At 67.3% G+C, this 55010-nt stretch carries 56 protein-coding genes and 1 tRNA gene (1 of these 57 running past the window's edge); 21 read left to right on the forward strand and 36 right to left on the reverse strand.

Annotated elements, in window-relative coordinates:
* On the forward strand, nt 1-94 hold a 94-nt coding region (locus ACIQC9_RS10505; RefSeq protein ID WP_400615299.1), incomplete at its 5' end, for a hypothetical protein.
* 124 nt (nt 95-218) lie between these two features.
* Nucleotides 219-1523 carry a UDP-glucose dehydrogenase family protein gene (locus tag ACIQC9_RS10510; protein ID WP_400615488.1) on the forward strand — a complete coding sequence of 435 codons (1305 nt, stop codon included), beginning with the start codon at nt 219-221 and terminating at the stop codon, nt 1521-1523.
* 48 nt (nt 1524-1571) lie between these two features.
* Here ACIQC9_RS10510 and ACIQC9_RS10515 read toward each other — a convergent pair whose 3' ends face one another.
* Complete coding sequence (locus tag ACIQC9_RS10515) at nt 1572-2240, reverse strand: OmpA family protein (protein WP_400615491.1); 669 nt, start codon at nt 2238-2240, stop codon at nt 1572-1574.
* Nucleotides 2241-2481: 241 nt separating this feature from the next.
* On the opposite strand from ACIQC9_RS10515, the gene ACIQC9_RS10520 reads away from it, so the two are divergent.
* Nucleotides 2482-3393, forward strand: coding sequence for an isopenicillin N synthase family dioxygenase (locus ACIQC9_RS10520; protein ID WP_400617327.1), 912 nt, complete (start codon nt 2482-2484; stop codon nt 3391-3393).
* 3 nt (nt 3394-3396) lie between these two features.
* On the opposite strand, the gene ACIQC9_RS10525 is transcribed toward ACIQC9_RS10520, so the two are convergent.
* From ACIQC9_RS10525 to ACIQC9_RS10560, 8 genes are all read right to left on the reverse strand, one after another.
* Nucleotides 3397-5286 carry a pilus assembly protein TadG-related protein gene (locus ACIQC9_RS10525; RefSeq protein WP_400615492.1) on the reverse strand — a complete coding sequence of 630 codons (1890 nt, stop codon included), beginning with the start codon at nt 5284-5286 and terminating at the stop codon, nt 3397-3399.
* Nucleotides 5287-5401: 115 nt separating this feature from the next.
* A complete protein-coding gene (locus tag ACIQC9_RS10530) occupies nt 5402-7246 on the reverse strand; it encodes a M2 family metallopeptidase (RefSeq protein ID WP_400615494.1) in 1845 nt (614 codons plus the stop codon).
* A gap of 75 nt (nt 7247-7321) precedes the next feature.
* The gene (gene mtgA / locus ACIQC9_RS10535) at nt 7322-8029 is read right to left on the reverse strand and encodes a monofunctional biosynthetic peptidoglycan transglycosylase (RefSeq protein ID WP_400615497.1); all 708 of its coding nucleotides are present in this window, start codon (nt 8027-8029) and stop codon (nt 7322-7324) included.
* A 37-nt stretch (nt 8030-8066) separates the two neighbouring features.
* Complete coding sequence (locus tag ACIQC9_RS10540) at nt 8067-9032, reverse strand: WD40 repeat domain-containing protein (RefSeq protein ID WP_400615499.1); 966 nt, start codon at nt 9030-9032, stop codon at nt 8067-8069.
* Between the two features lie 33 nt (nt 9033-9065).
* Nucleotides 9066-10142, reverse strand: coding sequence for a CobW family GTP-binding protein (locus ACIQC9_RS10545; protein ID WP_400615501.1), 1077 nt, complete (start codon nt 10140-10142; stop codon nt 9066-9068).
* A 39-nt stretch (nt 10143-10181) separates the two neighbouring features.
* Entirely contained in the window at nt 10182-11141 is a 960-nt protein-coding gene (locus ACIQC9_RS10550; RefSeq protein ID WP_400615503.1) for a cation diffusion facilitator family transporter, read from the reverse strand.
* A 9-nt stretch (nt 11142-11150) separates the two neighbouring features.
* The gene (locus tag ACIQC9_RS10555) at nt 11151-11882 is read right to left on the reverse strand and encodes a hypothetical protein (RefSeq protein ID WP_400615505.1); all 732 of its coding nucleotides are present in this window, start codon (nt 11880-11882) and stop codon (nt 11151-11153) included.
* A 50-nt stretch (nt 11883-11932) separates the two neighbouring features.
* The gene (locus tag ACIQC9_RS10560) at nt 11933-13396 is read right to left on the reverse strand and encodes an alpha/beta hydrolase (RefSeq protein WP_400615507.1); all 1464 of its coding nucleotides are present in this window, start codon (nt 13394-13396) and stop codon (nt 11933-11935) included.
* 197 nt (nt 13397-13593) lie between these two features.
* Between ACIQC9_RS10560 and rplU the strand changes: the two genes are divergently transcribed.
* From rplU to ACIQC9_RS10575, 3 genes are all read left to right on the forward strand, one after another.
* On the forward strand, nt 13594-14142 hold the full coding sequence (gene rplU, locus ACIQC9_RS10565; protein WP_400615509.1) for a 50S ribosomal protein L21: 549 nt from the start codon (nt 13594-13596) through the stop codon (nt 14140-14142).
* A 58-nt stretch (nt 14143-14200) separates the two neighbouring features.
* A complete protein-coding gene (rpmA, locus tag ACIQC9_RS10570) occupies nt 14201-14476 on the forward strand; it encodes a 50S ribosomal protein L27 (protein ID WP_400615512.1) in 276 nt (91 codons plus the stop codon).
* Between the two features lie 169 nt (nt 14477-14645).
* Nucleotides 14646-15179, forward strand: a complete 534-nt coding sequence (locus tag ACIQC9_RS10575) for a GNAT family N-acetyltransferase (protein WP_400615514.1) — start codon at nt 14646-14648, stop codon at nt 15177-15179.
* Here the strand turns inward: ACIQC9_RS10575 and ACIQC9_RS10580 are convergent.
* Together ACIQC9_RS10580 and ACIQC9_RS10585 are read right to left on the reverse strand one after the other, a co-directional pair.
* Nucleotides 15176-15379 (reverse strand): hypothetical protein, encoded by a 204-nt coding sequence (locus ACIQC9_RS10580; RefSeq protein ID WP_400615517.1) that lies wholly within the window; start codon nt 15377-15379, stop codon nt 15176-15178. The genes ACIQC9_RS10575 and ACIQC9_RS10580 overlap by 4 nt on opposite strands.
* Nucleotides 15380-15507: 128 nt before the next feature.
* Nucleotides 15508-16026 (reverse strand): hypothetical protein, encoded by a 519-nt coding sequence (locus ACIQC9_RS10585; protein WP_400615519.1) that lies wholly within the window; start codon nt 16024-16026, stop codon nt 15508-15510.
* A 138-nt stretch (nt 16027-16164) separates the two neighbouring features.
* Here ACIQC9_RS10585 and ACIQC9_RS10590 point away from each other — a divergent pair, with 138 nt between their 5' ends.
* From ACIQC9_RS10590 to ACIQC9_RS10600, 3 genes are all read left to right on the forward strand, one after another.
* Nucleotides 16165-17367 (forward strand): threonine ammonia-lyase, encoded by a 1203-nt coding sequence (locus ACIQC9_RS10590; protein WP_400615522.1) that lies wholly within the window; start codon nt 16165-16167, stop codon nt 17365-17367.
* Nucleotides 17348-17881, forward strand: a complete 534-nt coding sequence (locus ACIQC9_RS10595) for an FKBP-type peptidyl-prolyl cis-trans isomerase (RefSeq protein WP_400615524.1) — start codon at nt 17348-17350, stop codon at nt 17879-17881. Before ACIQC9_RS10590 ends, ACIQC9_RS10595 begins: the two co-directional genes overlap by 20 nt.
* Before the next feature lie 190 nt (nt 17882-18071).
* Complete coding sequence (locus ACIQC9_RS10600; protein ID WP_400615526.1) at nt 18072-19388, forward strand: ammonium transporter; 1317 nt, start codon at nt 18072-18074, stop codon at nt 19386-19388.
* 63 nt (nt 19389-19451) lie between these two features.
* On the opposite strand, the gene ACIQC9_RS10605 is transcribed toward ACIQC9_RS10600, so the two are convergent.
* A complete protein-coding gene (locus ACIQC9_RS10605) occupies nt 19452-20210 on the reverse strand; it encodes a c-type cytochrome (RefSeq protein WP_400615528.1) in 759 nt (252 codons plus the stop codon).
* A 150-nt stretch (nt 20211-20360) separates the two neighbouring features.
* Here ACIQC9_RS10605 and ACIQC9_RS10610 point away from each other — a divergent pair, with 150 nt between their 5' ends.
* A complete protein-coding gene (locus ACIQC9_RS10610) occupies nt 20361-21083 on the forward strand; it encodes a 3-deoxy-manno-octulosonate cytidylyltransferase (protein WP_400615530.1) in 723 nt (240 codons plus the stop codon).
* On the opposite strand, the gene ACIQC9_RS10615 is transcribed toward ACIQC9_RS10610, so the two are convergent.
* The 9 genes from ACIQC9_RS10615 to coxB all read right to left on the reverse strand — a co-directional run bounded on the left by ACIQC9_RS10615 (nt 21080) and on the right by coxB (nt 28901).
* Entirely contained in the window at nt 21080-22297 is a 1218-nt protein-coding gene (locus ACIQC9_RS10615) for a M16 family metallopeptidase (protein ID WP_400615531.1), read from the reverse strand. The genes ACIQC9_RS10610 and ACIQC9_RS10615 overlap by 4 nt on opposite strands.
* Nucleotides 22298-22347: 50 nt before the next feature.
* The gene (locus tag ACIQC9_RS10620; RefSeq protein ID WP_400615533.1) at nt 22348-23073 is read right to left on the reverse strand and encodes an SURF1 family protein; all 726 of its coding nucleotides are present in this window, start codon (nt 23071-23073) and stop codon (nt 22348-22350) included.
* The gene (locus tag ACIQC9_RS10625) at nt 23066-23404 is read right to left on the reverse strand and encodes a DUF983 domain-containing protein (protein WP_400617329.1); all 339 of its coding nucleotides are present in this window, start codon (nt 23402-23404) and stop codon (nt 23066-23068) included. The genes ACIQC9_RS10620 and ACIQC9_RS10625 overlap by 8 nt, the downstream gene beginning before the upstream one ends.
* A gap of 38 nt (nt 23405-23442) precedes the next feature.
* Nucleotides 23443-24369 carry a cytochrome c oxidase subunit 3 gene (locus ACIQC9_RS10630; protein WP_400615535.1) on the reverse strand — a complete coding sequence of 309 codons (927 nt, stop codon included), beginning with the start codon at nt 24367-24369 and terminating at the stop codon, nt 23443-23445.
* 51 nt (nt 24370-24420) lie between these two features.
* On the reverse strand, nt 24421-24981 hold the full coding sequence (locus tag ACIQC9_RS10635; protein ID WP_400615538.1) for a cytochrome c oxidase assembly protein: 561 nt from the start codon (nt 24979-24981) through the stop codon (nt 24421-24423).
* The gene (locus ACIQC9_RS10640) at nt 24978-25157 is read right to left on the reverse strand and encodes a hypothetical protein (protein ID WP_400615541.1); all 180 of its coding nucleotides are present in this window, start codon (nt 25155-25157) and stop codon (nt 24978-24980) included. Before ACIQC9_RS10640 ends, ACIQC9_RS10635 begins: the two co-directional genes overlap by 4 nt.
* Nucleotides 25158-25161: 4 nt before the next feature.
* Nucleotides 25162-26130: a heme o synthase gene (locus tag ACIQC9_RS10645; protein WP_400615544.1), complete on the reverse strand. Its 969-nt coding sequence runs from the start codon at nt 26128-26130 to the stop codon at nt 25162-25164.
* A 78-nt stretch (nt 26131-26208) separates the two neighbouring features.
* Complete coding sequence (gene ctaD / locus ACIQC9_RS10650; RefSeq protein WP_400615546.1) at nt 26209-27864, reverse strand: cytochrome c oxidase subunit I; 1656 nt, start codon at nt 27862-27864, stop codon at nt 26209-26211.
* A 23-nt stretch (nt 27865-27887) separates the two neighbouring features.
* Entirely contained in the window at nt 27888-28901 is a 1014-nt protein-coding gene (coxB, locus tag ACIQC9_RS10655) for a cytochrome c oxidase subunit II (RefSeq protein WP_400615548.1), read from the reverse strand.
* Between the two features lie 245 nt (nt 28902-29146).
* Between coxB and ACIQC9_RS10660 the strand changes: the two genes are divergently transcribed.
* The 4 genes from ACIQC9_RS10660 (at nt 29147) to tldD (ending at nt 32480) form a co-directional block, all read left to right on the forward strand.
* Entirely contained in the window at nt 29147-29506 is a 360-nt protein-coding gene (locus tag ACIQC9_RS10660) for a PadR family transcriptional regulator (RefSeq protein WP_400615551.1), read from the forward strand.
* A complete protein-coding gene (locus tag ACIQC9_RS10665; protein WP_400615553.1) occupies nt 29503-30090 on the forward strand; it encodes a DUF1700 domain-containing protein in 588 nt (195 codons plus the stop codon). The genes ACIQC9_RS10660 and ACIQC9_RS10665 overlap by 4 nt, the downstream gene beginning before the upstream one ends.
* Before the next feature lie 14 nt (nt 30091-30104).
* Entirely contained in the window at nt 30105-30884 is a 780-nt protein-coding gene (locus tag ACIQC9_RS10670) for a GIN domain-containing protein (RefSeq protein WP_400615555.1), read from the forward strand.
* Between the two features lie 165 nt (nt 30885-31049).
* Nucleotides 31050-32480, forward strand: a complete 1431-nt coding sequence (gene tldD, locus ACIQC9_RS10675) for a metalloprotease TldD (protein ID WP_400615557.1) — start codon at nt 31050-31052, stop codon at nt 32478-32480.
* On the opposite strand, the gene ACIQC9_RS10680 is transcribed toward tldD, so the two are convergent.
* Entirely contained in the window at nt 32477-33439 is a 963-nt protein-coding gene (locus ACIQC9_RS10680; RefSeq protein WP_400615558.1) for a TraB/GumN family protein, read from the reverse strand. The two genes, tldD and ACIQC9_RS10680, sit on opposite strands and share 4 nt — an antisense overlap.
* A gap of 154 nt (nt 33440-33593) precedes the next feature.
* On the opposite strand from ACIQC9_RS10680, the gene ACIQC9_RS10685 reads away from it, so the two are divergent.
* Both ACIQC9_RS10685 and ACIQC9_RS10690 read left to right on the forward strand, forming a co-directional pair.
* The gene (locus ACIQC9_RS10685) at nt 33594-35675 is read left to right on the forward strand and encodes a TonB-dependent receptor plug domain-containing protein (RefSeq protein ID WP_400615560.1); all 2082 of its coding nucleotides are present in this window, start codon (nt 33594-33596) and stop codon (nt 35673-35675) included.
* Nucleotides 35676-35700: 25 nt separating this feature from the next.
* Nucleotides 35701-37800 (forward strand): TonB-dependent receptor plug domain-containing protein, encoded by a 2100-nt coding sequence (locus ACIQC9_RS10690; RefSeq protein ID WP_400615562.1) that lies wholly within the window; start codon nt 35701-35703, stop codon nt 37798-37800.
* A gap of 85 nt (nt 37801-37885) precedes the next feature.
* On the opposite strand, the gene ACIQC9_RS10695 is transcribed toward ACIQC9_RS10690, so the two are convergent.
* Both ACIQC9_RS10695 and ACIQC9_RS10700 read right to left on the reverse strand, forming a co-directional pair.
* The gene (locus ACIQC9_RS10695; protein ID WP_400615564.1) at nt 37886-39832 is read right to left on the reverse strand and encodes a M1 family metallopeptidase; all 1947 of its coding nucleotides are present in this window, start codon (nt 39830-39832) and stop codon (nt 37886-37888) included.
* 56 nt (nt 39833-39888) lie between these two features.
* A complete protein-coding gene (locus tag ACIQC9_RS10700; RefSeq protein ID WP_400615567.1) occupies nt 39889-41148 on the reverse strand; it encodes a multidrug effflux MFS transporter in 1260 nt (419 codons plus the stop codon).
* Between the two features lie 222 nt (nt 41149-41370).
* On the opposite strand from ACIQC9_RS10700, the gene ACIQC9_RS10705 reads away from it, so the two are divergent.
* Nucleotides 41371-42522 carry a sensor histidine kinase gene (locus tag ACIQC9_RS10705; protein ID WP_400615568.1) on the forward strand — a complete coding sequence of 384 codons (1152 nt, stop codon included), beginning with the start codon at nt 41371-41373 and terminating at the stop codon, nt 42520-42522.
* Here ACIQC9_RS10705 and ACIQC9_RS10710 read toward each other — a convergent pair.
* The 5 genes from ACIQC9_RS10710 to ACIQC9_RS10730 form a co-directional block, all read right to left on the reverse strand.
* Nucleotides 42523-42607: transfer RNA gene (locus tag ACIQC9_RS10710), tRNA-Leu, on the reverse strand.
* A 61-nt stretch (nt 42608-42668) separates the two neighbouring features.
* Nucleotides 42669-43205 (reverse strand): DUF1453 domain-containing protein, encoded by a 537-nt coding sequence (locus tag ACIQC9_RS10715; RefSeq protein ID WP_400615569.1) that lies wholly within the window; start codon nt 43203-43205, stop codon nt 42669-42671.
* 85 nt (nt 43206-43290) lie between these two features.
* Nucleotides 43291-44298 carry a fumarylacetoacetate hydrolase family protein gene (locus ACIQC9_RS10720; RefSeq protein ID WP_400615571.1) on the reverse strand — a complete coding sequence of 336 codons (1008 nt, stop codon included), beginning with the start codon at nt 44296-44298 and terminating at the stop codon, nt 43291-43293.
* A 10-nt stretch (nt 44299-44308) separates the two neighbouring features.
* On the reverse strand, nt 44309-44578 hold the full coding sequence (locus ACIQC9_RS10725) for a hypothetical protein (protein ID WP_400615573.1): 270 nt from the start codon (nt 44576-44578) through the stop codon (nt 44309-44311).
* Nucleotides 44575-45633 carry an isoaspartyl peptidase/L-asparaginase family protein gene (locus ACIQC9_RS10730; protein WP_400615575.1) on the reverse strand — a complete coding sequence of 353 codons (1059 nt, stop codon included), beginning with the start codon at nt 45631-45633 and terminating at the stop codon, nt 44575-44577. Before ACIQC9_RS10730 ends, ACIQC9_RS10725 begins: the two co-directional genes overlap by 4 nt.
* Before the next feature lie 199 nt (nt 45634-45832).
* Between ACIQC9_RS10730 and ACIQC9_RS10735 the strand changes: the two genes are divergently transcribed.
* Nucleotides 45833-47791 carry a peptide MFS transporter gene (locus tag ACIQC9_RS10735; RefSeq protein WP_400615578.1) on the forward strand — a complete coding sequence of 653 codons (1959 nt, stop codon included), beginning with the start codon at nt 45833-45835 and terminating at the stop codon, nt 47789-47791.
* Nucleotides 47792-47835: 44 nt separating this feature from the next.
* On the opposite strand, the gene ACIQC9_RS10740 is transcribed toward ACIQC9_RS10735, so the two are convergent.
* Together ACIQC9_RS10740 and ACIQC9_RS10745 are read right to left on the reverse strand one after the other, a co-directional pair.
* Nucleotides 47836-48492, reverse strand: a complete 657-nt coding sequence (locus tag ACIQC9_RS10740) for a glutathione S-transferase family protein (protein ID WP_400615579.1) — start codon at nt 48490-48492, stop codon at nt 47836-47838.
* The gene (locus ACIQC9_RS10745; RefSeq protein WP_400615581.1) at nt 48492-49151 is read right to left on the reverse strand and encodes a dihydrofolate reductase family protein; all 660 of its coding nucleotides are present in this window, start codon (nt 49149-49151) and stop codon (nt 48492-48494) included. The genes ACIQC9_RS10740 and ACIQC9_RS10745 overlap by 1 nt, the downstream gene beginning before the upstream one ends.
* A 108-nt stretch (nt 49152-49259) precedes the next feature.
* On the opposite strand from ACIQC9_RS10745, the gene ACIQC9_RS10750 reads away from it, so the two are divergent.
* The gene (locus ACIQC9_RS10750; protein WP_400615583.1) at nt 49260-49643 is read left to right on the forward strand and encodes a hypothetical protein; all 384 of its coding nucleotides are present in this window, start codon (nt 49260-49262) and stop codon (nt 49641-49643) included.
* A 31-nt stretch (nt 49644-49674) separates the two neighbouring features.
* Here ACIQC9_RS10750 and ACIQC9_RS10755 read toward each other — a convergent pair whose 3' ends face one another.
* The 3 genes from ACIQC9_RS10755 to ACIQC9_RS10765 form a co-directional block, all read right to left on the reverse strand.
* On the reverse strand, nt 49675-50610 hold the full coding sequence (locus ACIQC9_RS10755) for a hypothetical protein (protein ID WP_400615585.1): 936 nt from the start codon (nt 50608-50610) through the stop codon (nt 49675-49677).
* 73 nt (nt 50611-50683) lie between these two features.
* Nucleotides 50684-51451, reverse strand: coding sequence for an ABC transporter permease (locus ACIQC9_RS10760; protein ID WP_400615587.1), 768 nt, complete (start codon nt 51449-51451; stop codon nt 50684-50686).
* Nucleotides 51451-52389 (reverse strand): ABC transporter ATP-binding protein, encoded by a 939-nt coding sequence (locus ACIQC9_RS10765; RefSeq protein WP_400615589.1) that lies wholly within the window; start codon nt 52387-52389, stop codon nt 51451-51453. The genes ACIQC9_RS10760 and ACIQC9_RS10765 overlap by 1 nt, the downstream gene beginning before the upstream one ends.
* Before the next feature lie 104 nt (nt 52390-52493).
* On the opposite strand from ACIQC9_RS10765, the gene ACIQC9_RS10770 reads away from it, so the two are divergent.
* Together ACIQC9_RS10770 and ACIQC9_RS10775 are read left to right on the forward strand one after the other, a co-directional pair.
* On the forward strand, nt 52494-53378 hold the full coding sequence (locus tag ACIQC9_RS10770) for a DUF1206 domain-containing protein (protein WP_400615592.1): 885 nt from the start codon (nt 52494-52496) through the stop codon (nt 53376-53378).
* A 57-nt stretch (nt 53379-53435) separates the two neighbouring features.
* Complete coding sequence (locus ACIQC9_RS10775; protein WP_400615594.1) at nt 53436-53969, forward strand: lipocalin family protein; 534 nt, start codon at nt 53436-53438, stop codon at nt 53967-53969.
* A gap of 58 nt (nt 53970-54027) precedes the next feature.
* Here the strand turns inward: ACIQC9_RS10775 and ACIQC9_RS10780 are convergent, their stop codons facing one another.
* Entirely contained in the window at nt 54028-54606 is a 579-nt protein-coding gene (locus ACIQC9_RS10780; RefSeq protein ID WP_400615597.1) for a hypothetical protein, read from the reverse strand.
* A gap of 133 nt (nt 54607-54739) precedes the next feature.
* On the reverse strand, nt 54740-55010 hold the 3' portion of the coding sequence (locus ACIQC9_RS10785; protein WP_400615600.1) for a peptidase S1. It continues 200 nt past the right edge of the window; 271 of the gene's 471 nt are visible here — the last part of the coding sequence; its start codon lies off the right edge, out of view — the gene reads right to left on this strand; its stop codon occupies nt 54740-54742.

Genomic DNA, 55010 nt, shown 5'->3' on the forward strand with positions numbered 1-55010 from the left:
GGACGGCAAGGGTGAAACCGCCCTGGCCCGCCCGACCGCCGACGGCGTTCGCGAGCCTCTGAACCGTCGCGCCACCATCGGCATCAACTTCTAAGAAGAAGTCGAAGCCGACAGTATCGAGTACAGAGCCGCCGGTCCCGAGAGGGGCCGGCGGTTTTGCTTTGCGCGGGCCGCGACGGCTCGCTATCTCCCGCCCACGGCAATGAAGGGCTTTGCGCATGCGCGTGGCGATGATCGGAACGGGATATGTGGGCCTGGTCTCGGGGGCCTGTTTCGCCGACTTCGGCCATGAGGTGACCTGCGTCGACAAGGACCCGTCGAAGATCGAGCGGCTGGAGAAGGGCGAGATCCCGATCTTCGAGCCCGGACTGGACGATCTGGTGGCCTCGAACGTCCGTGCGGGTCGGCTGTCCTTCGCGCTGGACGGCGCCGAGGCCATCCGCGCCGCCGACGCCGTCTTCATCGCCGTGGGCACGCCGTCGCGCCGTGGCGACGGCCATGCAGACCTGTCCTACGTCCATGCCGCGGCGGAAGAGATCGCCGGCCTGATCGAAGGCTTCACGGTCATCGTCACCAAGTCGACGGTTCCGGTCGGGACTGGCGACGAGATCGAACGCATCGTGCGCGAGAAGCGGCCGGACGCGGAGTTCGCCGTCGTCTCGAACCCGGAGTTCCTGCGCGAGGGCGCGGCCATCGAGGATTTCAAGCGACCCGATCGCGTTGTCGTCGGGACCGACGAAGAACGCGCGCAAACGGTCATGCGTGAACTCTATCGCCCGCTGAACCTCAACGAAACGCCGATCCTGTTCACCGGCCGGCGCACATCCGAGTTGATCAAGTACGCCGCCAACGCCTTTCTGGCGATGAAGATCACCTTCATCAACGAGATGGCGGACCTGTGCGAGGCGGTGGGCGCGGACGTCCAGCAGGTGGCGCGCGGCATCGGTCTGGACAACCGGATCGGGGCGAAGTTCCTGCATGCCGGCCCGGGTTACGGCGGCAGTTGCTTCCCCAAGGACACGCTGGCCCTCGTCCGCACGGCGACCGACGCGGGCAGCCCGGTGCGACTGATCGAGACCACCGTCGAGGTCAACGACACGCGCAAGAAGGCCATGGCGAAACGCGTCGGCGCAGCGCTGGACGGCGACCTGAACGGCAAGACGGTCGCCCTGCTGGGCCTGACGTTCAAGCCCAATACCGACGACATGCGCGATGCGCCGTCGCTCGACGTAGTCCCGGCCCTGATCGCGGCTGGGGCCGTGGTGCAAGCCTATGATCCCGAAGGCATGCATGAGGCTGGCAAGCTTCTGGAGGGCGTTCAGTTCAAGGACGGGCCTTACGAGGCTGTGACGGGCGCCGACGTCGTCGTGATCCTGACGGAATGGGACCAGTTCCGGGCGCTGGACCTCGACCGGGTGAAACTGCTGCTCAAACAACCGGTCATGGTCGACCTGCGAAACGTGTACCGCCCCGACGACATGCGCGCCCGAGGGTTCAGGTACGCCTCGATCGGGCGGGCGTAGAAAAGGGCGAAGCCGCCGGCCCCGCCCTCTTCAGCCACTTCGTCCGGATCAGCCCCGGAACGGACGGATCAGGATCTCGACCCGGCGATTCTGGGCCTTGCCCTCAGCCGTGGCGTTCGTCGCGATCGGGGCGCTTTCGCCCATACCATCGACGTACAGACGGTCGGCCAGGACGTTGCGGCTGACCAGATACTGGGCCACCGACGACGCGCGCTGACGCGACAGGTTCAGATTGTAGTCGTCGGCGCCGTCGGAATCGGCGTGACCCACGATGTCGACGACGGACTGGTCGTAGCGGTTAAGGACGGCCGCCACGTCGTCGAGGGTCGCGTAGAAGCGGTTGTTGATGCTGGACTGGTTGGACGCGAAGGTCACGTCCGACGGCATGCGCAGGACAAGATTGTCGCCCTGACGCGCGACCCCGACGCCCGAGCCGCTGAGTTCGGCTTCCAGCTCGCGCTGCTGGCGGTCCATGTAGGAGCCGACCGCGGCACCGCCCAGCGCGCCGATGCCAGCGCCGATCAGGGCGTTGCGACGGCCCTGTTCGGAGTTGGAGGTATTGGTCAGATAGCCCAGCAAGGCGCCGCCCACCGCACCGGCGATCACGCCCGTGCCGGTGTTGTTGCGCCGGGGCGTCGAACTGTAGGGATCGGTGGTCGTGCAGGCGCCCAGCAGGGCGGCGATGCTGACGCCGGTCAGAATGAGTTTGGCGCGCATGGAAGGTCCTTTCGAGACTCGACGGTTGGTGAACGCTGAAACGCGACCCTTACAGTCAAGGTTCCAGCCTGTACCGCGAATGAACGACCGGCGATATCGGACCGCGCTATCCTCGGCCTCTGCTTTGCCAAGGTCGGAGCTTAGGGCGTATGGGGAACGCGACATTTCCTTCGAGGCCCAAGTGACCGAGACCCTGACTTCCGCCACCGCCCAGTCCGGCCGTTCCATCGAACCAGTATCGATGAAACTCTACGACACCGACTTTCAGGCCTTCGCCGAAAAGCTGGGCGCGTCGTTCAAGCGGTACGGCTTTGCGGTGATCGCGGATCATGGGCTGGACGAGACCGTCATCGAAGCCGCTATCGACGACGCAAAGGCCTTCTTCGCCCTGCCTGAGGATGTGAAACGCCAGTATCACCAGCCCGGAACGGGCGGCGCGCGGGGCCTGACCCCCTTCGGCGTCGAGGCAGCCAAGGGCGCGGCCACTGTCGACCTGAAGGAATTCTGGCACGTCGGTCGCGAGCTGCCCGAGGGCCATCCCTATCGCAAATACATGCGTGACAATGTCTGGCCGACCGAGGTCGAGGGCTTCCGGACGCATCTGTACGGCATGTTCAGCGCCATGGATCAGCTGGGCGCCAAGATCCTGCGCGCCATCGCCCGCTACCTCGAGCTCGGCGATGACTTCTTCGAGGACAAGGTCCAGCTGGGCAATTCGATCCTGCGCATGCTGCACTATCCGCCGGTGCCGGCCGGCGCCTCGGGCGTGCGAGCTGGCGCTCACGAGGACATCAACGTGATCACCCTGTTGCTGGGCGCCGAGGAGCGGGGCCTGCAACTGAAGGACGCCGACGGAGAGTGGCTGGAGGTCGCACCGCCGCCGGGGGCGCTGGTGGTCAACATCGGCGACATGCTGCAGCGGCTGACCAACCATGTGCTGCCGTCCACCAGCCACCGGGTGATCAATCCGACGCCGGACCGGGCCAGCTTCGCCCGCTACTCGACGCCGTTCTTCCTGCACTTCAACCCGGACTTCGTGATCGAGAGCCTGCCCTCGACCGTGACGCCGGAGAACCCCGACCGCTACGCCGGAAAGGCGATCATGGCCGAGGATTTCCTGACCGAGCGGCTGAAGGAAATCCGCCTGATCTGAGCGTCAGGCGGCGATACGAAGGCGAGTGATGTCGCGGGCGAACTCGGCGAACGCGTCCTTCAGCTGAGTGCTGTTGGAAGCGAACTTCGCCCGATCCGGCGTGCTGGCGCAATATTCAAGCACCTCCCGTGCGGTGTCGATGCCGGCGCCGCCTCTCGAAGTGCTGACGCTCAGGCCCACGGTGTAGATGATCACCGCAGGGGTTCCGTCCTGCCCGTCGCCCGCCTTGCGGACCTTTTTCACCTCATCACAGAGCCTCGCGGTCTGGGCGAAAGGGTTGCCGTTGGTGGCGTTGCAGTTGATCTGGTTCGTATTGCTGTCGTAGTTCGCATCGTTGGCCAGGACGCTCTGACAGTAGGTCGTGTTGAACTCCCCGTCCGTCATCAAGATGATAGCTTTCAGGGTCTTGCCCGGGTCGTAGGCGGCGGCCCGGCTCTCCGTCGGCCAGACGTTGTTGAACCGGTCGGATATCATATACCAGCCCATCCCGAAGCCAATCTGGCCCGCGGTCGATCCAGTCGCCTGAAGCCGACCGATTTCGGCGACGAGATCAGCGCGACGGTCGGACAACGGCGTAATCGCGCGGGCCGGACAATCGTCAGCCCATGTACGGTACAGGCGTCCCAGCCAAGCCCCGGCGCCGGGCGCGGCGTCGCTGTAGGCAGCGCCGCCCGCCCGGTCGGTGATACAGGTTGTCGTTTCGCTTGCCCGACGGACTGTGCCGCTGGCGTTCTTGAAGATGCGGATTTCGCAACCGTCAAAGCCACACTGGGCTGCACCCGAGCCATTCGAATATGTACCGGCTGGACCAGCAAGCGGCACACGGAAGGTGTTATTGCTTAACCACTCAACCTGCCAGTCGGCATTGAGGGTCGTCATCCCACCGATTCCCGAGATGCCAACATACTCGTTATTGATCAGGCCATGATTGTTCGACGTAACGATCACCGTGCAGTCGCTGCGGATGCACTTACGGACTGTCCCTGTTGTCCCGTTGGACGAGCCAGTCGTGCTCACGGGAATCGTGAACTCGTTCGCGTTGGTCCGGGTGACCTGATACGCCTTGTTGTTCACGCTGGTGACATTGTTCACGCCCGTGATCCAGACGTAGTCGCCCGTGACCAGGCCATGGCCGTTCGATGTGATTTTGGTTGGGCTGGTCCGCTCAACCTTGCTGATGGTCGTCGATGCTGCAGCGGCCCATTGGGCGTTGGAAATGTTCGTCGGCCCTTTGAGCACACCACGTAGCGCGTTAGCGTATTGGCCCGTCTCGACGCCGATCGAATACGGGACTATCGCGGCCTTCGAGTAATATGGCTGCTGCTTGTCTGCGGGCTGCACGACAATGTTGATCAGATTGGTTGCCGCCTCTTTCAGCGCGGTAATCCGACTGCCGGCCATCGAACCTGTCACGTCGAGCACGAGAGCGACTTCGATGTTCTTGGAGGCGCGCGTGACCTCTGAGCGGCTTTTCACGGGCATGAACTCGTCGAAGAATTCACCGTATGGCGGCAGGAAGATGTGGGCCGCGATAGTCTTCACCTGTACCTGCGCGTTCGCGATGACGCGGGTGTCGTTCGCGAGCGTAAAGGTCACATCGTTGGCCGAAAGCGTGATGTTCGGGTCAGCGGCGAGGTTGGCCTTCAAAGCCGCCCAGCCGACCCGCTTCAAATCCGCATCTGTCTTGTACGGGGAGCGCGCCGCGGTCAGCGCCGCAGCATCGAGGGCGTCCTGCAGGTGAACGCGGACGGTCGCGATGCGGTGGATGTCGATGCCGCCGAAGGTCATCAAGACCAGCACAGGCATGATCAGACCGAGCATCATCGCCACGTTGCCGCGCTTGTCTCCGGCCGCGCGTCGGGCGAACCCCGAAACCCAGTTAATCAGCCCCATGTCGACGCATCTCGGCTCGCCCCGGGCGCAGGTCGCCCAAGGTCATCCGGCCGAAAATGGCGCCTCTCGGTTAAGAGAAGCGCCAACGTCGAAGGTTAACCAGAACGGCGTTCCGTCAGCTGCCCCAACCGCAGCTCTTGCCGCGGTTCTGGCGGGTCAGCCAGACGTTCAGGGGCTGGAAGTAGTCGGTGATGGCCGAGGCGTCGTTGCCGTTCTCGCCGGTGAAGGCCTTCATCGCCTCGGGCCAAGGCTGCGACTGGCCCATCTGCAGCATGCGGTCGAAGCGCTCGCCGACCTCCTTGTTTCCATAGACCGAACAGCGGTGCAGTGGCCCGGTCCAACCGGCCTGTTTGCAGGCGGCGCGATGGAACTGGAACTGGTAGATGCCAGCCAGAAAGTAGCGGGTGTACGGCGTGTTGCCCGGGATATGGTACTTTGCGCCCGGATCGAAGGCGTTGTCCGGACGCTCGCCCGGCGGGACCAGCCCCTGATACTTCAGCATGTTGGCGGACCAGGCAGCGTTGTACTGGGCCGGCGTCGTCTCCCCGTCGAACACGCCCCAGCGCCAGCGGTCGACCATCAGGCCGAACGGCATGAAGGCGATCTTGTCGAGCGCCATCTTGAGCAGGAACGGGATGTCCTCGTCCTCGCCCGGCGTGGTCTGCAGCAGGCCGATCTGGTTCAGATAGGTCGGCGTCAGGGCCGACAGGCCGACGAAGTCGCCGATCGCCTCGTGGAAGCCGTCATTCGCCCCGTTCTTGAACAGGAACGGCTGATCCTTGTAGGCGCGCTGATAGTAGTTGTGACCCAGTTCGTGGTGGACGGTGTAGAAGTCGTCCGCGTTCACCTGGGTGCACATCTTGATGCGGATGTCCTCGGCATTGTCGAGGTCCCAGGCCGAGGCGTGGCACACCACCTCGCGGTCGCGCGGACGGGTGATCTGCGACCGCTCCCAGAAGGTCTGGGGCAGCGGATCCAAGCCCATAGAGACGTAGAAATTCTCGCCCGTTTTGACCATTTTCTGCGCGTCGTACTGCTGCGAGGTCAGCAGGTTGGTCAGGTCATAGCTGGACGCCCCGCCCGTGGCCGGCGCGACGACATCATAGATGTTGCCCCACTGCTGCGACCACATGTTGCCCAGCAGATCGGCGCGGATCGGGCCGGTGTCGGGCTGCACAGCGTCGCCGTACTTCGCGTTCAGGCGGCTGCGCACATAGCAGTGCAGGTTCTCGTAGAAGGGCTTCACCTGTTCCCACAGACGGTCCGTCTCGGCGGCGAAGGCGTCGGGCTCCATATCATAGCCGGCCCGCCACATGGCGCCGGTGTCCTCGAAGCCCAGTTCGCGGCTGCCCTCGTTGGCGATCTCGACCATGCGGGCGTAATCGGCGGCCATGACCGGAGAGATGGTGCGCCAGCCTTCGTACAGGGCTTTGGTCTCCGCCGGGTCGCGGCTGTCGGCCAGCAGGACATTGGCCTCGTCCAGCGTGATCTGCTGGCCCTTGTATTCGAACTTCCCGGTCGCATAGGTCGAGTCCAGACGGGTGGTGATCTCGGCCAGTTCGCCGGCCGCGCCGGGCCGGTTCGGCGCGGGCAGGACGATGCCCAGACGCAGCAGGTTCAGCTTGCGCCGCACCTCGGCGGGAACCTGAACCTCGTTGAAACGGGCCGCGCCGTTGGCCAGCTGGACCTGCAGTTCGGTCTGGCGGGCGTTGACCCGGCTTTCCAGCCACATGGTGTCGAAGGTGATGTTGGTGGCCCGCGTCCACTGGATGCGCGCGGCCTCCTCGCTCAGGGCCGCCAGCTTCGTTTCTGCATCAGCGACGAAGGCGGTCGCGCCCTCGACGCTGACGGGGAACTCAGAGGTCGCGGCCGCGACGGGGGCGGCGGTCTGGGTCGTGGCCGCGCCGGTCATAATGGCAAGGGCGCAGACGGCGGCGGCCGTCATCAGGGTACGCTTCATGGATGTCTCCTCGCGGCCTCCCGCCGCTGGTTGCGCGCACAGGAGGCCAGCGAAGTGCGGCCGTCAAGCGGCGTCTCAGCGCGTAACGCAGTCATCCAGACCGGACTGTCGCACCGTGCCCATCGCCGCCTGAATGCGTGACGCCCGGCGGCGCACATAGGGACCGGGCGAGCCCGCGCTGTATCGTCTGGGCGAGGGCAGGATGGCCGCCATCCGGGCCGCCTCGCGGGGCGTGAGCTCGCGCGCCGACTTGCCAAACCAGTGTCGCGCACCCGCCTCGGCGCCGTACACGCCGGGTCCGAACTCGGCGACGTTAAGATACATCTCCATGATCCGGCGCTTGCCCCAGGCGACCTCGATCACCGGGGTGAAGGCGGTCTCCAGACCCTTGCGGATCCAGTCGCGGCCCGACCACAGGAAGACGTTCTTGGCCGTCTGCTGGGTGATCGTCGACGCGCCCCGCATCCGGCCCCGCCCACGCGCCTCGACCCGTTCGTTGTGCTCCATCGCCTTCTGGATCGCCTCGACGTCGAAGCCCTTGTGCAGACAGAACCGGGCGTCCTCGGCGGCGATCGCGGCGCGGACCAGATTGGGCGAGATGTCGTTCAGCGACCGCCAGCGGTAGTCGATCCCGTCCACCGGCGCACGGCTGACCATCAGGATCGTGGCGGGCGGCGGCACGAAGCGATAGGCGATCACGATGGCCGCGACCGCAAGGAACACGGTCGCCAGCAGGTTCACGATCCGCCGGCTCCAGCGAGGCTTGCGCTTGGCTTCACTCATCGGCGGATGTGACCCAGCCTTGCCGTTCGACGCAAGTCTAGAGCGCGACCACGCCGGCCTGCCCATCCTCATCGGCCCAGGCGACGGCGTCCGCATCAGGGCTCATGGCCAGGGCGGTGATCGCCGGGCCGCGGTCGGACTTCAGGAACCGCAGCCCCTGCCCCGCCGGATCGGCGACCCAGACACGCCCATCGCTCAGGCCCGACGCCAGCAGGCCGTGTTTCGCCCGGCTGGCCACCAGCGTGATCGTGCTGCCCTCGTCATAGCCGATCTCGATCGCCTCGCGCCCCATCGGGCCGTTGGCGCCGGCGAAAGGCCACAGCACCGCGCCCTGCGCGCCGGCCGTCGCCAGAAGCTGGCCGTTCGACAGGAAGCTCATGGCCCTCACCTTGGACGGATAGCCGCCCATGCGCATGTTCTTCTGATCCTTGATGCGCCAGCCGTGCAGCTGGTTGTCCTGCATGGCGGTGACGACGAAGGCGCCGTCCGGCGAGAAGGTCACGGCGATGTGCGACCCCGCCCACTTCAGCATCGCCGGCTTTTGCTCCGCGATCCGCGCAAACCAAAGGGCCGCGCCGCCGTATGTCGAACAGGCGATACGCCGGCCTTTGGGATCGAACGCCACGCCCGACACCGTCCGCTCGTGCTGGAAATCGCGGCGGAAGGCGGCGTCTTTTGCGTCGATCACCGACAGGGTGCGGCCGGCGGAGAAGGCGATCAGCCCGCTTTCAGCAGAGGCGTCGATGGCGTCGACCCATGCCCCCTTGGCCGACCGGGCCAGCAGCCCCGCCTCGCCCCGGCGGTGCCAGATCACCTGACCATCGTCGCCGCCGGTGACCACGCCGTCGCCGGACGGGTGAACCACCGCGCACAGCACCGCGCCGTCGTGCGCCTCGTTATATTCGCCTGAGGCGAAGCGCACCGAGCCGTCGCCCAGCGCAAAGACGGCGCCCGTCTTGTCGAACAGGGCCGCGGTCACCTGGGCGTCGAAGGTCTTTTGCATGGGCCGCTCTTTGGCCGATCCGGGGGCGCGAGGCTAGGCCGCGCAGGCCTCGAAGCCTGCCTTCAGCGCGGCCTCGTCCAGATCACGGCCGATGAAGACCGCGCGCGACCAGCGCCGCTCCTTGTCGCCCCACGGCTTCTGCAGGTCGCCCTCGAGGATCATGTGCACGGCCTGGAAGACCAGCCGGCGGTCCTCGCCCTGAACGTCGATGATGCCCTTGGCGCGCAGAATGTTCTGGCCCTGCTCGCCCAGCAGCTTGTCCAGCCACTGGGTGAACCGCTGACCATCCAGCGGGCGATCCAGCGACAGGGCTATGCCCCGGATGTCGTCGCCGTGGTCGTGACCGCGAGGTCCGTGATGGTGGTCGTGCCCGTGATCATGGTCGTGGTCGTGGTCATGATGATGGTCATGGCCGCAGTGGTCGTCGTGGACGTGGCCCTCGGCGCCATGCGGGGGGTTGATGAAGTCCGGGCGAACCTCGGTGATCCGGTCCAGATCGAAGCCGTGCTGGCCCAGCACCTGATCCAGCGGCACGTTGGCCCGCTCGGCGCGCACGATGGGGGCCAGCGGGTTCAGCCCGCGCAGGCGCGTCTCGACGGCCGCCAGATCGTCTTCCGACACCAGATCGGTCTTGTTGAGGATGATGCGGTCGGCGAAGGCGACCTGCTCGCGCGCCTCCTTCGAGTCGTCCAGCCGCGCCATCACGTGCTTGGCGTCGACAAGGGCGGTGACGCTGTCGAGGAAGGTCTTCGCCTTGACCTCGTCGTCGACGAAGAAGGTCTGGGCCACCGGGCCGGGATCGGCCAGACCCGTCGTCTCGACGATAATGGCGTCGAACGCGGGCTTGCCCGGGCGTTGACGCTTCATCAGGCCGTTGACCACCCGGATCAGGTCGCCGCGCACCGTGCAGCAGACACAGCCGTTGTTCATTTCGAACACGTCCTCGTCGGCGCCGACCACCAGATCGTTGTCGATGCCGATCTCGCCGAACTCGTTGACGATGACGGCGTAGCGCTTGCCGTGGTCCTCGGTGAGGATGCGGTTCAGCAGGGTGGTCTTGCCGGCGCCGAGGTAGCCGGTGAGGACGGTGACAGGGGTTTTATCTGACATGGCCGCTAGATGGAGGGCGATGCGCCGCTTGGGAAGGGCCTAGCAGTCCGGACAGTCCGGCAGAACGCCGCTCTCGAGCTGCAGGGTCGTGTGACCGATGCTGAAGGTCTGGCGCGCCAGCAGCTGTGCCTCGATCAGCAAGGCCCCCGCATCCGGCCGTTGATGCACGATGTGGGCGGTCAGCGCGGTCTCGGTGGTCGACAGGCCCCAGACGTGGAGGTCATGCACCGCGGTCACGCCGGGCAGGGCGAGAAAGGCGTCGCGCACCGCGGCCACGTTCACGCCACGCGGCGCGGCGTCCAGCGCGAGATTGACCGAGTCCTTCAGCAGCCCCCACGTCCCGACGAGGATCACCACGACGATGCCGAGGCTGACCACCGGGTCGATGAGCGACCATCCCGTCAGCCAGATCAGGCCGCCCGCGATCACCACCCCGATCGACACGGCCGCGTCGGCCATCATGTGCAGATAGGCGCCCTTGGCGTTCAGGTCTGAATGCTGGTCGCGCATGAACAGCAGGGCCGTGCCCAGATTGATGACGAAGCCGATGCCGGCAACGATCATGATCAGGCCGGACTCCACCGGCGCGGGCTCGGCCAGTCGCCGGACGGCCTCGAAGGCGATGGCTCCGCAGGCGAAGATCAGCAGCAGGGCGTTGCCCAGCGCCGCCAGAACGGTCGCCTTGCCATAGCCGTAGGTCTTGCTCTGCGACGCCGCGCGCCGCGCCAGCCATGCCGCACCGCCCGCCATGGCGAGGCCCAGCACGTCGGACAGGTTATGGCCGGCGTCGGCCATCAGGGCGGTCGAGTTCGACCAGACCCCGGCCCCGAACTCGATCCCAACGAACAGCAGGTTGATGATCAGCCCGACCGCATAGCGCCAGTCGCCGGTGTCCACCGGCCCATGGTGATGACCGCCCACGCCGTGCGAATGGCCGTGGTCATGACCATGGTGGTCATGGGCGTGGTGGTCGTGATCGTGGCCGTGGGCGTGCGCCATGGAACGAGCCTAGTGGTCGTGACCCGCGTGGGGAAGCGCCGAGACGGCGGGCGGCGGGTCTGCGTGCCCGACGCGCGCTTCCGCATGGCTGTGCGAGGCGACCAGCAGGCCGATGCCGATCAGGGCGACGCCCAGCACCATGCTCTCGTATCGTGCCCACCGCTCCAGCCGCAGGGCGGAATAGCCGGCGTTGGCCAGCAGGGTGAAGGCCGACATCCCCGCGATCGTGCCCAGCAGGAAGGCCAGCGTCATCAGCGCCAGCACGATCAGCCCCTCCGTCGCCTGCGCCAGATAGAGCGGCAGCAGCACCTCGCCCGGCGACACCGCCAGCATGGCCACCAGCCCCCAGAAGGCGGCGGCGTCCGACACCCTTGGCTCCGGTGTATCCATTGAAGGGCCGCCCGCCGTCTGGACCCGAAGCAGGGTCGCGCGCGCCAGATAGAAGGCCCCGAACAGAAACAGCAGCACCGCCGCCAGATGCGGCAGCAGCCCCGCGACCCAACGGTCGAGCGCCAGCCCGGCCATGACGATCAGGCCGCCCACCAGTGCGGTGACCACGATGTGCGCCAGACCGGCCGCGGCGACTGCACCCAGAACTTGCGACAGTCGCCAACGCTGGGCGCGGCCGACGAGCACGAAGGGCAGCCAGTGGGTCGGCAAGGCCGCGTGCAGGAAGGCCGTGACGAAGGCTCCGCCCAGCAGGGACAGCATCAGCGGCGGGGCGAGATCAGGCGGCGACATCGCGGCCCCTGTAGCCTGTTACTTTATAACAGTCGAGTTATTTTCGTGCTCTAGCTCGCCGACGCGTCTTCAATGAACGCCAGCGGCGTGTCCGTGGCGGGCAGGCAACTGCGGTCCACCGGCTTCGAGGGGTCACGCAAAAAGTCCCGCGCCATCGCCACAGTGCATGGGCTGGAGTTGATCACGCCGTGGGTCGCGTTGGTGACGATGACCACCTGACTGTTCGAATACGTCCGCGCGGCCGCCTCGGTCAGGGGCGGCGGGCAGCCGGGATCGATCTCGGCGGCGACGAACAGTGTCGGGATGTCGGTCACCACGGGCGCGTTCTCGACCGGATCCGCGCCTGCGATGTCCACCGCCGCACAGACGTCGAACAGGCGCGACAGGGAGGGAACGAGCACTTCGGCCACCGGATCGCCCGCGGCGCCGGCCGCCAGTCGCGCCTTCGATTCGAACGGCAGCTCCTCCTTGCAGAGGTGCGCCATGTGCTGGCCTTCGAAATAATAGGTCCGGTCGGCCGCGATCTCGGCCACCGGGGTCAGGTCGCCGGCGATGACCTTCTCCAGATCGGCCGGCAGGCGCCGCACTCCGGTCCGGTCGTAGGTGGTGTCCATCAGGAATGCGGACAGGTCGTCGACGTTGAAGGTCTTGCCGTCCTTGCCCGTCTGCGGCCCGGCCAGCCACAGCCGGGCGTTGGCCTCGAACCGGGTCTGCAGGTTCGGGTGCCGGGCGGCGCAGTCCGCCTGAGCCGCGCATTTGGACAGGATCAGCCGAACGGCCGCCGACACCTGCTCCGGGGTGCCGACGGCCCAGTTGCCCTCCGGCGGCCACGGCGAGTCCATCACGGCGGCGCGCACGATCTGCGGCTGGTGCGTGATCACGGCCGCCTCGATCCGGGGACCGTACGAGCCGCCGCGCAGATCGATCTTCGGCAGGTTCAGCGCCTTGGCCATGTCGCCGACGTCGTCGGCGATGACGCGGGCGTTGTACTGGTTCAGATCGACGCCCTGCGCCTCATAGCCCTTCAGACAGGCGATCAGCCCGTCCCGGTCAGCATCCGACGGCGGGCCGGCGTCGGTCAGTTCCACGCCCGGACAGTCCATGGACGGCGTGTCCGCTCCGCCGCCGCGCTGGTCGAAGAAGATGACATCCTGATCCACCGCCAGCAGGTCCGGCATCCGGGCCAGCGCAGCCAGCGTCCCGCCCACGCCCGGCGTGAGCGCGCCGCCCGGTCCGCCGTGAAACATCACGACCGGCGGCAGCGCCTGACCGGAGGCGTCGCGATACGGCTGGCTGGCCTTCAGAATCACCACCGCGATGTCGATGCGGCGATTGCTGGACCCGTCCCGCGCTTCATCCACCGTCAGCGTGCCGCAGACCGTTTGCCGGACATCTGTCGGCCAGTCGGCCGGGCAGGCCCTGGCGGCGAACACCGGTTCTCCGGCCGCGACGGGCGCGACGAAGCCGGTCAGGGCGAGTATGAAGGCCAGCGCGGCGATCAGGCGACGGGACATCGGCTTCAGGGCTCCGTTTCGGCGCGCACTTGGCGCTCGGCGAGGCCGTCTGGCAAGCGTCGCAATGCCCGGCGCGGCGCGGATTTTTCGGGCCTCCGCGTTGACTCGGAGGACCCCTTCCGTATATGTCGCCGCTCTTCGCCCGAGGGGGTCCCCCGTCGGGCTTATTCTTTTTGCGTTTTCGCTGAGGCTTCAACATGTACGCGGTGATCAAGACCGGCGGCAAGCAGTACCGGGTTCAACCGGGCGATGTGATCGTTGTCGAGAAGCTCGACGGCGACGCCGGCGCCGACATCAAGTTCGACAGCGTGCTGATGCTGGGCGGCGACAAGGGCGTGACCCTCGGCGCGCCGCTGATCGACGGCGCTTCGGTCGCTGCGACGCTGGTCGAGACCCGTCAGGGCGAGAAGATCAAGATCTTCAAGAAGATCCGTCGTCAGGGCTATCGCCGTACGCGCGGTCACCGCCAGATGGAATCGGTCCTGCGCATCACCGGCATCGCCGGCGCCGGCGAGACCGCCAAGTGGGAAGGCACCGCCCAGGTTCTGACCAAGGCCGAAATGAACGCCCGCGCCCGTGGCCTGGCCCCGCGCGTCGCCGAGACCGAAGCCAAGCCGGCCAAGGCTCCGAAGGCTGCGGCCCCGAAGGCTGAAGCCGCGACTGAAACTCCGAAGACCGAAGCCAAGGCTCCGGCGGCCAAAAAGGCCCCCGCCAAGGCCAAGGCCGCCAAGACCGACGAAGCGTAAGACAGTTATCGCGTTCGACCAGGCCGACGGCCGGTAGCGCAAGAAAGAGGAGCAACCCATGGCTCACAAGAAATCCGGTGGTTCGTCGCGTAACGGTCGCGACTCCGAGTCGAAACGCCTTGGCGTGAAGAAGTTCGGCGGCGAGCGCGTGCTGGCCGGCAACATCCTGGTGCGTCAACGCGGCACGACCTTCCACCCGGGCGACCAGGTCGGCATGGGCCGTGACCACACCCTGTTCGCCCTCGTGAACGGCGCCGTGAAATTCACCAAGAAAGCTGGCGGCCGTTGTTACGTGTCGATTCAGCCGGCTATGGAAGCCGCCGCCGCAGAGTAAGCGCGAAGCCGAAACTCTCCGGATCGCGCGGGCTCTGAAAGCCACCGATCCGGACCAAGGGAAATATTCCGCGGGGAGTCTGGATCGCCAGGCTCCCCGTTTTCGTTCCCCGCCTCGAACGTCGCCCGAGCCCTGTCAAAGGAGGCGACGACCTGAGTGAGGCGAAGCCATGTGCGTGATCGAACCCTCTCCCGTCGTCGAGACGCGGCGTCTGGCCCTGCGCAGCCCGCAGGCCCAGGACGTCGCCCGTCTGGCCGCGCTTGCCAATGACGCCGACATCGCCCGTATGACCCTGCGCATGCCGCACCCGTTCTCGACGCGGGATGCGGAGACCTTTGTGCTGAACGTGGCCGGGCAGGATCCGGCGACGGCGCGGACCTTCCTGATCGAACACGAGGACCACGGTCCCGTGGGCGTCATCGGCCTGTTTCAGGACGGCGATGTCGCGCCGGAGGTCGGCTACTGGATCGGCCGGCCGTTCTGGGGTCGCGGCTACGCCACGGAGGCGCTGGAGGCGGCGACGGTCTGGGCCTCGCGGGGCTGGAGGCGGCGGGCCCTCGTCGCCGGCCACTTCGCGGACAACCCGGCGTCGGGTCGCGTGCTGGAGAAGGCGGGCTTCCTCTATACGGGCGAAGTGCGGCGCGGCTTCAGCCGGGCGCGGGGCGCGGAAACCGATACGCGCCGGATGGTCTGGCTGGCCTAGAGGCCGGTCAGGGCGTCCGGACCGACGATCGCCGCCACCGCGACCGCGCCAATGGCCACGGTGACCACGGCGCCGGCGATGAAGGCGACCCAGGCGCGGGCGGCTTTCTTGCGTCGGAAAGCGCCGGTCTTGACCCCGCGCACGACCACGAACGGCCGTTCGCCGAACACTTCTGACCCGGAAATATTGTGCTGGGACATCAATGCCATCCGCCTGCTCGTCCCCCGCATGGGACGCGATCAGGGAAGCGGGCACGGAAAGGCCAAACAATGGCGAACGCCGGTTTCCCACCAATCCGTGATCGGACGAACGACGGTCTTCGACTTGATCACATGGTGACGTTGACGCGTCCGCCGCGGATCATCACCCGCTGCATCAGCACTGTCCGCTCCGCTCCGGCGCTGACCGGGGCGATGGCGAACCACGATCCGTCCGGCAGGCCGTCGAAGGTGAACCGGTTATTCTGACACGTCGCCGATCTCACGAAGGCGCGATAGTCGGCGTTGGGGTCCGGCACGGTCCGCGCGCGGACGATGGCCTCCGGAATCGCGGCCCGCTCGGTCGAGCCGTACAGGGTCTGGAACCGGCTGCGGGTGTAGGGGGTGTCCGGCGTCAGGGCGACGGAGCCGGTGCAGCTGAGAACCTGTCCCTGCTGGCGATAGCCGATCGAGCCGTCGATCGCGCCTCGGCCCGGCTGTGTCGACCAGGCGAAATCGCCCGGGTTGAAGGCGGTCGAGGGCGGCGGACCGTAGTCCGGCCGGCCGGTGGTCTCGCAGGCCGCGACCGAGACGCCGAGGACAGCGACGACGACGGCGGCGCGGGCGAGAGCGAGGGGACGGCGGCGCATGAGGAAACTCCGGTATTGATGCTCGACGACGCCTGACATCCAACGCTCCCGCCCGGGACGGGTCAAGGTTGCGGCGCGACCTTCGCTGGTTCAAAAGCGGGCGGAAGCCCGGCGTCAGACCGGGTATAGGGACCTTTGATGACAGTCACGTTCGACGACATCCTGACCGCGCGCGACCGCATCGCCGGCCAGGTCGATCGCACCCCTACCCGCCATTCGCGCCGCCTGTCGCAGCTGACCGGCGCCGAGGTCTGGGTGAAGTTCGACAACCTGCATTTCACCGGCAGCTTCAAGGAGCGCGGGGCGCTGAACCGCCTGCTCCAGCTGACGCCCGAAGAGCGCAAGCGCGGCGTCGTCGCGGCCTCGGCCGGCAATCACGCCCAGGCCTTGGCCTATCACGGCGGCCGGCTGGGCGTGCCCGTCACCATCGTCATGCCCGAAGGCACGCCTTTCGTTAAGGCGGACGGCACCCGGGCCCATGGCGCGACCGTGGTCATCAAGGGGCTGGATTTCACCGGCTCGACCGAAGAGGCTCACCGACTGCGGGACGAGCACGGCTATGTCTTCGTCTCCGCCTTCGACGACATGGGCATCGTGGCCGGTCAGGGCGTGTGCGGGCTCGAGATCATGGAGGACGCACCCGAGCTGGACGTCCTCATCATTCCCGTCGGCGGCGGCGGGCTGATCGCCGGCTCGGCCATCGCGGCCAAGGGCATGAAGCCCTCCCTCCGGGTCTTCGGCGTCGAGGCCGAGATGTATCCGTCCTTTACCGCCCGCCGTAACGGCCAGCCGCCCCGGTGCGGCGGCCAGACCATCGCCGAGGGCATCGCCATCAAGGCCGTGGGCGAAATCCCCTTCGCCCTGGCCGATCCGCTGGTCGAGGACCTGCTGGTCGTCGACGACGCCGATTTCGAAAAGGGCGTCGCCTTCCTCGCCACGCTGGAGAAGACGGTGGTCGAGGGCGCGGGCGCAGGCGGCCTAGCGGCCCTGCTCGCCTACCCCGAGCGCTTCCGGGGCCAGCGGGTCGGCATCGTCCTGACCGGCGGCAATATCGACGCCCGCATGCTGGCCGTGGTGCTGAACCGCGAACTCGTTCGTGAGAAGAAGATGGTCGTCTATCGAATCCTCGGCGACGACCGCCCCGGCATGCTGTCCAAGATGAGCGCAGTCATCGGCGGCGCGGGCGGCAACATCATCGACGTCGTCCACAACCGGTTGGCCCTTGACGTACCGGCCAAGGGCGCTGAGTTCGACATCATGGTCGAGACGCGCGGCGCCGACCATGCCGACGAGATCAGACAGGGGCTTCAGGATGCGGGTTATGCGTTACGGATGGGCTAGGGCGGCGCTGGTCTGCGCGGTTCTGGCGGTCGCCGCCTGCAATCGCCCCGCCAGCGATGGCGCAAGCGCCGCGGCCGACGCCGAGGCGCTGCAGGCCGCCCACGCCTTCATGGCCACGAATGCGAAGGCCGAAGGCGTCCAGTCCCTGCCGCAGGGCGTGCAGTACAAGATCGTCACCTCCGGCCCGACCAGCGGCGTCAGCCCGGACCGCAACGATCTGGTCCGCGTCGACTACGAAGGCTCGCTGGTCGACGGCACGATCTTCGACAGCTCGTTCGAGCGGGGCATCCCGGCCGCCTTCCGCATCGATCAGGTTATTCCGGGCTGGGGCGACGCCCTGTCTCACATGCATCCGGGCGACGAGTGGATCGTCTATGTCCCGCCCGAGCGTGGATACGGCGACCAGGACAAGGGCGAAATCCCGCCCAACAGCGTGCTGATCTTCCGTCTGCGTCTGCTCGACGTGGCGCCCGAGCCGGGCGACGCGCCGCCGCCTGATGTGGGCATGGGCTGACTTCGCGCCTGCGAACGCAACCGGCAAGGGTTTGCGCAGGGCGAGGCGACACGCCTGATACGTGCAGGCGTACACATCTTATTGCGCCGCACACGAAATGAATTGCCTGCCGCGCTGCGATAGGTTCTTGTTCATATCCGCGGCGTCGAACGCGGGTTCGGGCCGATCCCTTCGGATTCCGGACCTTGCCATGACCGCACGCCGCCTCGCCGCCTTCCTCGCCCTGCCCGTCTGTCTGATCGCGTCGCCCGCGCTGGCGGCGCCCGGCGGCCTTCTGGCGCACCAGACGACGCTGGAGCTGAACGAGGCCTCCTCGGCGTGGATCCTGACCTCGACGGCGCTGGTCCTGCTGATGACCCTGCCGGGTCTGGCGCTCTTCTACGGCGGCATGGTGCGCAAGAAGAACGTCATCGCCGCCATCGCCCATTCCACCGCCGCCCTCGCCATCGTCACCGTGTTGTGGTTCGCGGTCGGCTACAGCCTGTCGTTCGGCGTCGGGCCCGAGCCGGTCAACGGCTTCATCGGCGGCCTGCAGGCAGCCTTCCTCGACGGCGTGATGCCCACGACGGCCCACAGCCTGTCGCCGGGCCTGCCTGAGTTCCTGTGGGTCGCCTATCAGCTGACCTTCGCCATCATCACCCCGGCCCTGATCGCGGGCGCCTTCGCCGAGCGGATCAAGTTTTCGGCCTCCATCCTGTTCTTCTTCCTGTGGCACCTGCTCGTCTATGTGCCGATCTGCCATCAGGTCTGGGGCGGCGGCTGGCTAGGGTCGTGGGGCGTGCTGGACTTCGCGGGCGGTGCCGTGGTGCACGTCAATGCGGGCGTCGCGGGTCTGGTCGCCGCGCTTGTTCTGGGGCCGCGCCACGGCTTCGGCCGGGACAATATGGCCCCGCACAACCTCGCCTTCACCGCCATCGGCACGGGCCTGCTCTTCGTGGGCTGGCTGGGGTTCAACGCCGGATCGGCATGGGCCGCGGATTCCATCGCCGCCGTCGCTGCGCTGAACACCATCCTCGCCGCCGCGGCCGCCGCGATCGGCTGGACCGCCGTGGAATGGATCGACCACAAACGCCCGACCCTGCTGGGCCTGCTTTCCGGCATTGTGGCGGGTCTGGTGGGCATCACTCCGGCCGCCGGTCTGGTCGATCCGAAGGGCGCCTTCTTCATCGGCATCCTGTCCGGCCCGGCCTGTTACGCAGGCGCGGTCTGGCTGAAGCGGGCCCTGAAGTACGACGACAGCCTCGACGCCTTCGGCGTGCACGGCGTGGGCGGCATCGTCGGCGCCCTGCTGACCGGCGTCTTCGCCTCGGCCGCCATCAATCCCGTCGGCGAAGGCGCGGACATCGTCAAACAGGCGCTGGGCCTGCTGGCCGTGATCGTCTGGAGCGGCGTCGGCACCTTCGTCATCCTGATGATCTGCAAGTTCACCGTCGGACTGCGGGTCACGAAGGAGGAGGAGATCGAAGGGCTGGACTACACCCAGCACGGCGAGACCATTCACCAGTAAGGGCAAAGAAAAAGGGCGTCCGCACCGGCGGACGCCCTTTCCATGTTCGAAGCTCGTGAGCCCTTAATGGCCCGGCGCGGCGCTCGTCGCAGCAGGCGGGGCTGCGGGCGTGGCGGCGGTGGCGGGCTGACCGGCGGCGCCGGCGGCAGGCGCGGCGCCTGCGGGGCCACCGGCCGAACCGGCGGTCTCGGCGCCGGCGACGGGAGCGGCGCCCTCTGCGGGAGCAGCGCCTTCAGCGGCGGGGGCCGGAGCGGCGCCGGGCTGACGCGAGGGATCCGGGGCCGGGATGGCGAAACCGGTCGAACCCTGCGACCGCAGCCAGGCGATCAGGTTGACGCGGGTCTCCTGATTGCGAATGCCGGCGAAGGACATCTTGGTGCCCGGCACATAGCGGCCCGGGGCAGTCAGGAATTGATCCAGCTGATCATAACCCCAGGTCGGCGCCTCGGCCTTGTGGGCGCCCATTGCGTCGGAATAGGCGAAGCCCGGGCGGTGCATGACCGGTCCGCCGACCACGCCATAAAGATTCGGGCCGGTGCCGTCCGCGCCGCCCTGGGTCGCGTTGTGACAGGCCTTGCACGCGGCGAAGGCGGCTTCGCCCTTGGCCAGATCGGCGGTCGGCAGGACGGTGCCCCAATCCGGCGGCAGGACGACCTCGGCCGGTCCGCCCGCGGCCTCTTCAGGCGCGTCGACGAAATAGCCCATCTTCTCCGGCGCATGGGTCGCGAAGAGGATGTTGGTTCCTTCCTTCACGCCGATGATCACAAAGGCGGTCGCCAGAACAGCGCCGAGAATCTTGTTGCCTGTCAGATCGCCGCTCATCGCGTCGTCGCATCCCGTATAGTGAGGCCCTGACGCTTGGTCGTCGGGCGGAGTCTTGCGAGGGCGTCTCTTACACGCTAGCGCGGCCTTCGCAACCGGGCCGGAACCGCTTTCGACGGTCCCGGCGTCGCAGCCCGAAAGGCGTGGCCGATGAACCCCTTGATATTGATTCCCGCTCGCATGGCCGCCACCCGTCTGCCGGACAAGCCGCTGGCCGATATCGGAGGCAAGCCGATGATCGTGCGGGCCTACGAACAGGCCGTTCTGTCGGGTCTTCCGGTGGCCGTGGCGGCGGGGGATCAGGCGATCGTCGACGCCATTCACGAGGCGGGCGGCAAGGCGGTTCTGACCGATCCGGACCTGCCTTCAGGCTCGGATCGCATCCGCGCGGCGTTGCAGGCGATCGATCCGGACGGCGTACATGATGCGGTGATCAATCTTCAGGGCGACATGCCCTTCGCCGATCCGGGACTGGCCACGGCCTGCGCCGCCCTGCTGCACGGTCAGCCCGAGTGCGACATCGCCACCCTTGTTGCGCGCGAAGCCTCGTCGGACGATCGCGCCAATCCCGACGTCGTCAAGGCGGTCGTCGCTCTCACCGAGGGCGAACGTCATGGCCGGGCCCTCTACTTCACACGCTCGACCCTGTACGGCGACGCGCCGGTGTGGCGGCACATCGGCCTGTATGGCTATCGCCGCGAGGCGCTGGAGCGATTTTGCGCGGCCCCGCCGTCGCCGCTTGAGCGTCGCGAGAAGCTGGAGCAGCTGAGGGCGCTGGAAATGGGTCTGCAGATCTGGGCCGCCGTCATCGACGAGGCTCCGCTGTCGGTCGACAACCCCGGCGACCTCGAGGCCGCTCGCGCGCTGGCCTAGGCTGCGTCGAACAGGGTCTCGCGGAAGATGCGACCGGCGCCGCCCGCCGCCTTGGGGCCAAGCACGGCGGTTGCGGTAAGCCCCGCCGCCAGCGAATCGGCCGCGACCCGGCGGACGTCCCCGGCCGTTTGCGCCAGAACCCGTTGGGCGATGAGCGCCGACGGCTGCAGGGCGCCGAACACCAGCACCTGCGCCGCGGCCCGCCCTGCACGCGCCGCCGGGCTTTCGTCCGACATCCACAGGCCGGCGTTGAGCACGGCCTTGGCCCGCGACAGCTCGCCCTCCGTCGGTCCCTGCTCGGCCAGCGTCCGAAGCTCCTGCGCGCAGACCCGCGCCAGCTCTTCCGCCCGGTCGGCGGAGGCGCCGGCGTAGATGCCGAGGATGCCCGCGTCCTCGTAAGGCTCGTGATAGGCGTCGATGGCGTAGGCCAGTCCCCGCTCCTCCCGCGCGCTCTGGAACAGGCGCGACGCCATGCCCCCGCCGAGGATCTCGGTCATCAGCCGCGCCGCCGGATAGGCCGCATCCTTCGCCGACGGGGCCGGCAGCTGGAAGACGATGTTGGCCTGCTCGATACGCCGCGTCAGGGCGGCGTCCCCGCCGGTGAAGCGCGGAACATCCGGCGCTTCGGCTTCGATCGAGGCCGCGCCGCCGAACCAGCGCTCGGACAGCGCCAGCAGCTCGTCCTCATCCACAGCGCCAGAGACCGAGACGACCATCCGTTCCGGCGAGTACAGCCGCGCGCGCCACTCCGAGATCGTCGCCCGGGTGATGGGCTTGAGGCTGGCGACAGAGCCCAGGATCGGTCGTCCCAGCGGCTGGCCCTCGAAGGCGCGGGTCTGGGCCATCTCGAACACATGGTCGTCGGGCGTGTCGAAGGCCTCGGCGATCTCTTGGGCCACCACGTCCTTCTCGCGCTCGATCTCGGCCGCATCCAGCGTCGGACGGAAGACGAGGTCGGAGACCACCTGCATCGCCAGCGGCAGCGACCCGTCGAGCGCACGCACGTCGAAACTGGTCCGCTCATAGCCGGTGGCGGCGTTGATCGACCCGCCTTCGGCCTCGATCCGCTCGACGATATCGCGCGCGCCCATGTCGCCCGCGCCCTTGAACACCAGATGTTCGAGACAATGGGACCAGCCGGAGGTGGCTTCGGTTTCCCATTTGGCTCCACCCCGGACCGCGACGGTGAGGGCGAGGGTGCGCAGGCCCGGCATGGGGTCGCAAACGACGCGGACGCCGTTGGAGAGGGTATGCAGGCGAGTGGTCAGGAGATGTCCTTCGGCGCGTTCGTGGCGGATCGTCTCCGCCGGAGCACGGCGATGTAGAAACCCACGAGCGCCAGCGCCAGCCCGAACCATGTCAGGGCGTAGCCGAGGTGGTTGTTGGAAAAGGCGGCGGGCGGCGCGGACGGTTTCAGGGCAGCCCATTCAGGATTGGACGAGGTCAGGGCGAACAGCGTCTGCGGCTCGACCGGTCCCCGGACCCGCAGGGTCTCGGCCATGGCCCGGGTGTCGCGGGCGTAGAACCGGCGACCTTCCGACGGCACCGACATGGCGCCGGCCGACGGCGCCCTGCGAATCTCCGCGAGAATCTCCACCGGCGTGGTGTCAGCAGTCTCTGCGGGACGGGCCGAGATCATGTCGGCGACGAAGCCGCGATCGACCAGCCACGTCCGCCCGCCTGCGGGCCGACACGCTGAAATCAGGCGCACGCCCGGCTGGCCTTCCGGATCAATCGACTGGAGTTCGACATAGGGGGCGGTCGCCAGCCCCGGGCAGGTCAACCGCACCTTGCGGAACTCGGGCAAACCTTCCGCCTCGACTTCGGCGAACGGCGCGGCGGGAATGGTCGCGGCGCGATCCGCCTGTGCGATCAGGCCTTCCTTCCACTGCAGCCGCTGCACCTGCCACACGCCCAATGCGCACAGCAGGGCGAAGGCGATCGCGCAGGCGATGGTCAGCCCGACCGGAAACTTCGCCTCTCTAGCCACGCCCCACCCCGTTGCGCATCTGCAGGGCGATCATCACGCCCTTGCCCGGCCGCATAAGCCCGATCGACAGCCCCGCCACCAGCGGCAGGGTCACCAGCAGCAGCAGCCATATCGGCGGATTGTAGGCGATCATCACGAACAGCGCCCCGAACACCACGATCCCGCCGGCGATCTGCATGATGAAGATGGCGGCGCCGTCGCCGGTGTTCAGTCGGGTGAAGTCGAAGCCACAGGCCTCGCAGCGGTCCACGACTTTCAGGAAACCGCCAAACAGCGCGCCCTTCCCGCAATTCGGACAGCGACAAAGCAGACCGGCGCGGATCGGATCGATCCGCGCCGGCTGAAGATCATGCCCTGTGGGGCCGTCCGTCACCCGAAGGTGACGTAGACGAAGGCGAACAGGAACAGCCAGACCACGTCCACGAAGTGCCAGTACCAGGCCGCCGCCTCGAAGCCGAAATGCTTCTGCGGGGTGAACTGGCCGGCCAGCAGACGCAGCAGGCAGACGGTCAGGAAGATGGTGCCGATCAGGACGTGGAAACCGTGGAAGCCCGTCGCCATGAAGAAGATCGAGCCGTAAAGGCCCGAGTTCGCGGCCTCTTCGTTGAAGAACAGGTTCTCGTGGATGATGTGGCTGTACTCATAGACCTGCACCACGGTGAACAGCACGCCCAGCGCGATGGTGATGGCCAGACCGATCTTGGTGGCCTTGCGGTCGCCTTGGGCGATCGCGTGGTGGGCCCAGGTCACGGTCGTGCCGGACAGCAGCAGGATCACGGTGTTCAGCAGCGGCAACTGCCACGCGTCCAGCGTCTCGACGCCCTTAGGCGGCCAGATCGTACCGCCGGTCGAGGTCGTCCATGCCTTGGCCGTATCGGCCCAGGCGCCGACTTCCGGAATATGGGCGCGGGCTTCGTTGAAGACCGCCATCTCGAAGAACATCCAGAAGAAGGCGGCGAAGAACATCACTTCCGACGCGATGAACAGCATCATGCCGTAGCGCAGGCCGATCTGGACGACCGGGGTGTGATCACCCTGACGGCTTTCCTTGATGACGTCCGACCACCAGCCGAACATCGAGACCAGCACGCCGGCCAGACCGGCGAAGAACAGGGCCTTGTCGCCCTTGGCCAGCAGCGCGCCGGCGACAGGGCCCGCGTCAGCGCTGGCGAGCCCCTTCATCCAGACAACCGCGCCGATCATCATGATCGTGACGGCGATCGAGGAAACGAGCGGCCACGGGCTGGGATTGACCAGGTGGTAGTCGTGGTGCGGAGCGGCGTGAGCGTCGGCCATCAGGGTCTCTTGAAACGGTCGAGAGTCGTATGTGTGGGGCTATAGCGCCCGCTATCCGGCCGCGCCAGAGGCTTGAGCGGCCGGAGCGCCCTGCGAGGGATAGAAGGTGTAGCTGAGCGTCAGTTCCTGCACGCCGCGCGTCTCGCGATCCTCGGCCATTTCCGGGGACACGAAATACAGCATGGGGAATTTCTTGGTCTCGCCGGCCTTGATGATCTGGTCGTCGAAACAGAAGCATTGCAGCTTCTGGAAATAGGCCCCGGTGCTTTCAGGCACGACGTTGTACATGGCGCGCGCCTGCAGATCGCGGTCCGAGGTGTTGGTCACGTCGAAATAGGCGACGCCGGTCTCGCCGATTCGCACCCGCTGGCTGCGCTGCTCCGGCTTGAAGGTCATGGGCAGGCCGCTGACGTTGGTGTCGAAGCGGACCAGCACGGTCTTGTCGAGGATCTCGCTGGCGTCCGGGGCCTTGTCGGCCTTCTGGGTCGTGCCGTCGAAACCGGTGACCTGACAGAACATGCGATAGAGCGGCACCGCCGCGAACGCCGCGCCGGTCATGCCCATAACGCCGAAGACGCAGGCGATGGCGATAGCGTTCCGCGACCACTTCACTGGGCGTATCCCACCGGTTCGCCGGCCGCGATGGCCTCGGCGCGGGCGTCGAGGTTCCGCTTCAGGTTCAGCACCGTCACGCCGAACACCAGAATGATGAAGACCACCAGCGCGCCGGCGATGGCCAGATTGCGCTTCTTGCGGGCGGAGAGTTCTTCGGGGGTCAGGCGGCGCATGAGGTTACAGGCTCGGAACGCGGGTGAAGCTTTCAACCAGAAGGGCGGCGAACAACGCCATCAGGTACAGGATCGAGAAGGCGAACAGGTTCCGGGCCGGTTTGGCCTCGGCGCGGACGTCGTACAATGCGGCCTCTCGCCCCACGGCCTCGGCCTTGTCGGGCTGATCGCCCGCCCGCGAGCGCCACAGGCGCCAGGCGAGACCGAGGAAGCCCAGGCCGCCCGCGATGCTGACGACCAGATAGATGATCCCGCCCAGCCCTGTCAGGCCGGGCGCGATCGCCACAGGCACGAAGACCAGCGAGTACAGCAGGATCTGCAAGCGGGTGCTCTTCGCCCCTCGCGCCACCGGCATCATGGGAATCCCCGCCTTGGCGTAGTCGCCGGCCGAATACAGCGCCAGCGCCCAGCTGTGCGGCGGGGTCCACAGGAAGATGATCAGGAACAGCAGCCAGGCCTGCCACGGCGCCTGTCCCGTCGCCGCCGCCCAGCCGATCACCGGCGGAAAGGCGCCCGCCGCACCGCCGATGACGATGTTCTGGGGCGTCCGGCGCTTGAGCAGCAGGGTGTAGAAAACGGCGTAGTACAGGATGGTCAGCAGCAGCAGCCCGCCCGCCAGCCAGTTGGTCGTCATGCCCAGCAGCATGACCGAGAAGATCGACAGGATGACGCCGAAGGTCATCGCATCATTCTTGTTGACGCGTCCCGCCGCCACCGGCCGACCGCGCGTGCGGCGCATCAGGGCGTCGGTCTCGCCCTCAAGCGCCATGTTCAGCGCCCCGGCGGCGCCGGCGCCCACGGCGATGCAAAGGATGGCTATGGCCGAGGATATCCAGTCCAGCGCGCCGCGCGCGACCACCAGCCCGGTCACGGCGGTGAAGATCACCAGCGACATCACGCGCGGCTTCAGCAGCTGGAAGAAATCCTCCGGCTGGGCGGTCGAGATCGCGGGCTGTGGCGTCGCTTCGCTCATGAGTCTTTCAACGCTTGAGGGCCGCTCCTCGCTGAAGGAACGGCCCTCGATCAGTCGGTCCGGCCTGCGCCGGCGCCCTTAGTGCTCGTCCGACTTCACCACCGGCAGTTCGTTGAACTGGTGGTGCGGCGGGGGCGAGGACAGGGTCCACTCCAGGGTCGTGGCGCCTTCGCCCCACGGATTGTCGACGCCCTTGCGGCGACGGATGGCGGATTCCAGCAGCATGATCAGGAAGACGCCGACGCCGACGATCGTGATCACATAGCCGATCGACGAGACGTGGTTCCACAGGCTGAAGCCGTCCGGATAGTCCACGTACCGGCGCGGCATCCCCTGCAGGCCGAGGAAGTGCTGCGGGAAGAACACGAGGTTCACGCCCACGAACATGATCCAGAAGTGCGCGGCGCCGAGGAACTCGTTGTACTTCACGCCGAACATCTTCTCGAACCAGTAGTAGAAGCCCGCGAAGATGGCGAACACGGCGCCCAGCGACAGCACGTAGTGGAAGTGCGCCACGACATAGTAGGTGTCGTGCAGGCTGTAATCGATGCCCGCGTTCGACAGCACCACGCCGGTCACGCCGCCGACAGTGAACAGGAAGATGAAGCCCATTGCCCAGAGCATGGGCGTCTTGAAGCTGATCGAACCGCCCCACATCGTGGCGATCCAGCTGAAGATCTTCACGCCCGTGGGCACGGCGATGATCATGGTCGCGGCCACGAAGTAGGCGCGCAGGTTCACGCTCATGCCGACCGTGTACATGTGGTGCGCCCACACGATGAAGCCGATGAAGCCGATGGCGACCATGGCGTAGGCCATGGCGAGGTAGCCGAATACGGGCTTCTTCGAGAAGGTCGAGACGATGTGGCTGATGATGCCGAAGCCCGGCAGGATCAGGATGTACACCTCGGGGTGGCCGAAGAACCAGAACAGGTGCTGGAACATGACGGGGTCGCCGCCGCCGGCCGGGTTGAAGAAGCTGGTGCCGAAGTTGCGGTCGGCCAGCAGCATGGTGATAGCGCCCGCCAGAACCGGCAGCGACAGCAGCAGCAGGAAGGCGGTGATCAGCACCGACCAGGCGAACAGCGGCATCCGGTGCAGGGTCATGCCCGGCGCGCGCATGTTGAAGATGGTGGTGATGAAGTTGATCGCGCCCAGGATCGAGCTGGCGCCCGCGACGTGCAGCGAGAAGATCGCCAGATCCATCGCCGGACCGGTGTGGCCCGTGGTCGAGAGCGGCGGATAGATCGTCCAGCCGCCGCCGAAGCCCTTGCCCGGGCCGCCGTCGACGAACATCGACAGGCAGAGCAGCACCCAGGCCGCGACCAGCAGCCAGAAGGAGATGTTGTTCATACGCGGGAAGGCCATGTCCGGCGCGCCGATCATGATCGGGACGAACCAGTTGCCGAAGCCGCCGATCATGGCGGGCATGACCATGAAGAAGATCATGATCAGGGCGTGGCCGGTGACGACGACGTTGTAGCCGTGCTTGGACTGCTCAACGAGGCCGAACAGGTTGACCAGAGAGCCGTCCTTGAAGATCTGGATGCCCGGCTCGGCCAGTTCCCAGCGGATCAGGCCCGACAGGGCGCCGCCCACGATCCCCGCCATGATGGCGAAGATCAGGTAGAGCGTCCCGATGTCCTTGTGGTTGGTCGACAGGAACCAGCGGGTGAAGAATCCCGGCTTGTGGTCGTGATCGTCGTGATGGTCGGCGGTGATTGCGGTGGCCATGTCTGTATCGGGCTCGCGGATCGTTACTGGGCGGCCGGCGCGGCCGGAGCCGGCGAAGCGGGGGCGGGGGTCGAGGCGGCGGCCGGAGCGGCCCCCGGCGCGGTCGGAGCGGCGGGCGAGGCGGCGACGCCTGCAGCCGGAACCACGTCGCCGGCGGCGGCTGGCGCGGCGGCCGGAGCCGCAGCGACGACAGCGCCTTCAGGGGCCGGCGGCGTCATCGATCCGCCCTTGGAGGCGACCCAGGCTTCGAACTCGGCCTGCGTCACGACGCGGATTTCGATGGGCATGAAGGCGTGGTCGACGCCGCACAGCTCCGAGCACTGGCCGTAGAAGGTGCCGGTGCGGGTGGCGCGGAACCAGGTCTTGTTGATCCGGCCCGGAACGGCGTCGGTCTTCAGACCGAAGGCCGGCAGGGCGACGGCGTGGATCACGTCCGCGCCGGTGACCAGCAGTTCGACGTTCTTGTTGACCGGCACGACCATCGGCTCATCGGCGGCCAGACGGTACAGGCTGTGGGGCAGGCCACGCGCGGCCAGCTGATCTTCCGGCAGCATGTTGGAGTAGTAGGCGTCGATCGACTGGTCCGGGTACTCGTACTGCCAGTTCCACTGGTTGCCGGTGACCTTGACCGTCACGTCCGCGGGCGGATCGTCGTGATAGTTGAACAGCAGCTTGAACGAGAACAGCGAGATGAACACCAGGATCAGGACCGGCACGACCGTCCAGATGATCTCGATCAGGGTGTTGTGGCTCCACTTGGCGGGAACCGGGTTGGACTTCTTGTTGTAGCGGATCACGATCCAGATCAGCAGGCCGAGCACCAGCAGCGAGATCGCTACGATGATCGGCAGCAGGATCAGGTCATGGAAGTGGTGAGCCTCGACCTTCAGCGGTGACGCAGCAGGTTGCAGACCGAGGGCGCCGTCCGTCGGCTGACCCATCTTGTCCTGCGCCCATGCCGCGCCGGCTGAGAAAACGGCCAGGCTGATACCGGCGGCGCCGCCGATCAGACCCCGGGCCCGTGCGCCCATCCCCATGGAAGACATCCTCGTAAAACCGTTTCGTCGCAAACGCTTGCGAGTGAATCGCAAACAGGCGCCGGGGCTATGTGGCCCACGGCGGTTCTTGCGCCGGTCCATATCGCCCCCTCCCGCACTTGCCAAGCGATAGGAGCGACCCGCGACGATCGAGCCCCGGATTAAATCGCTGTCATGTACCGCCCGCTACCTTGCGGTGACAGATACCTTGCGATACCCCTTGCTTCATCACAGGAGGCTCTGAGGTGCCGGAAACCATCGACATACAACTGAAAAAAGGGGTGCTGACGCTTTGCGTCCTCGCCCTGCTGAACCGACGTGACAGCTATTCCTACGAGATCGCCTCCACCCTTTCGGATGCGATCGGCATGGGAGAGGGGACCATCTATCCGCTGATGCGGCGGATGCAGTCCGAAGGACAGGTCGAGACCTATCTGGTCGAATCGCCGTCCGGACCGTCGCGCAAATACTATCGTCTGACCGACGCAGGCCGCCGGGCGCTCGACGCCCAAGCCGCCGAGTGGCGAGTCTTCGCCCGCGCGGTCAACGCCATACTGGACGTCGCCGCACCGGCCGACGCCCTGACAGAGGGAGCTGAACAATGACCCGCGCCGAATTCATGGCCCGGCTGAAGCAAGGCCTTGTGGGACTGCCGACCAATACGGCCGCCGACATCGTCTCGGACTATCACGCCCACTTCGAGGACGGCATGGCCGCCGGCCGCACCGAGGAACAGGTCGCGGACGCGTTGGGCGATCCCGATCGTCTCGCTCGCGAACTGAAGGCCGAATCCAGCGCCCGTCGCTGGGGCCAGGAACAGAGCCCGTCATCGGCCGCGGCCGCGGTCTTCGGCATCCTGGGTCTCGGCGCAATCGACATCCTGATCCTTCTGCCGCTGGTGCTGCCGATCTTCGGCACCGTGCTGGCCATGCTGGTCACGGGCGTCTTCGTTTTCTTCGCCGGCGGCTTCGTGCTGGCGGTGGGACCGTTCACCGGCATGCCGGGCGGCGCGCTGGCCGCCATCCTTCTGGGCATCGGCGTGATGGGTCTGGGCGTCTTCATGACGGGCCTGATGGCCCTGCTGACCAAGTGGCTGATCGACGCCACCGTCTGGTACGCCCGCCTGCACTACCGCGTCCTCAAGCCCGCGCTTGAGCCCCAGCAACCGCAATCCGTTTATCGGGCCTGAGGGAGGGACCTGACATGATCCGCAATCTCGTCATCATCACCGTCACCGGTCTGGTTCTGGCCCTTGTCGGCATCGGCGGCGCCTTCGCCGTCGGCGGCAGCGACCTGGCCCGACACGATTTCACCTGGGTCGTCTCCGAAGACGGCCATAACGACGGCGTCCGCTTCCAGCGCGGCGGGACGGTCCCACCGGACGTCACCCGCACCCTCGCCTGGGACGGGGAGGACCGCCTGATGCTCGATCTGCCCGCGGACGTCGTCTACGTGCAGGGCGCGCAGGCCGGCGTCACCGTCACTGGTCCCGAGTCAGCCGTGAACCGCGTTCGCGTCAGCAACGGCCGGGTCGTCATGGACGACGACGGCGACAATCAGGAGCGCGGCTACATCCGCTGGAGCCGCGGCGGCATCCACGCCTGGAGCGACGACGACCGCCTGAAGGTCACGGTCACCGCGCCTTCGGTCAGCCGCTTCGAGATCGTCGGCTCGTCCGACCTGTCGATCCGGGGCTACGACCAGCCGGCGCTCAACCTCAACATCTCCGGCTCCGGCGATGTCGAGATCGAGGGCGTGACCCGGACCTTCACGGCCGAGATCACCGGTTCGGGCGACACCGACGCCGACCGGCTGGATGTCACCGACGCCGTCGTCGACATCTCAGGCTCGGGCGACGTTCGCTTTGGCCCTACGGGTGACGTCAAGGTCGACATCTCCGGCTCCGGCGACATCGACCTGACCCGCCGCCCTGCCCAGCTCCGTCAGGAACTGAGCGGCTCGGGCGACGTAGAAGAGAGCTAGCGTAAATCTCCCTCCCCGTCCCGGGGAGGGGGGTCGCGAAGCGACCGGGTGGGAGCGGCTGTTTGGGTCGCCCCCACCCATCGTCGCTTCGCGCCGACACCCTCCCCCGGCGGGGGAGGGAGAGCGCCGGTGACATGGAGCGGCCTGCGCCCTATCTACCTCCCCATGACCGTCCTCGTTTCACCGCCCGCCATCCTCGACAGCGCCGACGTCGGCTCCGACGAGGCGCTGTCGATCCTTCAGGGGGCCCTCGCCGGCGCAGACGACGGCGAACTGTTCCTCGAACGCTCCGAGAGCGAATCGCTGGTCTTCGACGACGGTCGCCTGAAATCAGCGGCCTACGACGCCACCGAGGGCTTTGGCCTGCGGGTCGTCGCCGGAGAGACCGCCGGCTACGCCCACGCCAACGAGATCAGCGGCCCCGCCCTGCGCCGCGCCGCCGACAGCGCGGCTCTTGCGAAATCGGGCCACGCCGGCGTCTCCGCCGAGGCGCCGCGCGCCACCAACCAGAAGCTCTATGACGAGGTCGATCCCCTCGCCTCCCCCGCCTTCTCCGACAAGATCGCCCTGCTGAGCGAGATCGACGCCTGGGCCCGCGCCCGCGATCCGCGGGTGGTGCAGGTCTCCGCCTCGCTCATCGGCGAACGTCGCCAGATCGAGATACTGCGCGGCGACGGCAGGCTGATGAAAGATGTTCGTCCGCTGGTCCGCCTCAACGTCTCCGTCACCGTAGAGAAGGACGGCCGTCGTGAGAGCGCCTCGGCCGGCGCCGGCGGCCGGGCCGGTTTCGAGACCTGGATCGCGCCGGATCGCTGGCAGGGCCAGATCGACGAAGCGCTACGTCAGGCCCTGATCAATCTGGACGCCGTCGATTGCCCGGCGGGCGAGATGGATGTGGTGCTGGGCGCCGGCTGGCCCGGCGTGCTGTTGCACGAAGCCATCGGCCACGGGTTCGAGGGCGACTTCCACCGCAAGGGGTCTTCAGTTTTCACCGGCATGATGGGCAAGCGGGTCGCCGCGCCCGGCGTCACGGTCGTGGACGACGGATCCATCTCAGGGCGTCGCGGTTCGCTGAGCATGGACGACGAGGGCACGCCCACCCAGCGCAATGTCCTGATCGAGGACGGAATCATGGTCGGGCTGATGCACGACCGGCTGTCGGCGCGTCAGATGGGCGTCAGCGCGACCGGCAACGGCCGTCGCCAGTCCTTCGCCCACATGCCCATGCCGCGCATGACCAATACCTTCATGGAAGGCGGCAAGGATTCGAAGGCGGACATGATCGCCTCGACGAAACGCGGCCTCTATGCCGCCAACTTCGGCGGCGGGCAGGTGGACATCACCAACGGCAAGTTCGTGTTCCAATGCACCGAGGCCTATCTGATCGAGGACGGCAGGATCACCGCGCCGGTGCGCGGCGCGACCCTGATCGGCGACGGCGCCACCGCCCTGACGCAGGTGATGATGATCGGCGACGACTTCGCCTTTGATCCCGGCGTCGGCGTCTGCGGCAAGGCGGGTCAGGGCGTGCCGGTCGGCATCGGCCAGCCCAGCCTGAAGATCGGCGGCCTGACCGTGGGCGGCACGGCGGTCTAGGGCTCCGGCTTCCAGAGCGGCCCTTCAATCGTCGCGCCCTGCGCCTCCAGCCGGTCCAGCACCCCGCCCGCCTCGGCCAGCAGGCCCAGCGGCGCAACCGCCATGGTGACGCCGGGCTCGTTCAGGGCCGTTTCGATGGACGTCACCCATGCCGTCTTGAGCTGCGGCCCCAGCGTCGGATCGCCCCACGGCCAACACTGCTCCAGCGCCTGCTGGATAGGCGAGGACATCACCTCTGTTATCCTCAGTCGGGTCCAGGCCTGACCGCGCGCGAGCACCGCCTCCGGTCCCGCCTCGGCCGCCGCGATCGCCGCGTGCATGCAGACCAGCCGGGTCGCGGGCGGGGCCGAGAGCAAATCCTCCACCAGCTGATCGCCCCGCGTCGCCGCCTCGACCGGGCGCACCGGCGTCCGCGCCTTCCGCGCAGCCCGTCGGACCACCTCGCCGGCGTCATCCGTCGTATCCTCGCCGTATCCGGCCCCGTCGCGCAGCAGGTCGCCGGGCGTCAGCAGGAAGCTCTTGCGGCTGTAGTCCTCGCCGACCCGGGCCTCGATCGCATCCAGCCGCGCCTGCCACGCCGGCTCCAGATAGTCGGCCGAGGTGGTCTGCCCGGGCAGGCGCGTCAGGGTGCGCGCGCGCCAGATCAGGCGGAATACGTCGCTGAAGGATCCGCGCACGCCGATGCCCGACATCACACGCTGCGACCGCGCGGTCGCCGCCTCCAGCGCGGCCGCGCTCCACGGGGTCGCCTCGGGCACGCCGCTGATCTCGCCGACCAGAATCACGGTGTGGTCGCCGCGCGTCACTTCCCAGATGGGCGCACCCGACCGACGGGCGGTCACGATGACGTCCTCGACCTGCGTGGCCTCGGCGTCCTGAGCCACGACAGGGGCGGCAAGACCCGCCACTATGAATGCGCACGCGAGCGCGACGGATTTAGTCCGGATGGTGCGTTTCACTTGTCATGCTCCAGTATTGATTGGCCCTGATCAGAACAACAACATGACAGCGCTGTAATGCTGTCTCCGATTTAATCCACCTGTCTGTCTTGTAACTGGAGATGAACAGGCTGGCTCGGCACACCTTTCGTCACACGACGAGGGGAGTATCGCAATGTCCAAGACCCTGCTGCTGGCGACTACGGCCATTCTGTTGAGCGCCGGCGCGGCCTCGGCCCAGACGTCTTCGGACGGCCGCGAGCCGCAGGCCGCACAGGCTCCGGCGCCCACCGGAACGCAAGGCGAGGCGGTAGACGCAGCCCAGCGAGGCGTTCTGGTCTTCACGCCCGACTTCTTCACCGAGTACCGACCCAATACGGCGCTGGACATGGTCAACCGGGTGCCCGGCTTCGGCATCAACGACGGCGCCGGCAGCCGGGGTTTCGAAGGCGCGGTCGGCAACGTCCTGATCAACAACGCCCGCCCGGCCTCCAAGAACGACACTGGCTCCAACGTCCTCAGCCGCACCGTGGCCACCCAGGTCGAGCGCATCGAGCTGATCCGCGGCGGCGCCCCCGGCATCGACATGCAGGGCTATTCGGTCGTCGTGAACGTCATTCTCAAGACCCAGAGCAGCCGCCAGCAGATCATCACCGCCGGCGCCACCCTGTTCGAGGGCGGCCGCGACATGGCCAACGGCTCCTATCAGTTCACCTCGACCGAGGGCGAGCGCACCTGGGGCGTCACCCTCAGCGACGGCCTGTCGATGAGCGACTCCAACGGCGCCGGACGCTCCGTTCGCACAACCCCCGCAGGCGTCGTGCTGCGCGACGAGGCCTTCTACAATGATCAGTACGGCGGCGGTCAGTCGGCCCGGGTCAACTACGCCGCGCCCTTCTTCGGCGGCAAGATCGATCTGACGGCCCGCTACGGGGTCAACGACTATCAGGGCTATTCCGACCTCACGACCCCGACCACCTTTCGCCGCAACAGCTTCGTCAATGACGGAAACGGCGGCGAGTTCGGCGCGGTCTACACCCGCCCGCTCGGCGACCGGCTGAAGCTCGAGACGCGCTTCATCCACCAGTTCAATCACTTTGAATCCACCTCCGCGTCCAACAGCACGCTGGACGGCGTCATCAGCCCCGAGCAGCTCTTCGACTCGGCGGGAGACTCGTCCGAGACCATCCTCCGCAGCCTGCTGCGCTTCGAAAAGTCCGAGGCCCTGACTTTCGAGACCGGCGCCGAAATCGCCTACAACATGCTGGAAACCGATCAGGCGTTCAGCATCGGCGGGGTCGCCGTGCCGCTGCCTTCGGCCTCGGTGAAGGTCGAGGAAACCCGCGGCGAAGCCTTTGGCAAGGCGACGTGGCGCATCGATCCGAACCTGAGCGTCGAAGGCGGCCTGCGACTTGAGGCCTCGACCATCAGCCAGTCCGGCGACGCCGCGCAGGAAGAGAGCTTCTTCTTCGCCAAGCCCCGCCTGCTGATGACGTGGACGCCCATGGAGAACAACCAGATCCGCGTCCGCTTCGAGCGTGAGCTGGGTCAACTGGACTTCAGCGACTTCGCGGCCTCTGCCGACCTCGACGATGAAAACGTGCTGGGCGGCAACATCGACCTGAAGCCCGAGCAGCGCTGGATCAGCGAAGTCATTTATGAGCGCCGCTTCTGGAAGGACGGCATCGTCTCGGTCGGCTACCGCCACGACCAGATCATCGACGCCATTGACGTCATCCCGCTCGAGGACGGCCTGTCCGCCGTGGGCAACATCGGCGACGCGACGCTGGACCAGCTGGCCGTCAACATGACCATTCCGATGGACCGGTTCGGCTTCTCGGGCGGCAAGTTCGGCTTCCGCAACACCTGGAACCATACCGAGGTCACCGACCCCACAAGCGGCGAGACCCGTCGCATCTCCAATGTCCGCCCCAGCCAGGCGGTGATCAGCCTCAGCCAGGACATCACTACCTGGAAGATCAACTGGAGCGCCGCATGGATCCCGCGCCTCGGCGTCGCCAGCTACGACCCGGACCAGACCACCGGCTTCCGCGGCACGGACTATTTCGAGCTGGTCGCATCCTACAAGCCGACGCCCACCCTGACGCTGACCGCGCAGATGAACATCTGGGACGACTTCCAGACCTACCGCACGGCCTTCGCCGACCGGGGGAACGGACGGCCGATCGCCTACACCGAAACCCGCGATATCGACCCGCGCACCTTCTACCGCCTGTCGCTTCGCAAGACCTTCTGATCCGTCGCTCCGGGGAGGGGCCGCCGTGACAAAAACCATCCTTCTGACCACGGTCGCCGTCAGCATGCTGGCGGCCCCGGCCCTCGCACAAACCACGCCGGCGCAGAGCCCGACGCCCGAGAGCGCCGCCCAGGCGCCGGTCCCGACCGGCCCGGCCACCACCGCGCCCGAGGTCGACACGACACAACGCGGCGTTCTGGTGTTCGAGCCGGCCTTCTTCGCCGGTTCCAGCCCGAATACGGCGCTGGATATGATCTTTCGTCTGCCGGGCTTCGGTCTCGACACAGGCGACAACAGCACGCGCGGGTTCGCCGGTGCGGCGGGTAATGTGCTGATCGACGGCGACCGGCCATCATCAAAGAGCGATGGTCTGGACGCCGTGCTGCGCCGTATCTCGGCCGACAGCGTGGAACGGATCGAGCTGATCCGCGGCGGCGCGCCCGGCATCGACATGCAGGGCCGCTCGGTCATCGCCAACGTCGTGCTGAAGCGCACCGTGACGATCGAGCGCGTGCTGGAGGCCAACGCCTACATCTATCCGGACGGCTACGTCGGTCCGATCCTCTCCGGCCAATATTCGCGCCGTGAAAGCGACAACCAGTTCGAGGCCTCGCTCAGCGCCACCACCGACCGCACCGACGGCACCGGCGACGGCTTCCGTCGTCGCTACGACGCCTCCGGCGCCCTGATACAGGACGCAGACCTCGTCCTCTGGGATCGATTCCAGAACGCCCGCGGCACCGTGGGCTGGCAGGGTCTGGTCGGCGGCGGCAAGCTGAAGCTGAACGGTCTCGCCGGATGGTACGCCAGCGAGAATACGCAGGACCTGCTCATCCGCTCGGGTCCCGGCGTCGACAGTTTCAATGACGAGGAATCCGAGTCGACCCGGTTCGAGGCCGGCGCCAACTGGACGCGGGACCTGTCGTCGAAACTCGGCCTCGAACTGGTGGCGCTGCAGAACTACGTCACCGAGGACTACACCGGCGTCTCCACCGCGGGCGGCGACAGTTCGACCTTCACCGTCGACGCCAGCTCGGGCGAAACCATCGGCCGCGCCGTGCTGCGCTATCGTCCGGATGACAAATGGGCCGTCGAGGCCGGGGGCGAAGCCGCCTACAACTTCCTCGACACCGCCAACACCTATGAGGAAAACGGCGTCGCAATCCCGCTGCCGTCGGCCACCGTCAAGGTCGAGGAGCTGCGTGGCGAGGTCTTCGGTCAGGCCACCTGGCGTCCCTCGCCGAAGTTCACGCTGGAGGCCGGCGTGCGCGTCGAGGTGTCGGAGATCCGCCAGTCCGGCGACAGCGAACAGTCCAAGTCCTTCGTCTATCCCAAGCCCCGCGTGCAGGCGACGTGGACGCCATGGACCGGCCACCAGTTCCGGCTGCGGCTGGAGCGCGAGGTCGGCCAGCTCGACTTCGGCGACTTCGCCGCCTCGGCCGACATCGACATCGGTCAGGTGGAGGGGGGCAACCCCGACCTCGAACCCTTCAAGGCCAACGTGCTTGAGCTGGTCTACGAACGCCGCTTCTGGGGTGAGGGCGTGTTCGACGCCACCTATCAGCATGCCGACTTCGAGGACGTGGTCGACATCATCCCCCTGACCGGCGGCTTCGACGGCGTGGGCAATATCGGCGACGGCAAGCAGGACTATTTCCAGCTACGGGTCACCCTGCCGATGGACAAGCTGGGCATGCCCAACGCCCGTCTTCAGGCCCGCGGCAGCTGGGCGGCCTCAAGCGTGACCGACCCGGTCACCGGCGAGGACCGGCGCTTCCAGGGCAACCAGAATTTCGGCTGCGGCGTGTCCTTCAATCAGGACCTGCAAGGCGGCAAGTGGTCCTACGGCTTCGACCACGGCTGCAACGTCGACCGGGGCCAGCTCTTCCGCGTCCGCGAGGTCCGCGACCTGATCGCGGAGCCCTTCGTCACCGTCTGGGGCCAGTGGAAGCCGAAGGCGGACCTGACAATCCGCGCGGACATCGGCAATGCGACCGACCGCGCCATCGGCTACGACCGCAACATCTACACCGGTCCCCGCGACGTCGCGCCCCTCGCCTATCGCGAGTCGCGCCGGACGAAGATGAGCCCCTGGCTGTTCCTCCAGATAAGAAAGACCTTCTGAAGAAGGCATTCGCGAGCCCCAAGCTCACTGAACGGGCGGCGTGGCCCTCGCGCCGCCCGTCTTTATGTCCGGAGCTCGCCGAGCCTCAGCCCGGGCGGCCGACGATGCCGTCAACCGTGCTGGTCGTGACCGTGTGATAGCCCGGGCGCGCCTGTGCGTAGATGCGGGTCGCGATCGGTCGGCCCCAGTCGCCCTGCGCCCACAGACTGGTGAACAGCGGCGCCACGAACTTGCGACGGCCCTGGCTGGTCAGGAACTTCTCCAGCGTCGGCACGGCCGGCTGATAGCGGTTGGCCACCGCGATCTGCAGCCAGCTGAACAGCACTTCCGAGTTGCCCTCATTGCGCAGGTTCAGCGTGGTCTCCAGATCGGCCAGTTGCGCCGGGGTCAGCCGCAGGGTTCCGCCCGCCGGACGCCAGGCGAGGAAGCGCTGACGCTCCTGCGTCGACCAACCCGACCACGGAATTGCCGAGGCCGGCCCGCGATCCGCGAAGAAGGCCTTGGCCGCCGCATCCACCGGCTGGAACGCGGTCGAGACCGGCGGCTGCCAGTTCGAGGGCATGCCCGGCTGATAGATCCATGCATCCATCATCAGCTGCTGCTCAAGACTGGCGTCACCCTTGATCAGATTGGCCCGGATGTCCTGCAAGAACATTTCGGTCGTCATCGGCCGGAAGGCGTTGCGCTCGAAGTAGCCACGCAGCCACGGATCGAACCGCTCCCGCCCAACGATCCGCTCGATGGTCCGCAGGAAGGCCGCACCCTTTTCGTAGGCGATGTCGGTCAGACCCTCGTCCGGGTCGCGCCCGTTCAGGTCCAGCTTCAGCCGAGTGTCCGCCGCCGGCAGTTCCGCCAGCGTGGTCTGCAGGTCGCCCCAGCCCAGAGCCTGAAGCATCAGCGCACGGTCCTTGCCGTACAGCTGTTCCATGATCCGGTTCTCGAAATAGACGGTGAAACCCTCGTTCAGCCAGAAGTCGGCCCAGGTGGCGTTGGTCACCAGATTTCCGGACCAGCTGTGCGCCAGCTCGTGCGCCACCAGACTGACCAGCGACTGGTCGCCGGCGATGATGGTCGGGGTGGCGAAGGTCAGGCGCGGGTTCTCCATTCCGCCGAACGGGAAGGACGGCGGCAGGACCAGCACGTCATACCGGCCCCAGCGGTAGGGGCCGTACAACTGCTCGGCGACGTCGACCATGCGAGCGGTCGGCTCCAGCTCGGCGCGGGCGGCCTCCAGTCGCGACGGCTCCGTCCACACGCCCGAGCGGCCGTCGAAGGCGGCGAAGCTCTGGTCGCCGATCGCCAGCGCGATCAGATACGGCGGGATCGGGTTGGTCATGCGGAAGCGCCACGCCCGCTTGCCCTCGCCGGCCGGTTCGCCCTCGCTGTTCAGATGCTGGGCGCTCATGATCGCGGTCAGGCCTTCGGGCGCGGTGATGCGCGCCTCATAGGTCTGGCGGATGCCGGGGCTGTCCTGCGTCGGCACCCATGTGCGGGTCAGGATCGCCTGCCCCTGACTGAACAGGAACGGCTTCTGGCCGCCCGCTGTCTGGGCCGGCGACAGCCACTGCAGGGCGGCGGCGTCAGGGCGTGTGGCGTAGGTCACGACCACCTTCTGCGTCGCGCCCTCGGCCAGGGCGGGGAAGCGCACGGTCAGCGGCTGGCCCTTGATCGGATCGTCGGCGCCCAGCTGGAACTGCAGCGGCTGGCCAGCCCCGTCGGCTACGGAGCGGATGTCCATGTTCCGGACGTCGAGAATAACCTCGGTCGCGCCGGTCCGCCCGGTGACGTCCAGCGTCGCCGTGCCTGACAGGGTCTTGGCTGTGAAGTCAGCGGTCAGGTCCAGCGCGACGTGACGCACGCGGGCGATGTCCGGCTGCGCATAGGAGTGCACATCCTGCACATACTGCACCGGCGCGGTGGCCGAGGCGGGCAGCGGCGGCATGTCGGACTGCGCCTCGGCGGCCTGACGGTTGCAGCCGGCGACGACCGTGGCGAGGGCGAGGGCCGAAACGAGGCCGAACGTGCGGATCATGGGGCGTTCCTCTGTACTGTTCTTGCCCCGGACAACGCCCCGTCCGGAGGCAAAGATCAAGAGGCGGCGGGCGCCACGGGCTTCAGATGCCGCGCCTTGAACAGGCTTCCGCGTTCGGCGAACAGCACGAAGCCTAGCGCGATCATGCCCAGCACCATGAAGCCCAGCGTCATCGGCGTCGCGCTGTCGGTGAACTGCTGTCCGATCGCGAAGCCGGCCAGCGAGCCGAAGGTCGTGGAGATAAACCCCTGCGCCGAACTGGCCGTGCCGGCGATATGGCCCATCGGCTCCATGGCCATCGAGCCGAAGTTCCCGGCGATGAAGCCGAAGCAGAACATGGTCAGGGCCTGCAGCACGCCGAAGGTCCAGATCGTCTCGTGGCCCGTCACCGATACGAGTGTGTGGATGCCGGCCATGGTGATGAAGCCGATCAGGGCCGTATGCGAGATCAGCCGGCTGCCCAGCCGCTCGACCAGCGCCGCGTTCAGCAGGCTGGCTGCCGCTATGCCGCCCGCGATGGCGGCGAAGGCGATCGGGAACAGATCGGCCGCGTCGAACACGTGATGGAAGATCTGCTGCGACGAGTTGATGAAGCCGAACAGGGCCCCGGTGATCGCCGTCATCGCCAGGGTGTAGCCCAGCGACTGGCGATTGGTGACCGCTTCCCGGAAGGCCCCTCCGATCCGGCGCGCGTTGATCGGCATCCGGTCTTCGGGGTGCAGGGTCTCGGGCAGGCGCAGGGCCGCCCAGACCATCACCGCCGAACCGGCCAGAGCCAGCACGCCGAAGATCCACGGCCAGGGCGCGACATGCAGGATGGCGGCGCCCAGCGACGGCGCGATGATCGGCACGCCGAGGAAGACGAGGAAGCTCAGCGACATCACCCGCGCCATGGTGCGGCCGGTGTAGCGGTCGCGCACGATCGACACCGCCAGCACTCGCAGCGACGCCGCGCCCAGTCCGGTCCCCACCCGCGCGAGGATCAGCATTTCAAACGTCGGGGCGAAGGCGGCGAGCGCGCTGAACAGGACATACAGGCCCACCCCGACCATCAGGATCGGCTTGCGCCCGAACCGGTCAGCCAGCGGCCCGTAGACGATCTGGGCGATGCCGAAGCCCAGCAGGTAGGCGGTGACGATCCACTGCCGATCGTTCTCACGCACCACGCCCAGCGCGTCTCCGATCATTGGCAGTGCCGGCAGCATGGAGTCGATGGCGAGCGCGTTCAGCGCCATCATGCAGGCGATCAGACAAACGAACTCGGGAAACCCCGGCCCCTTGGTCGCGGCGGGTTCTGCAGGGCGGGTTTCAGTCATCGGGCGCAGATGCGCAGCCCTGCCAGCCGCCGCAACCTCTGAAATGTGAAAAGCCGCGGGTGAGGGCTGCAGGACACGGTTCGGCGTCCGGAGCCCACGCCGGGCGGATGAAATCGGCCCATCGTGCGACCAAGCCGGACGATCCTGCGACAGCGCCGGTCGTCGCCGGCCCTTGCGACGGAAAAACTGCGGGCGAGCAGGATCTGGAACAAGGGGCGCCCCGTGCAGGCAAGTGAAGTGTTGGAACAAGGCCGAAGGAATGCGGCTTCCGGCTGGCTGGCTCGTCCGTTCGACATCTCGCCCGATGGTCGTCAGGCGTTCGGCCTGTCGACCGCCCTCTGGGCCTTTGTGATATTCATCACCTCCATCTTCAACATCCTTGCCGGCTACGTTCATGTGCTGGGCGAGTATCTGACCCTCCTGTGGGGAGCCGTGAGCGCCGTCGGCGTCGCGGGTCTCCTGTTTCTGGTTTTCCGTCGGCTGGCCCGCCGGCCGGTATGGCTGGCGATCATCGTGTTGCCGCCGGCTGTCATCGCGGCCGGCTGGCTGCAGATGTGGCTGGATTACGCCGGTCAGCCCATCATGAACACGCTGTTTGACGGCATGCTTATGCCGGACTTCTCATGGACGGCCAGAACCAAGGTGGCGCTGGTTTACGTCAGCATCTACGCGACCAATGCCGCCCTGTTCTGGGTCACCTTCACCAACCGCCGGATCCACGAGCAGCGGCAGGTGATCGCCGAGCGGGAGGCCGGGGCCCTGCGGGCCGAACTGCGCGCCCTGCGCATGCAACTGAACCCGCACTTCATGTTCAATGCGCTCTCTGCGCTCTCGACCCTGATCCTGACCCGCCGCGACACCCAGGCCGCCGAGATGCTGGATCGCCTGTCGGACTTCCTGCGCGCCGCCATGGAAGTAGACACCCTGACCGACGTCTCGCTGGCGGACGAGCTGTCCGTTCTTGACGCCTATCTGGCGGTGGAGATCGTCCGGTTCGGCGCCCGTCTGGACGCACAGATCGACTGTGATCCCGCCGTCGAGAACGCCCGTGTGCCGAACCTGCTGCTCCAGCCGCTGGTTGAGAACGCCGTCAAGTACGGCGTGGAGCCGTCCCTCGCGCCTGTTACGGTGGCGATCAGCGCCGGTGTTCACGAGGGCCGGCTGAGGCTGGAGGTCCGCGACAGCGGCGCCGTGCTGCGTCCGGGCGCGGTGCGCCCCACTGGCGGGCATGGGGTCGGGCTCAGCGCCGTTCGTCAGAGGCTGGACTTGCGCTTCGGCGCCGACGCCTCGGTCACGGCGGGCCCCGAAGACGGAGGCTATCTGGCCGTCATAGAGATGCCGCTGCTGCAATCCCCGCCCGGCCCTGCCGAGTGATGGTGCGGGCGGTCGGGCTCGAACCGACACTCCTTGCGGAACCGGATTTTGAGTCCGGCGCGTCTACCAATTCCACCACGCCCGCACAGGCTTGGGGCGCGCAATCTAGCGATGGCGGTTCGCCGGTCAACCGGGCTTGAGACGAGTCAGGCCGCGGCTTCGACGTGGTCGTCTGGTCGACCCGCCTCCACCCGCTTCGCGCGGATGAACATCTCGATCCGCTGCATCACGATCATGCCGACGACGAAGACGAGGAAGGCGTCGGCCACGGCGATGGCGTCGAGACCCAGCGACGCCGCGTGCGGCTCCAGCCATGCGCTCAGCGCGCGACGACCGAGCAGCAAGGCGACGATCAGGATAAGGCCGATGGGCGAGGCCTGCGCCTTCAGCGTGCCGTCGGCGTGCTTCTCGATCGTCGTCATCCGCCCACGCCACCAGCCGGCGACCCCGCCCAGGATCAGGCCTGCGACGATCACGGCCCACGACGCAGCGTTGAACGGCGTGTGCGTGGCGCCGGGCTGCATGCTGGTCCCCCAGATCGCGAAGCCCATCAGGGCGACGATGATCAACGGCACGACCCACATCCACTGCGGACGCAGGGTTCGCGGCCGACGGTTGCGCAGCAGGATCAGCGGCAGCGCCACGGCCACCCCGATCAGCGGTCCATATTCCTGAGGGCCCATGCGCCCCTCCCCCATAGTTTCGCGCGCGTCCCCAAGACCGCGCCGGTTCGGACATTAGCCCGGTCGGCGCATCCGTAAAGCGGCGTCAGACGGCGGCGACGGTCTGTTCGATGGCGCCGAAGATGGTGTGGTGCCTGTCGTCCATCATCTCGATACGGACGGTATCCCCATGTTTGAGGAAGGGCGTCTCGGCCTTGCCGCGCAGGATGGTCTCGACCGTGCGGACCTCGGCGATGCAGGAATAGCCAAGCCCGCCCTCGGCCACCGGCTTGCCGGGGCCGCCGTCGGCGTCGCGGTTCGAGACGGTGCCGGAGCCGATGATCGTGCCCGCGACCAAGGCCCGGGTCCTGGCCAGATGCGCGATCAGGGTTCCGAAGTCGAAGGTCATGTCCGTTCCGGCGTCGGCCTTGCCGAAGTCCTGACCGTTCAGTTGCACCGACAGTTCGCCATGCAGCTTGCCGTCCTTCCAGCGGTCGCCCAGCGCGTCGGGCGTCACCAGAACGGGCGACAGGGCGCTGGCCGGCTTGGACTGGACGAAGCCGAACCCCTTGGCCAGTTCGCCGGGGATGAGGTTGCGCAGGGAAACGTCGTTGACCAGACCGACCAGACGGATCGCCGCCAGCGCCTCGTCTCGCGTCGCGCCCAGCGGCACGTCGCCGGTGACCACGATCACCTCGGCCTCGAGGTCGCAACCCCAGGCCTCGTCCTTCAGCGGGATCTCGTCACGCGGCGCCAGGAAGCCGTCGGAACCGCCCTGATACATCAGCGGATCGGTCCAGAAGCTCTCGGGCATCTCCGCCCCGCGCGCCTGTCTCACCAGCGCGACGTGGTTCACATAGGCCGAGCCGTCGGCCCACTGATAGGCGCGCGGCAGAGGCGAGGCCGCCTCGCGCTCATGGAACCGCCCGCGCGGCACGCCGCCGTGTTCGAGGCTTTCCGCCAGCGCCCGCAGATCGGGCTCCACCCGGTCCCAGTCGTCCAGCGCCGCCTGCAGCGTCGGCGCGATCAGGAAGGCGTCGGTGAACCAGTTCAGGTCTTCCGAGACGACCACGAGGCGGCCGTCGCGGCCATGCTTGAGAGAGGCGAGTTTCATGCCTCTAGGCTTAGGCTTTTTCCGGGGGCCTGATCAACGCCTTCGCCTCGGCGCCGGTGCGCGAGGCCGGATCCCGCACCTCGACCTCGACCGCCACGGCGCCCTCCGGCTCGTGGGCCCAGAGATAGCGACGCTCGACCTCGACCTCACGGCCGGACGGTGCAAACCCGGTGAAGCTGTCGCCCCACGGCGTGATGGCCTTGATCTCCGGCCAGGGCATGGCGCAGGCGGCGTCCAGCTCTTCATTGGCCATTTCGGACAGTTCGTTTTCGGCGCTCATCGGGCCTCGTCCGCGTAGATGGCGACCTCTGCGTCGGCGTTCGAAGACACGGCGCCGCGATACATGCCTGAGGTCGTCATCGCGAAAGCCGGGCGGCCGTCGCGATCCATGACGATCACCCCGCCGAAGCCGCCTAACGACTTAGCGTCATCGACCTCGGCCTGACCCGCGTCCTGCGCCGTCGCGCCGGCGGCGATGCGGGCGCAGATGTCCCGCGCGACAGAGGCGCGGATGTAATATTCGCCGTCGCCCGTCGCCGACACGGCACAGCCGTCGCGGTTGGAGGCGTAGGTGCCCGCGCCGATCACCGGCACATCCCCGACGCGACCCCAGCGCTTGCCGGTGGTGCCGCCCGTTGAAGTCCCGGCCGCCAGGCGACCTTCCGCGTCCAGCGCCACCGCGCCGACCGTTCCGAACTTCCGCTCGTTCAGCGGCGGCGCCGGAAGCCCGGCCATCGCGCCTGGCGCCGGCGCGCCCTGCGGCCGCTCCGGTATCGGGTCGCCCCGCTCGCGCAGGGTCCGCTCAAGTCCCTGCCAGCGACGCTCGGTGAAGAACCAAGACAGGTCTACCTGTTCCAGCCCGACGGAAGCCGCAAAGGCGTCTGCCCCCTCGCCGATCAGCATGACGTGCGGCGACCGCTCCATCACCGCCCGCGCCGCCGCGATCGGATGGCGTGTGCGGGTCAGACCAGCCACCGCGCCGGCCGTCAGATCGGTCCCGTCCATCACCGCGGCGTCCAGTTCGTTGCGACCGGCGGCGGTGAAGACCGCGCCCCGTCCGGCGTTGAACAGCGGGTCGTCCTCCATCACCTCGATCGCCGCCTGCACCGCATCCAACGCCCCGCCCCCGTTTCTCAAAACGGCCGCGCCCGCCTCCAGCGCCCGGGTTAGTGCGACGCGATAGGCGGCGTCCTGATCGGGCGTCAGACTGGCGCGTTCGATGACGCCCGCCCCGCCGTGAATGGCGAACGACCACCGCGGCGCCTCCTGCGCGAAAGCGGGCGTCGCGAGCCCCGAAAGGGCGGCGAGGGCGGAGACGAAAGCGGTCCTGTTCATGCCCCACCGTCGACCAGTCGCGACCTCGACTCAAGGCCCCGCCTGCGCGACATCGGCGACATCACGCCGGGTTACACCTTGTAAACCCTGACCCTTGGTGGCCTATTGCGGCCAACGCCAGGGGAGGCGGGGGCGGCGAAGGCGGCCCGAAACATAGTCAAATCGGGCGCGAAAAGCGCACGGCAGTCAAAGGGTTCGCATGAATCTCGTCATCTTGCTGGGGGTGGTCGTCACCCTCGCCACGGGCATTCCCGTGCTGCTTCAGATCCTCAAGAACCATCCAAAGGGTCTGATCACCTGCTTCTTCGCCGAGATGTGGGAGCGGTTCAGCTTCTACGGCATGCGCGGCCTGCTGATCTTCTATCTGACCCAGCATTTCCTGTTCGACGACGGCTTCGCGACCGGCCAGTACGGCACCTACGGTTCACTGGTTTACCTGTTGCCCCTGATCGGCGGCCTGGTGGCCGACCGCTACATCGGCACCCGCAAGGCGGTCATGTTCGGCGCCATCCTGCTGGTCATGGGCCACGGCCTGATGGCCTTCGAGGGCCGGCCGGCGACCCAGTCCCTCACCTTCGGCGGCGAGACCTACGCCGTGCAGGTCGAGGGCCGCGGCGACACCCGCCAGACCAACGTCGTCATCGACGGCACGCCCTATGCCTTCTCCGAGGGCGAGCAGGGCCTGACCATCGAGGGCCTGCCGCCGACGTCGACCGTTCCCGCCGTCGTGGCGCCGGGCGAGTTCGCCAATGGCGTCGTCCGCGACCAGAACGGCGTCAACGTCTTCTACCTCGCCCTGTCGCTGATCATCATGGGCGTGGGCTTCCTGAAGCCGAACATCTCGACCCTCGTCGGGCAGCAGTACGCCCAGGGCGACCCGCGTCGGGACGCCGGGTTCACCCTCTATTATTTCGGCATCAACATGGGCTCGTTCTGGGCCGCCGTGCTCTGCGGCCTGCTGGGTCAGACCGTCGGCTGGTGGGCCGGCTTTGGCCTCGCAGGCGTCGGCATGCTGGCTGGCCTGATCGTCTTCGTGCTGGGCAAGCCATTGCTTCAGGGAAAGGGCGAGAGCCCCTATCCGGAGCTGATCAAGAAGCCGATCCTCGGTCCGATCAACCGCGAATGGCTGATCTACATCCTCGCCTTCGTCGGCGTGGGCCTGCTGTGCTTCATCGTTCCCAACCACGGCCTCGTCGGCATCGGCCTGTCCATCTCCGTGGTGGTGGCGCTGGCCTATGTGACCTGGTTCATCGTCTTCAAATGCGACAAGGTTTCGCGTGAGCGGATGATGCTGGCCATGGTGCTGGTGTTCGGTTCGGCGGTCTTCTTCACCCTGTTCGAACAGGCCGGCTCCTCGCTGAACCTGTTCGCCGAGCGCAACGTGGACTTGTCGCTGACCAGCGGCGCCGGCACCTTCCTCGGCATTCCCTACGGTACGCCGGCCCAGTTGGCCGCCGCCGGGATGTCCACGGGGAACTGGTGGACCTGGATCGACACCTCGCTGACGGCGTCGCAGACCCAGTCGTTCAACGCCGGCTTCATCCTGATCTGCGCGCCGATCTTCGCGGCGCTGTGGGTCTGGCTGGCCCGTCGCAAGATGGATCCGAACCCGGTCGTAAAGTTCGGCCTGGGCATCATGCAGGTCGGCCTCGGCTTCCTCGTCATCGTCTGGGGCGTGAACTCCGGCATGGTGGACGAGGCGTTCCGTACGCCGCTGTTCCTGCTGGCCGTGCTCTACTTCCTGCACACCACGGGCGAGCTGTTCCTGTCCCCGGTCGGTCTTTCGGAGATCACCAAACTGTCCGTCCCGGCCATCGTCAGCTTCATGATGGCGGTGTGGTTCATGGCCTCGGCCATCGCCCACTATCTGGGCGGCATGATCGCCGGTCTCGCAGGCACGGAAACGGTGGGCGGTCAGGTCACCGATCCGGGCGCGGCGCTGAACAACTCGCTGCAGACTTTCAACCAGATCGGCTGGTGGGGCGTCGGCATCGGCGTGGCGTTCATCATCGCCAGCTTCTTCATCTCGAAGTGGTCCAACGGGGTGAACGACCCGAACAACCACCCGGGACCGACGCTGACGGACGGCGGCAAGGAAGACGGCAACGTCGCCCGCCCCGCCCAGAGCACCGCCGGCTGGACACCCGCCGCACGGTGAAAAGACGGAGGGCCCGGTCGATCCGACCGGGCCCTTTTTCTTGCCTAATCCTGCGGCGGATCCGCGGGCATCAGATCCCCAAACGGCGCCGCATCCTCCAGCGCCCGGACGAACGACGGTCGCGCCAGCAGCCGCCCGTGCCACGCCCTCAGTCTCGGCCGGTCGCCGAACGGGACCAGCCGCCGCGCATAGGTCACCAGCGGCGCAGCGCAGCAGTCGGCGAGCGTGAAGGTCTCGCCCGCCCCCCACGTCCGGCCATCGGCCAGACGCGCCTCGATCATGTCCCAGGCCGTTTCCAGCTCCTTCTCGTCGAGCTCGATCGCCGTCGGGTTCGGCGTTCCCGCCCGGCCAAGCCGGTTGAAGACGATCCGGTTCATGTTGCCGCCGACATAGGTGTCCAGCACCCGATCCATGAACCGCGCCTCCAGCGCCTCATCCGGATCGTTCGGTATCAGCCGCCCGCCGCCAGCCAGCCGGTCCAGATATTCGATGACGATGCTGGACTCGATGATCGTCCGGCCCGCGTCCGTGTCGATCAGCACCGGCATCTTGGCGAAGGGCGACACCTCCGCGAACCCGGCCATCCGCTCCGCGTCGCCGTCCACCAGCTTCAGCTCGAACGGCAGGCCCAGTTCATAGAGGGCCGTCGCCGCCTTCTGGCCATAGCCGGAATAGGGATGCGACCACAGGATCAGGGACATCAGACGGTCTCCTTCCGACCAATGACCAGATGGGTCGCCCGCTCGCCGGCCATGCTCTCACGGATATCATAGCCCAGGGCGAGCAGATCCAGCCCGGCCCAGAGCGGTTCTCCACGCCCCAGCAGCACCGGCGACACGGCGATATGCATCTCGTCGATCAGGCCGGCCGTCAGATACTGCCGGATCGTCTCCGCGCCGCCGCCGATGCGGATATCGAGATCGCCCGCCGCCGCCCGCGCGCGCTCAAGGGCGGCCTCGATCCCCTCCGTGACGAAGTGAAAGACTGTCCCGCCCTTCATCTCGAACGACGGCCGCGCATGGTGGGTCAGGATGAAGACGGGGCAGCGATAGGGCGGCTCCTCGCCCCACCAGCCCTTCCACTTGTCATCCTCAGGCCACGGGCCGCGAGAGTGCGCGAACATGTTGCGCCCGAGAATCCATGCGCCCAGCCCGGCCATGCCGCGCCTGGCGAAATCGTCATCGACGCCGGTCTCGCCCTGCCCCGCCCCGTACATCGACTGGAAGGTGGCGGTCGGGAAGAACCAGCGATGCATGCCCTCTCCGCCGACACCCAGCGGCGTTTCCAGACTTTGGTCCGGACCCGCGCCGAAACCATCGGCCGAGACCGCATAGCTCGAGACACGCACCTTGCCAGCCATTCATCGCTCCCATCGCTATGACGTCAGAAAGGCGTTCGTCCGCCGTCTTGGCAAGCCCTCGTTAAGCGATGCGGCGCACCCTCGGGGAAAAGCGTTGGGAGTGACGCCATGTCGACCATCCAGACCAACACCTACCGGCGCTCGCGCGACCACTTCGAGCCGCAGGATCTGGACCCGCAGGAGCAGCGCCGCCTGCGCGGCCTGCTGGAGCAGATCGACTATTCGGCGTTCGGCGCGAACCGCGAGGTGCTGGGCCAGATGCTGCCGGGGCTCGAGCCCCAGCACTTTCAGCGGCTGGCCATCCTGACGGCGACGGCGCGCGGCAAATGGGTGGCCGAGGCCCTGCGCCTGTCGGAATCCGGCTCGCCGTCCACACCCGACCAGATCGCGAGACTGACGGCGTCGCGGGCGGCGTACGAGGAACTGGCCGAAGCCTACGAAGGCCTGCGCCGGATGATCGAGCGCGGCTACGTCACCTTGAAGTCGACCTGACTTTTCCGTCTACCTTCGCGGGAGAGGGGGTCTAGTTCAGCGGCTGAGGGCGGGTTGTGACCGGCGCGTCCGGGTCCACGCTCGGGCGTTCGGCCGCAGTTGGCGGCGGACCTGAGGGCGTGGTCTGCGCAGGCGTCTCGACCAGCGGGACCGTTACGATGGCCGGGGCTGGCGGAGGTGCGCTGGCGGCTGCGGGAGCGGGCGAAGTCGTCCGGGGCCGTGACGAAGCCGCTGTCGGCCGGGCGACGGGCGGCGTCGGCCGGGACGGCGCGGGCGTAACCGCCGGCGCCGCCGCTGCGGGTGCGGCAGCCGTGGGAGCGGTAACTTCAACGACCGGAGCCGCCGCCGCCGGCGCATCAACGATGGCGACCGGATCGCTTGCCGGTGCGATGGCGGGACTATCGGCGGCAGGCGGCGTCGAGCGCGACAGCATGAAGCCGCCGACCGCCATCAGGGCCACAACAGCCACCGCACCGCCGACATAGAGCGGCAACCGGTTGGGCGCCCGGCGACGGGCCGACGCTGCGACCAGTGTGGGGCTGACCATCGGCGCAGCCGGTTCGGGCTCAACCTGGGTCAAGCCGGGCGCCGCGACCACTTCGGGTTCGACGGGCGCTTCGACCGGGGTTTCCAGCGCCGGTTCAGTCACAGGAGCGGCGGCCGCCTTACGACTCTTCCGCTTCGTCCGGGGCGCTTCGATGATCACATCGTCGAGCACCGAAACCTCATCGGCAAGGGGCTGGGGCGCAGGCTGCGAGGGCGCTTGCGGAATCATCGAGCCGCTGAAGATGCTGCTGGCGGGCCGGGTGGTCAGCGGGGCCTCGCGCGGCGGTTCCGGCAGAGGCGGCAGCCGTTCGCCCTTCGGCAAAGGCCCGGCGCGGAAGGTCTGCTGCGGCGGACGACCCCAGACGACCTGGCGACGCCAGGGCTCGGGCTGTCCGTTGATCTTGCGGTCGGTGTCGGTCATCGGGCCTGCGAACTCGGGAACTCTCGGAGCGATCCATCACCCTGCGGACCGAACCGGCCCTTTTCGTGACGGTCTAGTTCTTCAGCCGATAGCCGGTCTGGAACATCCGGAATACGACCGCCAGACAAACGGCGAAGAAGCCCAGCGTGGCCGCCAGACTGGTCCCGATCCCCACGTCCGACGTCCCGTAGAAGGCCCAGCGGAAACCCGAGATCAGATAGACCACCGGGTTGAAGTGGGTGATCGTCCGCCACGGCTCGGGCAGCATGTGGATCGAGTAGAAGGATCCGCCGAGGAAGGTCAGCGGCGTCACCACCAGCATGGGGATGAACTGCAGCTGTTCGAAACTCTGCGCCCAGATGCCGATGATGAAGCCGAACAGGCTGAAGGTCGTCGAGATCAGGATCAGGAACAGCAACATCTCGACCGGATGCAGGATCTGGAGCGGCACGAAGAAGGCCGCCGTCGCGAGGATGATGAGCCCCAGCACCGCCGACTTGGTCGCCGCCGCCCCGACGTAGGCGATCACGATCTCCAGCGGCGACACGGGCGCCGACAGCAGCTCATAGATCGTGCCGGTGAACTTGGGAAAATAGATGCCGAACGAGGCGTTGAAGATCGACTGGGTGAACAGGCTCAGCATGATCAGGCCGGGCACGATGAAGGCGCCGTAGGGGACGCCGTCGATCTCGGTCATCCGGCTGCCGATGGCCGAGCCGAAGACGACGAAATACAGCGCCGTGGTGATCACCGGCGTAACGATCGACTGCCAGACCGTGCGCAGGGCGCGGGCCATTTCGAACTTGTAGATGGCCCAGACGCCATGACCGTTGAACGTCATCAGGCCGCCTCCGCCTTGGATGTGTGGACCAGGCCCACGAAGATGTCTTCCAGCGAGCTTTGCCGCGTCGACAGGTCCTTGAACCCGATCCCGGTCGCCTCCAGCCGCCGCAGCAGGCCCGGCACGCCGGTGTCCTCGGCATTTGCGTCGAAGACGTACTCCAGTTCGTGTCCCTCGCCCTTCAGCTCGACCTTCCAGTCAGCCAGTTCCGGCGGCACGGTCGTCAGCACGTCCTGCAGCTGAAGCGTCAGGGTCTTCTTGCCCAGCTTCTTCATCAGGGCGGTCTTTTCCTCGACCAGGATCAGCTCGCCCTTCAGGATCACGCCCACCCGGTCGGCCATCTCCTCGGCCTCCTCGATGTAGTGGGTGGTCAGGATGATGGTCACGCCGCTCTCGCGCAGCCGACGAACCAGCTCCCACATGTCGCGACGCAGCTCGACGTCCACGCCCGCCGTCGGCTCGTCGAGGAACAGGATGTCCGGCTCATGCGACAGGGCCTTGGCGATCATCACCCGGCGCTTCATCCCGCCGGACAGGGTCATGATCTTGGCGTCCTTCTTGTCCCACAGGCTCAGCTCGCGCAGCACCTTCTCGATGTGCGCCGGATTGGGCGCCTTGCCGAACAGGCCGCGGCTCAGGGTCACCGTCGCCCAGACCGTCTCGAAGGCGTCGGTCGTCAGTTCCTGCGGCACCAGACCGATGGCCGTGCGCGCCTTGCGGTAGTCCTTCCGGATGTCGAACCCGTCCGCCAGAACCGTGCCGGTCGACGGCGTGACGATGCCGCAGACGATAGAGATCAGCGTCGTCTTGCCCGCCCCGTTCGGGCCCAGCAGGGCGAAGATCTCGCCCTTGCCGATCTCGAGATCCACGGTCTTCAGGGCCTGCAGCCCGGACTTGTAGGTCTTCGACAGACCCTTGATCTCGATCACCGGCCGCATGCGCAGAACTCCCGTTCGGTCGAGCAGATATGCGGCCGGGCGTCGCACCTCAACCCCGGCGCGACGAAGCGGAGCCATAATTCGGCTCAGGTGTTTGTCGCCGGGTGACCAACGCCTTCGCTTTCCTGCGCAGCCGCCTCCGGAACCTGCCGTCCCTTCATCGCCGCGCGCCGTTGTGGGCGCGGCTGGTCGAGGTGGCGGCGCGCGTCGGCTATGGCGCGAGAGGGTTCGTCTACCTGTCCGTTGGCGTGCTCACACTTCTGGCCGCCGCCAATCTCGCCGGCGACGCCGTCGGGCCTACCGGCGCCATCGCATGGCTTGCGCAGCAGCCCCTGGGGCGGGTCTGGTTGTTCCTGCTCGGGCTTGGCCTGCTCGCCTTCGTCCAGTGGCGGATGCTGCAGGCGGTGTTCGACGCCGATCACGAAGGTCGGACCTGGGACGGGATCAGCACCCGCGCGTCCCAGTTCTTCAGCGGTCTGGGCTACGCCTTTCTCGCCTTCAGCGCCTTCAGCCTGCTGGTCCACACACCGGCGGACCCCGAGGCCACCGAGATCGCCGCCAGTCACGAAAACGCGTCGCGACTTCTGAACCTGCCCGCCGGAAACTGGCTGCTGACCGGCGTCGGCCTGTGCATCCTCGGCGTCGGGATCGCCAACATCGTCAGGGCCTGGCGCGAGGACTTCACCGCCTTCCTCGCCTGCTCAGAAAACCTTTGCCGCCGCGTCGCGCCGCTTGCCCGCGCCGGATACATGGCGCGCGGCTTCGCCTATCTGCCGCTGGCGATTCTGGTCGTCCTGGCCGGGTGGCACGCAGAGCCGTCCGACGTCACCAGCTTCGGCGCTGCGCTGGAGACGGTCGAGCGTCAGCCGGCGGGTCCATGGATCCTGTCCATCGCCGCGCTCGGCTTCATCGCGTTCGGGACCTTCTCCTTCATCGAGGGGCGTTTCCGCCGCATCCGGCCCCCGCGCGAGCTCAAGCCTCTGGCCTGATCGGCATCCGGACGGAACCGCTGGCGTAGCTACGGTATTGCAGCACCGGAGACCGCCATGATCCGCACCCTTCTCGCCGCCTCGCTCGCGCTTTCGATGGCCGCCTGCGCCACTGGCCCTTCCCCCGATCAGATTAGAGCGCCGCAGCCGGCCAAGGCCGTCGACCTCGATCGATTCTATACCGGGCGCTGGCTTGAGATCGCGCGGCTGCCCATGAGCATGACCGACGGCTGCGTCGCCGGCGCCAGCGCCTACACCCTGACCGCCCCCACCCGCGTCGACGTCCGCGACACCTGTCAGGTCGGTACGCCGGACGGCCGGGAGAAAGCGATCAGTGGACGCGGCGAGATCATGGACCCCGGAACAAACGCCAAGATGCGCGTCCGCTACTTCTGGGGCTTCGTTGTCTGGGATTACTGGGTGCTGGACCACGCCGACGACTACAGCTGGTTCATCTCCGCCGATCCGACGTTCGAAAAACTGTGGATTTACGCTCGCGAGGTGCCTTCCGCGAGAGAGCGCGAAGCCCTGATCGGCCGCGTTCGGTCGCTTGGATACGATCCCACCCGCCTTGAGTTTCCAGCATTCTGATAAAGCGAAAGCCCCGGCGGATCGCTCCGCCGGGGCTTTGTCTTTGGGCTCGGCCAAATCAGTTCAGCGGCTGAACCTGAATGGTAGGGGTGCGCGGCGCGGCGGCCGGGGCGGTCGTCGGCGCGGTGTTCAGCGATGACGCCGTGGGCGACGCCGGGGCGACATAAGGCTGTGGACCGGTCGGGGCCGCCGGAGTTTCGACGCGGGCGGCCGGGGCTGGCGCCGGGGTCGGAGCCGCGCGACGGGCCGGGGCCGGCGTGGCGCGGCGAACCGGCTCGCTGGTCCGGGCGACGGGCGCAGGAGCGGGGCTCGGCTGCGGTGCAGCCTCGACCGGGGCCGGGGTGGCCGCCGAGGTGAGGGGTGCGGAGGCCAAGTCGGTCGGGGCAGGCGTGGCCGGCAGGACCGGCGCGGTGGCGGCCGGTTCGACCAGGGCGGGCTCGGCGACCTCGTCACCGCCGCCCATCAGCATGGCGGCGGCGCCGCCCAGCACGACGACGGCACCGATCGGGGCGAGAATCATCCACGTCTTCACGCCGCCCTTCTTCTTCGAGGCGGTACGGCCACGGCGGGCATAGACGGGAACAAAGGTTTCTTCAGCAACCGGTTCTACCCGGTCTTCAGTATAGGTCACGGACATCTGTCAGCTCCTCCAAATCAGTGGAGAGCAAACCCGCCCGTGAAACAGCGGTTCCACGGGAAACCCGAATGCCGCGAAGAAACACCTTTGCGGCCATAACTGTGGCGCTTCGGCGGAAAGACTTCGGCTAACCTCAGAAGGTAGTCAGTTCCGAGATCGACAGCACCGCCGGCTTGGTGTCGCCGCTGGAGTAGGTGCCGATCCAGATGTCGTACTGACCGGACGCTGAGCGCAGGGTCAGGGCCGGGTTGGTTTCGTCGCCGGAATCGTCGTCGCAGTACCACTCGCCATTCGGTCCGTTGACCACCAGCGTTGTGTCGCTGTTCGAAACCACCGACAACTTCAGATCCAGCGAGCCTTTGCCGCCCCAGTTCAGGCGGAAGTCCGGCGGGTTGGTGATGTAG

It is taken from the genome of Brevundimonas sp. NPDC092305, assembly GCF_044755415.1.
Classification (GTDB): Bacteria; Pseudomonadota; Alphaproteobacteria; order Caulobacterales; family Caulobacteraceae; genus Brevundimonas.

What these genes read in the sequence shown, in the direction of transcription:
- ACIQC9_RS10725 (WP_400615573.1), bottom strand. Translation starts at nt 44,578, where the DNA reads ATGAGCGCCGAAAACGAACTGTCCGAAATGGCCAATGAAGAGCTGGAC.
- ACIQC9_RS10605 (WP_400615528.1), bottom strand. Translation starts at nt 20,210, where the DNA reads ATGAGCGGCGATCTGACAGGCAACAAGATTCTCGGCGCTGTTCTGGCG.
- ACIQC9_RS10630 (WP_400615535.1), bottom strand. Translation starts at nt 24,369, where the DNA reads ATGGCCGACGCTCACGCCGCTCCGCACCACGACTACCACCTGGTCAAT.
- ACIQC9_RS10740 (WP_400615579.1), bottom strand. Translation starts at nt 48,492, where the DNA reads ATGTCCCTGATCCTGTGGTCGCATCCCTATTCCGGCTATGGCCAGAAG.
- ACIQC9_RS10730 (WP_400615575.1), bottom strand. Translation starts at nt 45,633, where the DNA reads ATGAACAGGACCGCTTTCGTCTCCGCCCTCGCCGCCCTTTCGGGGCTC.
- ACIQC9_RS10750 (WP_400615583.1), top strand. Translation starts at nt 49,260, where the DNA reads ATGTCGACCATCCAGACCAACACCTACCGGCGCTCGCGCGACCACTTC.
- tldD (WP_400615557.1), top strand. Translation starts at nt 31,050, where the DNA reads ATGACCGTCCTCGTTTCACCGCCCGCCATCCTCGACAGCGCCGACGTC.
- ACIQC9_RS10530 (WP_400615494.1), bottom strand. Translation starts at nt 7,246, where the DNA reads ATGAAGCGTACCCTGATGACGGCCGCCGCCGTCTGCGCCCTTGCCATT.
- ACIQC9_RS10640 (WP_400615541.1), bottom strand. Translation starts at nt 25,157, where the DNA reads ATGCGCCGCCTGACCCCCGAAGAACTCTCCGCCCGCAAGAAGCGCAAT.
- ACIQC9_RS10755 (WP_400615585.1), bottom strand. Translation starts at nt 50,610, where the DNA reads ATGACCGACACCGACCGCAAGATCAACGGACAGCCCGAGCCCTGGCGT.
- ACIQC9_RS10550 (WP_400615503.1), bottom strand. Translation starts at nt 11,141, where the DNA reads ATGGCGCACGCCCACGGCCACGATCACGACCACCACGCCCATGACCAC.
- ACIQC9_RS10715 (WP_400615569.1), bottom strand. Translation starts at nt 43,205, where the DNA reads ATGGGCCCTCAGGAATATGGACCGCTGATCGGGGTGGCCGTGGCGCTG.
- ACIQC9_RS10765 (WP_400615589.1), bottom strand. Translation starts at nt 52,389, where the DNA reads ATGCGGCCGGTGATCGAGATCAAGGGTCTGTCGAAGACCTACAAGTCC.
- ACIQC9_RS10540 (WP_400615499.1), bottom strand. Translation starts at nt 9,032, where the DNA reads ATGCAAAAGACCTTCGACGCCCAGGTGACCGCGGCCCTGTTCGACAAG.
- ACIQC9_RS10560 (WP_400615507.1), bottom strand. Translation starts at nt 13,396, where the DNA reads ATGTCCCGTCGCCTGATCGCCGCGCTGGCCTTCATACTCGCCCTGACC.
- ACIQC9_RS10600 (WP_400615526.1), top strand. Translation starts at nt 18,072, where the DNA reads ATGACCGCACGCCGCCTCGCCGCCTTCCTCGCCCTGCCCGTCTGTCTG.
- ACIQC9_RS10555 (WP_400615505.1), bottom strand. Translation starts at nt 11,882, where the DNA reads ATGTCGCCGCCTGATCTCGCCCCGCCGCTGATGCTGTCCCTGCTGGGC.
- ACIQC9_RS10575 (WP_400615514.1), top strand. Translation starts at nt 14,646, where the DNA reads ATGTGCGTGATCGAACCCTCTCCCGTCGTCGAGACGCGGCGTCTGGCC.
- ACIQC9_RS10580 (WP_400615517.1), bottom strand. Translation starts at nt 15,379, where the DNA reads ATGTCCCAGCACAATATTTCCGGGTCAGAAGTGTTCGGCGAACGGCCG.
- ACIQC9_RS10695 (WP_400615564.1), bottom strand. Translation starts at nt 39,832, where the DNA reads ATGATCCGCACGTTCGGCCTCGTTTCGGCCCTCGCCCTCGCCACGGTC.
- ACIQC9_RS10780 (WP_400615597.1), bottom strand. Translation starts at nt 54,606, where the DNA reads ATGTCCGTGACCTATACTGAAGACCGGGTAGAACCGGTTGCTGAAGAA.
- ctaD (WP_400615546.1), bottom strand. Translation starts at nt 27,864, where the DNA reads ATGGCCACCGCAATCACCGCCGACCATCACGACGATCACGACCACAAG.
- ACIQC9_RS10545 (WP_400615501.1), bottom strand. Translation starts at nt 10,142, where the DNA reads ATGTCAGATAAAACCCCTGTCACCGTCCTCACCGGCTACCTCGGCGCC.
- ACIQC9_RS10515 (WP_400615491.1), bottom strand. Translation starts at nt 2,240, where the DNA reads ATGCGCGCCAAACTCATTCTGACCGGCGTCAGCATCGCCGCCCTGCTG.
- ACIQC9_RS10645 (WP_400615544.1), bottom strand. Translation starts at nt 26,130, where the DNA reads ATGAGCGAAGCGACGCCACAGCCCGCGATCTCGACCGCCCAGCCGGAG.
- ACIQC9_RS10510 (WP_400615488.1), top strand. Translation starts at nt 219, where the DNA reads ATGCGCGTGGCGATGATCGGAACGGGATATGTGGGCCTGGTCTCGGGG.
- ACIQC9_RS10585 (WP_400615519.1), bottom strand. Translation starts at nt 16,026, where the DNA reads ATGCGCCGCCGTCCCCTCGCTCTCGCCCGCGCCGCCGTCGTCGTCGCT.
- ACIQC9_RS10670 (WP_400615555.1), top strand. Translation starts at nt 30,105, where the DNA reads ATGATCCGCAATCTCGTCATCATCACCGTCACCGGTCTGGTTCTGGCC.
- ACIQC9_RS10775 (WP_400615594.1), top strand. Translation starts at nt 53,436, where the DNA reads ATGATCCGCACCCTTCTCGCCGCCTCGCTCGCGCTTTCGATGGCCGCC.
- ACIQC9_RS10745 (WP_400615581.1), bottom strand. Translation starts at nt 49,151, where the DNA reads ATGGCTGGCAAGGTGCGTGTCTCGAGCTATGCGGTCTCGGCCGATGGT.
- ACIQC9_RS10685 (WP_400615560.1), top strand. Translation starts at nt 33,594, where the DNA reads ATGTCCAAGACCCTGCTGCTGGCGACTACGGCCATTCTGTTGAGCGCC.
- ACIQC9_RS10610 (WP_400615530.1), top strand. Translation starts at nt 20,361, where the DNA reads ATGAACCCCTTGATATTGATTCCCGCTCGCATGGCCGCCACCCGTCTG.
- ACIQC9_RS10720 (WP_400615571.1), bottom strand. Translation starts at nt 44,298, where the DNA reads ATGAAACTCGCCTCTCTCAAGCATGGCCGCGACGGCCGCCTCGTGGTC.
- rpmA (WP_400615512.1), top strand. Translation starts at nt 14,201, where the DNA reads ATGGCTCACAAGAAATCCGGTGGTTCGTCGCGTAACGGTCGCGACTCC.
- ACIQC9_RS10615 (WP_400615531.1), bottom strand. Translation starts at nt 22,297, where the DNA reads ATGCCGGGCCTGCGCACCCTCGCCCTCACCGTCGCGGTCCGGGGTGGA.
- mtgA (WP_400615497.1), bottom strand. Translation starts at nt 8,029, where the DNA reads ATGAGTGAAGCCAAGCGCAAGCCTCGCTGGAGCCGGCGGATCGTGAAC.
- ACIQC9_RS10595 (WP_400615524.1), top strand. Translation starts at nt 17,348, where the DNA reads ATGCGTTACGGATGGGCTAGGGCGGCGCTGGTCTGCGCGGTTCTGGCG.
- ACIQC9_RS10590 (WP_400615522.1), top strand. Translation starts at nt 16,165, where the DNA reads ATGACAGTCACGTTCGACGACATCCTGACCGCGCGCGACCGCATCGCC.
- ACIQC9_RS10700 (WP_400615567.1), bottom strand. Translation starts at nt 41,148, where the DNA reads ATGACTGAAACCCGCCCTGCAGAACCCGCCGCGACCAAGGGGCCGGGG.
- rplU (WP_400615509.1), top strand. Translation starts at nt 13,594, where the DNA reads ATGTACGCGGTGATCAAGACCGGCGGCAAGCAGTACCGGGTTCAACCG.
- ACIQC9_RS10665 (WP_400615553.1), top strand. Translation starts at nt 29,503, where the DNA reads ATGACCCGCGCCGAATTCATGGCCCGGCTGAAGCAAGGCCTTGTGGGA.
- ACIQC9_RS10735 (WP_400615578.1), top strand. Translation starts at nt 45,833, where the DNA reads ATGAATCTCGTCATCTTGCTGGGGGTGGTCGTCACCCTCGCCACGGGC.
- ACIQC9_RS10760 (WP_400615587.1), bottom strand. Translation starts at nt 51,451, where the DNA reads ATGACGTTCAACGGTCATGGCGTCTGGGCCATCTACAAGTTCGAAATG.
- ACIQC9_RS10520 (WP_400617327.1), top strand. Translation starts at nt 2,482, where the DNA reads ATGAAACTCTACGACACCGACTTTCAGGCCTTCGCCGAAAAGCTGGGC.
- coxB (WP_400615548.1), bottom strand. Translation starts at nt 28,901, where the DNA reads ATGGGGATGGGCGCACGGGCCCGGGGTCTGATCGGCGGCGCCGCCGGT.
- ACIQC9_RS10525 (WP_400615492.1), bottom strand. Translation starts at nt 5,286, where the DNA reads ATGGGGCTGATTAACTGGGTTTCGGGGTTCGCCCGACGCGCGGCCGGA.